We start from the raw sequence: 57671 nt of genomic DNA on the forward strand, positions 1-57671 counted from the left end.
ATTGACCTGTTCACGGGATCGCCGGTAAAAAGTAGCAAATAGGAAAACCACCCGACGAGGGTGGTAGCTGAAACTGTTTTGCGATTGGCAGTTATTCAGAGCACGAGTAGTGCCGCCAGTATCATGCCCTTATAGGGCTTAATCAAGCCACCAGCTAAGCTGGTGGTACATGACTTAAAATGAAATTTGTATTTATGGTTATTTATTGATTTATTTATAATTCAGCACAAACGAGTTAATTTTTAAGATTAATAGAATCTGGTATATGTCTATATTAATATATTATTAGCCTAATATAAATTTAGTATATAAATAGGAATTAATATTTTTTATAAATATATTGGGTATAAATCTCTAATAACCTATTATATCCAGTACATCCATATTGATACTATATACTTGGAACTTATGTTTGTGTATAGTGTAATTATTAATAAAATTCTAAGATACTTGTCTTGATAAAGGAGGAGAATATGACTATCAGAACTAATGAAGAAATAGCAAAAGATAATATTAAAAAATTATTAAATGAATTAGATAATTACTCATTTGAAGTTATCATTACTGATATATGGTGCTTATACAATACTATGTCAAATAAGATAAATTATAATTATATATTTATAACTCCTGAAAGGTATGACTTTGGAATTGACTCTATTATAATTCCAGAGAATAATATATCACTTAAAGATAGAAGTTGTTATCTTATACAAATAAGTAAATCAAGAAAAAGTATGGATAACTTAAAGAAATTTTTAGATAAATCTTCAATGAAAAATTATAATGATATTATTCCTAATGATTGTATAAATGAAAAAAGAGTTCTAATAACTTTAAAAAGATCTAATTTAAAGAATCATAATATTGAGGTTATATCGGATGAAAATTTGATTGATATAGTATACAAAGTCGGAATAAATTACAATTTAATTGATGGTTGTGGAGTATTTATTAGGGAATATATAAGTAACATTGAATTTAGAGCAGAATTATGGGAATTAGTTAATATATATAGGAAAAAACGAAAATTTGATATTATGGATAAATATATAAATATTTTAATGCTAAATTATGAATTAATTAAACAAAAAAGTTTTACAATGCTTGAAAGCATTAATTCTATAATCGATCAAAAAATGAAGGAGACTCTTGATTATATTACATTAGGAGATGATAAAGAGAAATATAAAGCTATTATTATGACAAAATTTAGTGTCGTAGCAGATGATAACTGTTTAAATGATATAAATAATGTTAATGAGTTAGTTAAATTTTTATTAGAGCGTATTTGTTATGATATGTCTAAATATCAAATAGTACCTAGATGTACATATTTGTCTTTAAAGCATAGAAAAAGTAATTCAGTTATAGCATATTTTAGTTATAAATATAATAAAAATGCTGAATCTTATAATTTTGGATTCAAATGTACAATGGAGGATATAAGTAAAAAATATCATAATGATATAAGAATACGAAAAATAAGTAAAGAAGATAAAGGGGAGAAAGTTAGTGATTCATGTAACTTTAATACACCTTTATTATTCAATAAACCCAATTTAGTAAATGATAAAGAACTTATAAAAGAGCTTTTAATAGAATCTGAAAAGAGTGTTATGAAATAACTTATAAAAAATAACTCCTCCTTTATATATTAATTAGGAGGAGTTATTTTTATATCATATCTAATTTATCTTTTATTTTTTCAGCAAATTGTTGTGCAAGTAATGGTGGCACTGCATTTCCAATTTGTAGTCTTATATTTGATATATTATCATCATAGAAAATAAAATTATCAGCAAATGTTTGAATTCTAGCAGCTTCTCTACACGTTAGACATCTAGGTAGTTCATAATGCATGGTTTCTCCATCGCCACTAGGAGTATTAAATTTTCTAGTAATTACTTTGCTTACATCATAAGGATGAGATCTTATATGATATTGATTTGATTTGTAATATTCTCCAGATTTAAGTGTTTTCAAAATTTCAATAGTGTCAGGTTTATTAAAGGGAGATATATTATTATAAATACTAACATCTGAATTATGCATTAAAATCTGGTAAGAACTAAAGTTTTGTGGGGGGATTGTTTGTTTGATATTTAAGTCATTTGATTTAATTGGAGTTAAAGTTTTTAGATCCCCAATAGCTTCTTCTAGGGAAATTAATGGAAATGTTGTATTGCATAGATCTTTAAGGTCAAAATCTATGCCTAAATTATTACCTATAAAAAAACCTCTATGCCTCTTTTGAGGAATTCCGAATTCTTCAGTGTGGATTTTATTCAATTTGGTTTTATATCCAAAAAAATTGAAAAGTTTATTAATAAAATTAAAGTCTTCAGTTCTAAATAGATTTGGATGATTTTCTAAAATAAATAATTTTGGATGTAATAAAAGTACTAATCTAAAAAAATGATATGATAAAGGTAGAGTCTGTAAACTATTTTGCAAAAAGTTAATAGTAGAAGTTTTTGTTTTTTTATTAGGATTACTAGGGGAATAGTCTTGACATGGAGGGCTTCCTATGACAATATCTACATTTTTATATTTGGTGATTTCTGTGATTTTATTAATTGTTAGTGTGCTTATATCTGCTTCTAAAAAATCAGTAACAATATTTTTTTTATAAGTTTCCATACAAGCTATATTATTGTCTATACCAAGCAACATATTAAATCCGGCTTTTTTAAATCCATATGAAAAGCCTCCAACACCACAGAATAAATCTATTACATTATAAGTTTTCAAGTTATACCTCTAAAATAAATATTACTTTATATTTATATTCAATTTAAAAGAAATAAAGAATTAGAATATGAATTTATTAAGAAGTTTGAAGCTACTTTTGAAAGTTATTGGAATGATGGAGAATTTACATCTTATTTAGAAACTGAAGAGGATAAAAATTTATTAAGGAGCTCTTTAAATAGAGAAAAGAAAGTTGATTAAGAAGAATTCAACTTTTCCTTTGATATAAGATCATATTCTTATCAAAGGAAGATATTAGATAAGTTAAAGGTTGAAAGAGAGCTATTTAATAAAAATAAAATAAAAATCTTATTATTTCAGCAACAGGAGTAGGAAAAACAGTGATTTCAGCCTTTGATTATAAGAATTTCTGCAAAGAAAATAAGAAACAACCAAATAGATTATTATTTGTTGTTCATAGAGAAGAAATTCTTAAGCAAGCAAGAGATACTTTTAGAGCAATACTTAAGGATAATAACTTTGGTGATTTAATGGTTGGAGATAACGTTCCAAATAGTTTAGAGCATTTATTTGCATCTATTCAAAGTTTTAATAGTAAGGACTTATGTGAAATTACTACAAAGGATTATTATGATTTTATTATTGTAGATGAATTTCACCATGCAGCAGCTCCATCTTATCAAAGATTATTAAGCTATTATAAGCTTAAGGTTTTACTTGGATTAACAGCAACTCCAGAAAGAGCTGATAATAAGGATATATTTAAATATTTTGAAGATAGGATTTCAGGGGAAATAAGATTACCAGAAGCAATTGATAGAAAGCTATTAAGCCCATTTCAATACTTTGCTGTATCTGATTTAGTAGATTTATCAACTTTAAAATGGCAAAGAAAAGGATATAGTATAAGCGAGTTAAGTAATGTTTATACAGGAAATGATATAAGAGTAAATGAGATAGTAACTGCTTTAAATAAATATGTAACAGATATTGATGATGTTATAGGTTTAGGTTTTTGTGCAAGTAAAGAGCATGCTAATTTTATGTCTAAAAGATTTAATGAATTTGGAATTCCTTCTATAGCATTAACTGATAAAAGTAAGAAAGAAGAAAGAGCAGAAGCAAAGAAAAGATTAGTAAATAAAGAAATTAAGTTCATTTTTGTTGTGGATTTATATAATGAAGGTGTGGATATTCCAGAAATTAATACAATATTATTTTTAAGACCAACAGAAAGCTTAACAGTATTTTTGCAACAACTTGGAAGAGGTTTAAGACTTCATGAAGATAAAGAATGTTTAACTGTTTTAGATTTTGTAGGACAAGCGCATAAGAATTATAGCTTTGAAGAAAAGTTTAGAGCATTAATTGGAAGAAGTAATAGATCTGTGAAAGATTATATTGAAAATGGATTTTTAACCTTACCTAAGGGTTGCTATATTCAATTAGAAAAGGAAGCTAAAGAATTTATATTAAGAAATATAAAATCTGCAACTAATTCAAAAGCAAATTTAATTAATAAGCTTAGAACTTTTAAGGATGATACAGCTTTAGATTTAACCTTAGAAAATTTTTTAGAGTATCATAACTTATCCTTAGTAGATTTTTATGGGAAAAGCAAAGATAAAAGTTTTTATAGAATGTGTGAATTAGCAGATGTAAGTGCAAACTTTAATGATAATAATGAATATGAAATAACAAAGAAGCTATATAATTTATTATTTATTAACTCAAGAAGATTTATAGAATTTATAGTTAATTTAATAAGAAATAACAGTGATATTAATAATATTGAATTTACTCAAGATGAATCATTAATGCTTAATATGATGTATTATATTTTCTATAATGATGTACCTAAGAAAGTAGGTTTAGCTTCATTAAAGCAAGGTATTAATAGACTGCTTAATAATAAAACTATGATGAAGGAAGTTTGTAATATATTAACTTATAATTATAAGAACCTTGAATTTGTTGATAAAAAAGTGGATTTAGGTTTTGAATGTCCTTTAGATTTACATTGTGATTATACAACAGATGTAATAATGGCTACCTTTGGTTATTACAATGAAGATAAGAAGCCTGCATTTAGAGAAGGAGTTAAGTACTTTGAAAATAAGAAAACAGATATATTCTTTATTACCTTAAATAAAAGTGATAAGGATTTTTCACCTTCTACCCTTTACGAGGATTATGCTATAAACGAGAAACGATTCCATTGGCAAACACAATCAAGAACTTCAGTTGAAAGTCCAACAGCACAAAGATATATTAATCACAGAGCAACTAATAATAAGATAGCTCTTTTTGTTAGAGAATACAAAGATAGAGATGGATTAACATCACCATTTACTTATTTAGGTACTTGTGAATATAGAAATCACAGTGGAAATAAACCAATAAGCTTCATATGGGAACTACATGAAGAAATCCCACCAAAGATGATAAATAAAGCGAATAAATCCATTATAATTTAATTGATATGGTTAACTATAACTTGAATATTCAATTATAAAAATACTTAGCAAAGGAAGAATAAAGTATGAAAACAATAGAAGTAGTAGCAATTATTAAAAAAGAAGATAAAATTTTTATTACTCGTAGAAGTTATGGAGAGTTTGCTGACATGTGGGAATTCCCAGGTGGGAAGATAGAGTTAGGAGAAACTAGAGAAAACGCATTAATAAGAGAAATTAAAGAAGAACTTGAGCTATATATTAATAAGTTAGAATATCTAACAACAGTAGATTATGATTATCCTAATTTTCACTTAACTATGCATTGTTATATATGTGAAATTTGTGGTGGAAGCCTTAACTTAAATGCACATAATGATGCAAAGTGGGTTTCATTAGCGGAATTATCATCACAAGATTGGGTTCCAGCAGATATTGAAGTGGTTAGAAAGTTATTAGAAGTTTATTAGTATAATGAATTATTATTTTTAGTAACTATAGAATAAGAACAACACAATTTCTTTAGATTAATTATATAACTTTAACATAAATGATCAGTTTAAAACAAGTTATTATAAAAATACTTTAAAATAGCCTCTATAATAAATTTTTACATTATTATAGAGGCTATTTTTTATTTTATTAGAAATAAGTAAAATTATAAAAAATAAAGTTAAATTATCTCAATCTCAAGAACATTTCCCACACGTCCACTATATAATATTATATAAAAGTAATCCGATAGGAAATAAGCAAAGACGAGAAGAGTAAATTAATAAAAACTTGCAGAGAGAAGTCTCCTTGGCTGTGAGGGATTTTAAGTAGATATTAATTGAAGTGCATCTCTGAGCTCTGAATCGAAATTTTAGTAGACTTCAGCGGGTACGCCTGTTATAGCGTTGAGGTATTTATGTACCAATAAATTGAGATGTCTGTTTATATAATTATATATTATATAAAAGATAATTAGAGTGGAACCGTGGAAGTTTACTTCTGCCTCTAAGTTTTTAGAGGTAGGAGTTTTTTTATTTATTAGATATCTAAAGATAAAGACAGAGAATAATTATATTTATATTTAACTTATAGATGATTCTTATTAAGTAGACAAGCTGGAGTTTTACAAAGTGATTCTTATCTTCAGGGAGAGTTTTCTTAAAAAGTAGAGAACCAAAATCTTGTATTTTGTGTGAATCACTTTCACAGAGTACTGGATGCCTACTCCATTTGAAGGCTAGAAGAATTAATCCAGGCGCGTAGCAGTGCTTAGCTCCCACTTATAGAAGTTGGGAGTGTTAGCAATGATAGCGATGGGATAAAATTTAGGTTATTTTCATTAAGATGGACAATTTAGTAGTTTCGTAAAATTTAGATTTATTTTTATTACAGTAGACAGGATAAAATATTTAGCAAATAAGAGTTAGTTATTAGTTAAACAAATAAGCTGGAATTTTAATTAATGTATAAAACTATGAAAAATTATTAATAAACAACGGAGGGATATTATGAATTCTATACAATACTTTGATTCTATAGCTGAAAAATGGAATGTTATTCGTAGTGATTACTTTGAGGAAAGGTTGAAATATAAAATTTTATCAATAACTAATATAAAGGATAAGGTTGTAGCTGATTTAGGATGTGGTACAGATTTTGTTTCTTTAGCCTTAGTAAATGAAGCAAGTATAGTATTTTCAGTAGATAATTCAAGCAATATGCTTAAGCAGTTAAGAGCTAATGCTTTAGATAAAAATTATAAAAATTTATATCTTATTAAATCTTCCCTTGATAGTTTATCACTTTTTGATGAATCAGTAGATGTTGTTTTTATAAATATGGCACTTCATCATATAAAGGATGCTAAAAAGGCAATATCAGAAATGCATAGAGTCTTAAAGAAGGATGGAGTAGTTATTATATCTGATGTTATGGAGCATAATGGTGAGTGGGCAAGGGAAGAAATGTTTGATGAGTGGCTTGGATTTTCAAATAAGCAAATAGAAAATTGGCTAGGTGAAGCTGGCTTTAATAATATACAAATTGAAAATACAGATCTAAGCTGTAAAGGCTATTCTAGTAAGGGTGAGTTTACTGAAACAGGAATTTTTATAGCTAAGGCAACTAAAAAATAGATATAAAATTACTATAAAAAGTGAATATAAAATACATCAAAAAACTGAAAACTTAAGCAGCTAGGGTGGATTTTATATCAAAGCTTAATTAACTAGGAAAAAATTTTATGTCTAAGCTTAATTATTCATAAAAGAATTATTTATAAAAATAATAGGGGGCAATTAGAAAATGAAAATAGAATCATTATTAATCCATGGTGGAATAGATGGAGATGAGAAAACAGGTGCTGTAAATATACCCATATACCAGACTTCAACTTATAAACAGCCTGAGTTTGGTGTAAATAAGGGGTATGAATATTCAAGAACAAAGAATCTAACAAGGGAGGCATTAGAAAAACTTGTTTCAGAGCTTGAGGAAGGTTATGCAGGTTTTGCTTTTGCTTCAGGAATGGCAGCTACAACTGCCGTTCTTTCCCTTTTTAAATCTGGAGATACGATAGTTATTTCAGATAATTTATATGGGGGAACTTTTAGGGTATTAGATAAGGTTTTTAATCACTTTGAAATTAAATATAAAATAGTTAATACTTCTAATTTAGATGAAGTAAAGAAAAGTATTAATAAAGATGTAAAAGCTATTTTTATAGAAACTCCAACAAATCCTTTAATGGATATAACTGATATTGAAGGTATTTCAACTATAGCCAAGGAAAGGAACATATACACTATAGTTGATAATACTTTTATGACTCCTTACCTTCAAAAGCCAATTAACCTTGGGGCTGATATAGTTGTTCATAGTGCTACTAAGTATATTGGTGGACATAGTGATACAGTTTCAGGATTAGTTGTTGTTAATAATGAGGATTTAGCAAAGAGACTTCATTTTATTCAAAATTCAACTGGTGGAGTTTTATCTCCTTTTGATTCCTTTATGTTAATAAAAGGTCTTAAGACATTAGCTGTTAGAATGGATAGGCATATTGAAAATACAAAGAAGGTCGCTGAATTTTTAAGAAATAGAGAAGAAGTAGAAAAGGTGTATTATCCAGGCTTTAAAGACAGCTTAGGATATGAAATTCAAAAAAGACAAGCTAATGGATATGGTGGAATGATATCATTTATTATTAAAGAAGGATATGACTATAAAAAATTTTTTAATAGACTTCAGATAATAACTTTTGGAGAAAGCTTAGGTGGAGTTGAATCATTAGCTTGCCATCCAGCTTCAATGACTCATGCTTCAATACCTTATGAAATAAGAGAAAAGGTTGGAATAGTTGATAATTTAATAAGACTATCTATTGGTATAGAAAATGTTGAGGACTTAATTAAAGATATAGAAAATGCATTAAAGGAGAGTAAGATAAATGGTTAAAGTAGAAAGTTTTTCACTAGATCACACAAAGGTTAAGGCACCTTATGTTAGAAAATGTGGAACACAAAAAGGTGTAAAAGGAGATATAATATCTAAATTTGATTTAAGATTTATGCAACCTAATTTAGAAATATTACCAAACCCAGCAATTCATAGTTTAGAGCATTTACTTGCAGGACTTATGAGAGAAAAAATAGATAATATAATAGATATTTCACCAATGGGATGTAGGACAGGTTTTTATTTGACTGCATGGGGAGAAGTTGAAGTAGATACAGTAATAGAGGCTCTAGAATATAGCTTAAGAAAAGTATTAGAAGAGGAGGAAGTTCCAGCAGCTAATGAACTTCAATGTGGTAATTATAGAGATCACTCTTTAGAGCTTGCAAAGGAATATTCCAATAAAGTATTAGAGAAGGGATTCAGCAGTGAAGTATTTCGATAATATACAAGAGCTAATAGGAAATACACCTATAATTAAGCTTAATAATTTAAATATTAAGGCAGGAGTTAATATATTTGCAAAACTTGAAAATAACAATCCTGGAGGAAGTGTAAAAGATAGAATAGGAATTTATATGATTGAAGTAGCTGAAAAAGAAGGAATATTAAAAAGAGGATATACAATAATTGAAGCAACTGCTGGAAATACTGGAATTGGAATAGCAATTGCAGCAATAAATAAGGGCTACAATATAATATTTGTAGTTCCTGAAAAATTCTCTATAGAAAAGCAAACTTTAATGAGGGCTTTAGGAGCTACAATTGTAAATACCCCTAGAAAGGAAGGAATGCTTGGAGCTGTAGAAAAAGCAGATAAATTACTATTAACTATAGAAAATTCAATAAGTTTAAGACAATTCGAAAATCAGGCAAATCCTCTTGCACATTATGAAAAAACAGGTCCTGAAATATATGAAGCAATGAATGGAAAAATAGATTATTTTGTATCAGGTGCTGGAAGTGGAGGAACATTTACTGGAGTAGTAAAATTTCTGAAGGAGAAAAATAATAATATAAAGGCAATATTAGCAGATCCAGAAGGCTCTACCATGGGAGGAGGAATTGAAGGCTGCTATGATATAGAAGGTATAGGAAATAACTTTATTCCAAGTACCATGGATATGAAGCTAGTTGACGATGTTATAAAAGTTTCTGATAAAGAGGCTTATGACATGGTGAAGTTAATTGCATTAAAGGAAGGCCTTATTGTAGGAAGCTCATCTGGAGCAGCTCTATCTGCAGCATTAAAGCTAGCAGATAAAATAGAAAAAGGTAATATAATTACTATTTTACCTGATAGAGGAGATAGGTATTTTAGTAAGAATATATATTAATAAAGATAAATTATGGAGGAGAGTAACTCCTAGTCTTTATCCTGAACCCTAGATGATATGGAGAGATGTATTGTCTAGGGTTATTTAGTTTAGAATAAAGAATAATGAGCCATATCATATGTAAGCCTTCAAATTTTATATTTAGAAAGTTTAAACATTATGAAGGAAAAGTTAAGTATTGGTTGACATTCAATGAAATTAATATAATGGAATTTGCTCCTTTTGTTGCAGGGGGAGTAGCTGATCCAACACCTCAAAATAAGGCACAAGCAGCTCATAATCAATTTGTGGCAAGTGCAAAAGCGCTATGGTTTTGTTTACGTTGATCGTGATGATGAAGGAAATGGAACTTTAGATAGAAGTAGGAAAGATAGTTTCTATTGGTATAAAAAGGTGATTGAAACGCAAGGAAAAGATTTAGATTAATTGAAAAATAAAAATAGCTTTTTAATAATACATTAAAACAAAATATAAATAATATATGAAAAGAAGAAAAGCTGACTCCTGTTTAATTCAGGAATCAGCTTTTATCTTATCACCCGATACTTCTTACTGTATTTAATAAGAGGATATTATTATGGGAAATTTTATTATAAGTATGAATATTACTTAGTCTTATTAATGAAACCGAAGACTTCAGTACCTTCCATAGAATCTAATAACATTATTTCTTCTTCTGAAATACGTCCTAATAAGTTACGTTGACCATCAACTTCTATATCTTTTAATACAATTTGAACTTCACCAAGATAATGAGCTAGGTTATTATTAACTATTACAACATCTCCACGGGTAAAGTGTGTTTTATTACATTTTCTTTCTGGAATAGATTTTCCTTTATAAATAACTCTAGTAAAGCGAGAACGAAGCATATAATTTAAACAGTCTCCCATATCATTATGAGTTTGGAAATCAAATAGAATTTCTTTTTCTAAGTCACTAATACCTTTTTCAAGGTTAATGTTAAAAGGAACTCTTTTTATATCACCATTAGGAATAAAGTTTTTAAAGATACCGAAAGAATCATTAACTGGTACATTGATAAATACTTCCTTCATAATGTTATCAATAGCTTTAAATTCGTCTTCACTTGCAAAGGCATTTCCTATTAAAATTTCATCTACATTATTCATAACTAAGCAATGTTTTAGTTGAAGATCGATTGGTAATTTTCTATGATCTTCAATTGTTGGAAGACCATCACTTACTGGCCAAGGTCCATGTGTTCCCTCAACTAGACTTGAAATGAAAATTCCTACTTTAATATTCTTACTTTGCCAGTAGTTATTTAAATCATTAATTTTCTCAACGCTAGGGGCAGTATATTTTTGTGGGTAGAAATTATGACAAGTTGATAAATTTTCAATATTAGCACCATTAGTTATTGCTTTTTCAATAACATCAATAAATGATGTAGACATTTCAATATGAATTCCATCCTTATTATTAATTAGAACGGCATCTCTCTCATCGTTAAAGGCGAAGTCCATACGAATAGTATCTATACCCATTTCTTTAAATACAGATAAGTCAGTTTCAGTTGCTCCCATTTTTGCAAAGAATTCACCATTTGCATCACCGGATACTTCCATACCATATTTATGAGCTATTTCACTAAAAGATTTAAAGTAGTTAACAATTTCTTCTTTTGTACCTTCTACAGAGAATAAACTTGTAAATACCTTTGTAAAACCATACTTGGATGCAAGTTTTAAATATGCATCTATCTCTTCGATTTTTTCTTGCTCTGGATATACAGAAACTCCTAAACGAACCATTTAATAATCCTCCTATTAATTAATTATTTTATAAATTAACATTGTATATATCATTAAAATATAAAAAAACCGCTTGCAAAAGAATATAAAATACATCTTTGCAAAACAGGTTTAGCGCTTGTACTTAAACTGTTACTATTTACTTTACAATTATATTGTGATCATTTTCAGAGGGGTTGTCAATATTTTTCAGTAAGAAGAATAGTAAAAATAAGAAATTTTAGGAAGATAATATGCTGTGATTTCAGTTAGTAGTATTATAAGCCTTTGTTCTATAAATTAAATAAAGTGACAATTATATATATATTATTAATAGAAAAAAATTTTTGTTCATAGGCACAAAATTAAGGAAATTTTATATTATGTAATATAAGGATTAACTAACAATATTTTAACTAGATAAACGGAGGAAGTGTTATTATGAACGATAACAATCTAAATACAAATGAAAATGTAGCTGAAAATGCAGCTTTAGTAGGACACTGTGCAGAGGTTAAGAGTCAACCACAATCTTTAACTGAACAAACTCCTGTAGCTCCTACTGTAATCACACCAGGACCAGTAGTAGTTAAGGTTCCAGTTGTATTAGCTGAGACCAATATAACAATCCCAGTTGAAGCTACTATCAAATTAGATAAGGAAGCTTTAGAAATTAAGAGAATTAGAAAAAATGTATATTTAAACCAATCTAGGCTTATTCCATTTTCTCAAGATGGTCAATTTGGAACTGGATTACTATTTATAAGTGGATTTATAAGAAAAAATATAGAGTATGCAACTAAAACTTGCAGTAAGTATGGATCTCCTAATATTTGTGGAGAGATAAGACATTGTACAGTTGAAGTGCCTTTTAACTTTACAACAAGAATTACTTTTATTAGACAACCATTATTTACTCCGAATTTTGGACCAAGTGAATTAGAATTCTTTAATGATAAAAATAAGAGTTGCGATGCTTGTGCAGATCCAGTTATTGGACGTAATGTTTGTGATCAAAGCTTTTTCAATGTAGAATTCTTTAATGAAAAGCCTTTTACTGAATTAGTAAGAGCAGATATAGCTGAAATCGACATTCACACAGACCCATATAAGAATTGTAAAGTTCCTACAGAGCAATTATTTACTAAACTTACAGAAAAAATAGTTGTTAATTTGACATTAAAAGTATTACAAAATCAACAAGTAAGAGTTACAGCATTAGCTTAATAGAACTATCAATATAAGAATTATAAAATAATTTTATAAGGATTTACTAATTAATAGAATAATAATTTAAAATAAGTATGTCCTCGGCAATATTTAATATAAGTATTGTCGAGGATTTTTTTATTTATTAGGCAAATAAATACGGATGATAATTTTAATTATAGACAATAAATATTATAAGTGTTTTTATTTATTCATGTACATAAACGTCGAATTTTGTATATCATACATTAGATAGTTTATTAACTTATATATAACTAGATGAAAATGGAGGAAACTATATAATGGCTGATAATATTGAAAACACTAATGATTTTGAAGTTGTAGTAGATACTTGCGCTACAGTTAATTCTAAGGTTCAATCTTTAACAGAACAAACTCCTGTAAAACCTGATGTTATTAAAAGTGGTTCTGTATTTGTAAAGGTACCAGTTGTACTAGCAGAGGTGAATTTAACAATTCCAGTTGAGGCTACTATCACATTAGACAGAGAAGCTATAGAAATAAAGAGAATTAAGAAGAATGTATATTTAACACAATCTCGTATTATTCCTTTTTCTCAAGATAGCTGCAAAGATAATGGAATACTATTTATAGCAGGATTTATAAGAAAAAATATTGAGTATGCAACTAAAAGCTGTAGTACAAAGGGCAGTTCAAATATATGTGGAGATATAAGACACTGCACAGTTGAAGTCCCATTTAATTTTACAACAAGAGTTGATTTTATAAGAGAGCCTATTTTTGAAAAAAATACAACTCCAAGGGAAGTAGAATTCTTTACAGATAAGAATAAGAGTTGTGATGCTTGTGCTGATCCTGTAATAGGGAAAAATCCTTGTGAAGATAGTATCCAATTTACTGAGTTCTTTAATGAAAAACCATTTACTGAATTAGTAAGGGCGGATGTGACAGAAGTTGATATTCAAACAAATCCAGAATTAAACTGCAAGTCTCCTACAGAACGAAGCTTTACTAAACTTACAGAAAAAATAATAGTAAACTTAACTTTAAAATTATTACAAAAGCAGCAAGTAAAGCTTACAGCTTTATAATTATTAAATAAATATAAATTAAGAAATTTAATATTATTTAATAATCTAATACAGACTTAAAGCTTTCTATAAGAGGTTTTAAGTCTGTTTTAAAATAGTCCTTTAAGATTACATACTTGAGTTTATAAATTTCTTAAGTGGAGGAGATATTATGGAGGGAATGAGCTATTCAAGACAAAACTATAGTGAACTTAAGAGAAGACAGTATGGTGGATATACTAGGAATCAGAATAATTATTTTTTATATATGAGAAATTATTATGAAGAATATATTAGAAAGCAAAATAAACAGTATTTAGATATGAAACAATACTATGAGGAATATATTAAAAATCAAAATAAGCAATACTTGTCCATGATGAAATATTATGAAGAACTTATTCAAAAGCAAAATGATAATTATAAAAATCTAAAAATAGATTATGATGAAAAGCTAAATTATTATACTGATTTTATTGATAATAAGAGAAATATCTATTTAAGTGATAGTTATCAAGAGGAAAGTGAAAATTCATATAATGAAGTTAATATAGATGATAATAATAAGACAACAAAATCAAAAGATAAACCTTATGAACTTTTAGAAACTACTGAAGAAGATTGTAATTTAGAATATAAAAATAATAGTGTAGGTGAATATAATAATTTAGAAAATACTTATTATAATGAGGAAAAAGATTCAATTAATAATGAAGAAAAAGATAGAAATAATAAAAAGGTTTTGGAAATAAATGAAGAGAAGATCCTAGAAGAGGATAGCAATGATTTTCAATCTTTATATAAAGAAAGAGAGTTAGAAGATTTTAAAGAAAAAGAGTTGGAAGAATGCAAAGAAAGCTTTATAGAAGATAGTAAGGAAGAATTTATAAAGTACACAAAGAAGGAACCTCTAGAAGAAAATAATGAAAATCGCTTAAAAGAAGAATATAAAGAAGAAAAAGATAGTGAGAATTTAAATAATAGTGAACATAAAGATTATAAAGAAGAAAAGCAAAGAAACCTATTAAAAAAAGAAGACAATACGGAATATAAGGAAAGACATAGATGTAGTGATAATTTTAATAAAGAGGTTTTAGAAATAAAGGATGAGAAGCTCTTAGATGAAGATGATAAAGTAGAGAATGAGGATAAAATTAGGTGTAGTGATAGCTTTAATAAAGAAGTTTTAGAGATAGAGGATGAGAGATTCTCAGAAGAAGATGGCAAAGCAGAGAATGAAGAAAGAATTAGGTGTAGTAATAGCTTTAATAAAGAAGTTTTAGAAATAGAGGATAAGAAATTCTCAGAAGCAGATGGCAAAGCAGAGAATGAGGAAAAAATCATTTGTAGTGAGAACTATAATAAAGAGATTTTAGCAATAAGGGATGAGACATACTTAGAAGACTATAAAGATATATATGTCAAATTTCCAATTATATTAGCAGAGACTAACATAGCAGTTACTATTGATGACACAATGAAAATAGGAAGAGATGTTAAGGAAATTAGAAGAATAAAAATGAATGCTTTTTTAAAGTCTTCTAACTTAGTTCCTATTTCATTAAAAAATTCAAAAGCTAATTCAGGAATGCTTTTTGTATCGGGATTTATAACAAAAAGTATTGAGTATGCTACTAAAACCTTTATAGAAGAAGGAAAGGAAGATAACTGTGGATATATAAAATATTGTATAGTTGAAGTACCTTTCAATTTCACTACTAAAATTATTTTTATTAGGCCACCAGTTTTTATTGAAAACTATAATATAAGAGAAGATTCTTCATGTGATACAATTAAGCTATACAATACCAATAACGATTCAATTAGTCTATGTGAAGATTGTAATGAAAATTTTCTATCTACTGAAGTATTTAATGAAAAGCCTTTTGTAGAATTAGTAAAGGCGAACTTTATAGAATTTAATATTCATAAGGATTTACCTTTAAAAGAAGATGAAGATATACAAGATAGATATACTAAGCTTAAAGGAAATATCATAGTAAATTTAAGAGTAAGAGTATTACAGGAGCAAAATTTAAGGGTAGAAATAGAAGAGAATTCCTAGATAAAAGAACCTATAATAGGAACTAGTTTTCATTGATAAATGTAAATAGTAATATTAAGATGTAACTTTAAAAATAAGAAAGAAAAAGAGCTTTGAATGGTATAAAAAGGTTATAACTTCAATGGACAAGATTTAGATTAATAATTTTTATAAAACTACTAGGATTAATAGAAAGTAATCCTAGTAGTTTTTATATTATTTTATTAATTATGTGTGATTAATAGTAGCTTCTTTATTATTAAATGCTAATCATGGTATTTATTTTGCCACTTGTGGTGGTAAATAAGCGACTTCAATTATAAAAATTAATATTATATAATTTTCTTGTAAACGATATGGAAAGAGGTGAAATTTAATTGGATATAAAAAAACAGATAAAACCTAAATATCATATTACACCTAAATATGGTTTTTTAAATGATCCAAATGGATTGGTCCAATTTAAAGGTGTATACCATGCTTTTTATCAATATTTAGAAAAAGTTACACCTCAAGGTAAAAAGAGTTGGGCACATTATACATCTAAAGATTTAGTACACTGGCAAGATGAAGGAATAGCGCTAAGACCAGATAGATGGTTTGACAAAGATGGTTGCTATTCAGGAAATGCTATTGTTTTTAATGAAAAAATATATTTATTTTATACTGGAAATGTAAGAGACGAAGATGGGGGAAGAGAAACTTATCAATGCCTTGCGACCTCAGAAGATGGAAAAACATTCGTAAAGCATGGACCAATTGTATATTTACCAGAAGGATATACATCTCATTTTAGAGATCCAAAAGTCTGGAGAGATGAAGAAGAAAGTTTATGGTATATGATTATAGGAGCACAGACTAGTGAAAAAAAAGGAAATGTAGCTCTTTTCTATTCAGAAGATTTATTACATTGGAATTATAAAGGTAAATTATTACCAGAAACAATGAATTGGGGATATATGTGTGAATGCCCAGATATAATTCATTTTGATGATAATTACATATTAATTGTAAGTAAGCAAGAGAAGATAATTGAAAATGGAATAGAAAAAGACAGTTGTAATGCTGTATGGATGAGTGGTGAATTTTTAAAGGAAGATGGGAAATTTATACCAAATAGTGATGAATGTAAACTAGATGAAGGATTTGATTTCTATGCGCCACAATCATTTATAGATGAGAAGAATAGAACTTTATACATGGCTTGGATGGGGGGAGGAGAGTATGATTATCAAATGTCACAGCCAGCTGTAAAAGATGGATGGCTTCATAGTTTTACTTATCCAAGAGAATTTGTTTATAAAGATAATCTACTATATCAAAAGCCCGTAAAGGAATTAGAAACTTTAAGAGATACAGAAATTAATAAAAATATTGAAGCAGAAAAAATAGATTTTAAATTAGATAATTTTTGTAATGAAATAAAATTGACTTTACAAGAACAAAAAGATTTTAGATTTATTGTTTTAGGATCATTGGAATTAGAATATGATTCATATGAAAAAATATTAAATATAAAAAGGCTTAATTGGCTTACCAATAGATTTGATGAAAAGAATATTAGTATTGAAGAAGATTTGAAAACAGTTAATTTATTTATCGATAATTCTTCAGTAGATTTATTTTTAAATGAAGGTAAGAAAGTAATCTCTATTAGATCTTATTTTAAAGAAGATAATATTCAAATTGATGCAAAAGGGAAATTACAATTAAGTTTATATTTATATAAAGGAGAGAATAGTAATGAGTGATAACTACCAAAAAATAGCTAAAGAAGTAATAGAAGCAGTGGGTGGGGAAGATAATATTATTTCAGCAGCACACTGTGCTACAAGATTAAGAATTATACTTAAAGATAGGAAAAAAGTTGATGATAAGGCAGTAGAATCAATTGATAAAGTAAAAGGATTTTTCTTTACTGCAGGACAGTATCAAATTATTTTCGGAACAGGAACAGTAAATAAGGTTTTTGAGCAAGTCAGTGCACTTGGTATAGCTAGTGCCTCAAAATCAGAGCAAAGTCAAATGGCATCAGAGCAAGGAAATAATAAGTTTAAAAGAGCAATTCGTATATTCTCAGATATATTTGTGCCTATTATACCAGCAATGGTTGCAACTGGTTTATTTATGGGGGTTAGAGGTCTATTATTACAAGAACAAATATTAGCTATATTTGGATTAACACCAGAAAGTATTCCTGCATCATTATTGACATTTACACAAATATTAACAGATACTGCATTTGGATTTTTACCAGTTCTTATTTGTTGGTCAGCATTTAAGAAGTTTGGAGGTTCTCCAATACTTGGTATTGTTGTAGGTCTTATGCTTGTTAGTCCATCACTTCCTAGTAGATGGGATGTATCACAAGGAACAGCAGAACCATTAGTGTTATTTGGAATTAAAATGGCTGGATATCAAGCCTCTGTATTACCTGCATTTTTAACTGGATTAGTTGGTGCAAAATTAGAAGTATGGTTTAGAAAAAGAATTTCAGATACATTAGATTTAATACTTACACCGTTTTTAACTTTATTATTATCATTAGTTTGTGGATTAATGATAATAGGACCAATTGCTAGTGAAATTGAAGCAGTCATATTAAACCTTATGGTATTTATATTTACACTGCCTTTTGGATTAGGAGGATTAATATGGGGTGGAATAAACCAATTAATCGTTGTTACAGGTGTTCACCAAGCATTAAGTGTTGTTGAAATACAAATGATTGCTGATACAGGTTGGAACCTTGTAAATCCAATTAGTACTTGTTCAATAGTTGCACAAGCTGGAGCGGCATTTGCTGTTGGAATTAAGAGTAAATCTAAAAAAATTAAAGCATTATCTTTCCCTTCAGTAATATCAGCACTTTTAGGAATTACAGAACCAGCTATATTTGGTGTTAATTTAAGATTTGTAAAACCATTCATAATGGGACTTGTAGGTGGAGCAGCAGGTGGATTTTTAGCTTCATTATTAAATCTTAAAGCAACTGGAATGGGTATAACAGCTATCCCAGGAACACTTCTTTATTTAAATAATCAATTTATATTATATATATTAGTTGCAGTATTTTCTTTCGGGGTTGCATTTGCACTTACATATTTATTTGGATATAAAGATAAGGAAGAAAATTAAGAGAGGAATTGTATGAAAAAAGAGGAAATAAAAAAGTTAGTATCTAATATGACTTTAGAAGAAAAAATAGGACAATTAACGCAAATTAGAACAAGTTATTATAATAATATGAATACATCAGGAACAGGGACAAAGTCCAAGCTTAATATAAATAATAATCAAAAGTGGATGATCGGAACTGTCTTAGGAAAATTAGATGCAGCTATGATGATTGAAATACAAAAAGAGTATTTAAAGAATAATCGTTTAGGAATTCCACTACTTTTCATGCATGATATTATACATGGTTTTAAGACTATATTCCCAATCCCATTAGCATTGTCTTGCTCTTGGGATGAGGGCTTAGTTGAAAAGACTGCAAGAATATCAGCGAAGGAAGGAAGCTCATCAGGATATCAAGCTACATTTTCTCCAATGGTTGATATAGTTAGAGACCCAAGATGGGGAAGAGTGATTGAAAGTTATGGAGAAGATACCCTTCTAAATAGTTTATTTGGAGCAGCAATGGTTCGTGGATATCAAAATAATGACTTAAAGGAAGAAGATACTTTAATTTCATGTGTAAAACATTTTGCAGCCTATGGAGCAGCAGAGGGAGGAAGAGACTATAATACAGTTGATATCTCAGAATATAGGCTGAGAAATGAATATTTCCCTCCTTATTATGAAGCAATTAAAGCTGGAGCAAAGTTAGTAATGGCTTCTTTTAATGTATTAAATGGAGTACCATCAACAGTAAATAGATGGCTTTTACGAGAAGTACTAAGAAATGAATGGATGTTCGATGGAACAGTTATTTCAGATTGGGGAGCAGTAAAAGAGTTAATCCCTCATGGAGTAGCAGAAGATAGTAAGGATGCAGCTGAACTATCTTTAAAGGCAGGAATAGATATTGAAATGTCAACAACTGCATATTTTGAGGCATTACCAGAACTTTGTAAAGATAAAAATATGGAAAAGTTATTAGATGAGGCAGTTGAAAAGGTGCTGCTTCTTAAAAATGAATGTGGATTATTTGAAGATCCATACAGAGGTGTTTCTACAGAAAAAGAAAAGAAAACCTTACTACGTAGTGATTTTAGAAAAGTAGCAAGAGAAGCAGCTTCAAAATCTATGGTATTATTGAAAAATTCAGGAGTCCTTCCTTTAGAATCTAATAAAAAAGTAGCATTAGTTGGACCTTATGCAAATAATAAATCAATATTAGGGCCCTGGTCACTAGATGGAGATTTAAATGATGTAGTTACAATATATGAAGGAATTAAGAATAAGAATATTATTATTGAAGCTGTTGAAACAACTCCTTTTAGTGATATTAATGAAGAAGATATAAGTAAATTAATGAATAAAGTAACAACTTCTGATGTTGTTATACTAGCTTTAGGTGAAGAGGAAAAACAAAGTGGTGAAGCAGGATCTGTAAGTAAAATATCATTAGAGTCTTCTCAAGTAAAGTTATTAGAAAGAATGAAAGAATTAAATAAGCCTGTTATAGTTCTTCTTGTTAATGGACGTCCTTTAGATCTTACTAATATAATAAATAAAGCTGATGCTATATTAGAATGTTGGTTTCCAGGTACTGAAGGTGGAAATTCTGTAGCAGACATATTAGTAGGTGATTATAATCCAAGTGGTAGGCTTACTATGAGTTTTCCAAATGGCGTAGGACAGATACCGGTTTATTATAATAATCTAGCAACAGGAAGACCAAAAGATTTACTTGTAAATGAAAAGAGATATAAATCTCAATATTTAGATATTCCAAATGAACCATTATTCCCATTTGGATTTGGAATTGGATATTCTAATTTTGAATATAGTGGATTAACATTTAATAAAAATAAAATAAAAAGAAATGAAGAAATAAAATGTAGTATTAAAGTTACTAATAAAGGAAAGTACAGAGGAATAGAAACAGTACAATTATATATGAGAGACAAAGTTGCAGATACATCAAGACCAGTTAAAGAATTAATTAATTTTAAACAAGTTGAGATTAATCCTAATGAAATTGAAATTGTAGATTTTGTTATTAGTGAAAAGCAACTTCGTTATTGGAATACAGAAAATCAATATAAAAGTGATGATGGAGTATTCGAATTTACTATAGGTAAAGATTCATCTAGTGGAGCTATGTTTGAAGTTACATTAATTAGTTAGATTAATTATTTAACATAAAATTACTGCTATATATTTAGGACATGAATTTATCATATATAATGTTTTGTTAATAATATATATGAAATTAAGTTTTTATATAAAAATTATTGTAAAATAATATTAATTATATTATTTTTATGGAGAAATTATATATGAAATCAAGACAAGTAATTATGATAAGATCATTGCTACATTATGAATATGTACGCCCACATGAATTTATGGAAAAACTGAATATAAGTTTAAGAACTGTTAGAATGGAAATACATGAAATAAATAATATGGTAAAATCTAGAGGTATTATGATAAGATCTTCTTCAGCTAAAGGGTATTTTATAGTAAGAGAAGAGCGTAATGAATTTAATAACTTTTTAAACAATATGATAAAAAGTTTGAAAAGTATTGAGTATCCAGAGACTCTAGGAGAAAGATTTTTATTTACATTTACATATTTATCTTTTGAAAAGAGTCCTATTTCTATTCAGAATCTAGCTGATATTATGTATGTTTCAAAAACAGTGATGATAAAAACATTAAATGAAATTGATGAATATATACAGAATTTTAGAGGTTTAACTTTAAAAAGAACTAAGAGAGGTCTGTATTTTCAGGGAAAAGAAAAAAATATTAGGCATATATTATCAGAAACATTAAATTACAAAACGTATGGTTCTATATTAATGCATAAAACATTAAAGTTTCAGTTCGGAGAATTATATAGTGAGTTATATGAATTTTTAGAAAAGGAATTGCCTAATATATTATATAAAAATAAATTAATATTAATTGATAAGTCAGTAGAAGGCTTTTTATTAGATACATTTATAATGATTTATCGTAATAAACTAGGTTTTTCACTAAATATAGAGGATAAAAAGGAATATCCAGAAGTATTTAATGTGATTGTAAATGAAATTGAGAAAAGTTTAATTAAAAAAGACATAACTATATCTTTAGAGGATAGAGTCTTTTTAAAAGAGTGTCTTTTAACTAAAAGAATACTATATAAAAGTAGTGTTATTTTAGAAGCACGTAAAGAATCTATAGAATTAACAGAAGAATTTTTATTATTAGTTGATACTAAATATAATAGTAATTATATAAATAATATAGAATTAAAAGATATGTTGACAGTACATATAGATAAGATGCTATATCGCTTAGAACAAGGACATTTTGAACATAATAGTTCTGTAAAAAATGCAGAATTGTTATATAAGAAAGAAACTAATATGGTAAATATTTTGAATCAATTAATATTAGATAAATATGGATATGAAATTCCTGAAGAAGAAATAGGATTCATTATATATTATTTAGGAGCTTTTGCTAAGAGAAAGATAAAGGCAGTAATAATTAGTGATGTTGGACAGAGTATTGCTGAAAGTATGGCAAAGCAAATTAATAATTATTGTGGAGATAGAATAGAGATTATAGGAAGTTTTTCTTTAAATTATATTAGACAGTTTGGTATTGATGTAGATGTTATATTTACGCCAATAAGACTATTTAATATTTATATTCCTAATAAAACTAAAACTGTTTATATTAATTATGTGTTGCAAGAAGATGATATTAAAAGGATACAAGAATTTTTGATTAACTATGATGGAGGAATAGATGAAAATTAAATTAATAGCATTAGACTTAGATGGGACACTATTAGATAGTAATGGGATAATAAGTAATAAAACTTGTGATGCAATTAAAGAAGCTATTAAGAAAGGCATAGAGATTGTTCCTGCTACTGGAAGAAATATAGGATTAATTTGTGAAGAAATAAAAGTTATAGATGGAATTAGATATGCAATTACATCAAATGGTGCAGCAGTAATTGATTTAAGAGAAGAGAGGGTAATTTTTTCAAATTTTATAAATTCAGATATTTTGAAAAGAATAATAGATTTAATTAAGAATTATCCGATTGTTATAGAACTTTATGCTGATGGACATGCTTATGTAGATAAAGATGTTTTTGATAATCCAGAAAAATATAACTTAAATGAAAATCAAATACACCTTATGTCATATAATCATATATTGATAGATAATTTTTTCGATTTAATAGATGAAAGTAAGGATATTAACTGGATAAAGTGTGTTGAAAAAATAAACATACCATTTTTAAATGAAGATATTAAGAAAAAAGTATTAAAGAGTTTATCTAACGAATTTGATGAACTTAAAATAACATCATCTGGTAAAGATAATATTGAAATTAATATTAGTAGTGCAAATAAGGGAAATGGTTTGGAGAAGTTAGTAAATATTCTTGGTATAAGACTAGAAGAGGTTGCAGCTATTGGAGATAATAATAATGATATTGAAATGATTGAAAGATCAGGACTTGGAATTGCTATGGGGAATGCTATTGATGAAATAAAGAATAAAGCTGATTATGTTACCGTGGATAATGATAAGAATGGAGCAGCAGAAGCAATTATTAAAATTTTAGATAATGACATCGAATCTATTTCAATTTCTAATATAAACTAAGAGTAATGATTATTATTTTATATAGTTATGATCATCTGCCAATAAATTCTTTGAATTATATATTAAAGTTACAATTATATAGTGTAAGTTTTATCTTTTAAATATTACTGAAAATTTTTATTTTTAGTAATATTTTTTTGCTAAAAGAATTAGAGAGTAATTATAAATTATTATTAGAACTAAGTATTAAAATGAGAATATAACTTTTTATAGATAAGTTAGAAGTATAACTAATAAATAATGAATTTATAGGAGGAAGAAGAATGAAGAAGGTAATTTCAATAGGAGAAGCTTTAATTGACTTTATTCCACATGAAAAGGGTGTAGAATTAAAAGGTGTAAGTAATTTCTTAAGAGTTGCAGGTGGAGCTCCACTTAATGTCGCTGCTACAGTTGCAAAACTAGGTGGTAAATCACAAATGCTTACTAAACTTGGGCTGGATGGATTTGGAGACCATATATTAGAGGAAGTTAAGGTATTAGGAGTAGATACTTCAAAGGTGTTAAGAACTAAGGAAGCCAATACTGCCTTAGCTTTTGTATCATTGAAGGAAGATGGGGAAAGAGATTTTTCATTTTATAGGAATCCAAGTGCAGATATGTTATTAAATTCATCTGAAATAGAAGAGGATGTTTTTAAAGATGGTGGGATATTACATTTCTGCTCTGTAAGCTTAATTGATGCGCCAATTAAAGATGCTCACAGAAAAGCAATAGAATTTGCTAAAAATAATAATTGCTTAATTAGTTTTGATCCTAATGTTAGATTACCATTATGGGAAAGACCAGAAGCTTGTAGAAAAGCAATCTTAGAGTTTTTACCATTTTCAAACATAGTTAAAATTAGTGATGAAGAATTAGAATTTATAACAGGAATATCAGACGAAAAAGAAGCTTTAGACTTTTTATTTCAAGGAGATGTTGAGATTATAATATATACTAAGGGAACTGATGGTGCAGAATTTATAACTAAGGAAAGAAAAGTGTTTTCGCCATCATTTAAGGTAGAAGCTCAAGATACAACAGGGGCAGGAGATTCATTTATAGGAGCATTCTTATATAAAGTTGCTGAAGGCGATAATACTGTAGAAAGTTTAGTTAATTTGCCAGAAGAAAGAGTAAAGGAAATAATAACTTTTTCTAATGCAACAGCAGCATTAACAGTTTGTAAAAGAGGGGCTATAGGTGCTTTACCAACTAAAGATGAGGTTTTAATTTTAGTAAAAGGGAAAAAAAAAATATAAGTATATTTTAACTTTACTACTAAAATAAATTTTCTTATATACCCAATTCTTGTTGAAGACTATAATAAAAAATTAATATAGAATTAGTTGTACAAAATTCTATATTATTAGTAAAAGCTCAAAGTAATAGATGGGCCATTACTTTGAGCTAATTTAAGGTTGAAAACACAATGTTAAAAACTATATTTCTTATATATTTTCATAAAAGGAATTCTTTATAATTAATGCTAGTCTGTGAGATGTATTACCCTTAAGCAAAGTATTAATTGTATATTTTTTAATTTCATCATATTTATTGAATATTGCTTGAGCTATATTGCTATCGTTATATACTTTCCAGTATTTACATAACAAACACTCTTTAGTAGTATATTCCATAAAATCCTTCACATCATTAAGTGGAATTCCTAGAAATAAGCCAAGTTCGTGTGGACAGTGATATTTTTCATATCTAAGTTTTAATGTATTTATATGATCAGCAGCAGAAGCATCAGATGAATATCCTAAATTAATAAGAAAATCCATAGAATATTTAGTGCTTAAATGTTTTTCTAATATAGATTCATCATAAACCATAATTACAGTAGCATCTGAACAGTCTCTTAATTCAACATAATTTAACTTTATATTTTTTATAAAAGTAGGTCCGTAAGTATTCCAATTATTATATAGCTTAATGTTAGTCTTCTTAATTGAAAGTGTAGCTGCTGGCTTGGCACCTGCTATTACTAAAGATAAACTATATGCTAAAAAAGTTTCTATATATTCTTTACCCTCCATTGAGTTTAATTTATTGTAAAAACTTGAATATCCCATTATATATCACCGCCAATATAATTTATTATGCAGAAGTTATTTGTTTACCAAAATCAATACATTCATTTTCACTTCCATCAGGAGCGTATTGAATAATCAATGGTTCAGAAATAATAGTACAGCCATAGCTTATCATTCTTTCTTCAAAATCTCTCATCCATTGTCCATCTCCCCATCCGTAAGAGCCAAAAAGTGCTACCTTTTTACCTGATACTTTAGATGCGATTTCTTCTATAAAAGGTTCAAATTCAGATTCTTCTAGTACTTCGTCACCCATAGCAGGGCATCCTAATACAAGTATTTCATCTTTTAGTAAGTCATCTACATTTACTTCTGAAACAAGTGAAGTTTCAACTGTTTGTCCAGAAGATATAATACCTTTTTTAATTAATTCAGCCATTCTTTCTGTATTACCTGATCCAGACCAATATACTATCTTCATAAAAAACAACTCCTTAAATTCAATTAATAATAATGAAAATCATTATCAATTAAAGTGTATAATATTGATATTTTATTGTCAAGAATTATTTTTCAAAAATTTACTATATAATATTTGAACTTTATCTTTCTTGATATAATGATATTAAAAAATAAATAATAATAAATATTAAAATATTTAAAACTATTTATATAACTATTACGTATAAGATTATGTACCGGTATTAATAGAAAGGGGGCATAAATGGTTGAGAATGAATTAAAACTTATTGATAGTATACAGAAAAAAAGAAGTAGAGAAGCATCAAACACTATAATTAAAGGCTATTATAAGGAAATATATATGTATATTTATAAGCAGCTATCTGAATGAAAAAATGGATGGAATAATTAACAGTAAAAGCTATAGAGATGTAATGCCTGAATTTATTTTAGAAGATCATAATGGATTTATTTTTAATGGTACAGCATTAATAGTAATTTCTATAATATTTTTATTGGCACCTATATTTACAAAAGATAAGCATGGAAACTTAGAACAAATTCAATATACTACAAAAAGAGGGCGAAAGTTATATAGGGATAAAATAATAACTTCACTAATAGCATCAGGAATAATAGTAACAGTAGAACTAGGTGCATTATTTTCCTTATATTTAACAAGAGAAAATACAGTAGAAATGTTTTATAATTCAAGTATTAATTCATGGCTAACTGTTGGTTTTAATTGGTTTGATTTAACCTTTAAAGAATATATATTTGTTACAATTGTTTTAATTTATATTTTTTCTTTATGTTTATCATTGCTTATTTCCTTTGTTTCAAGAAAATGCAGTAGATATATAACCTTAATAGGAATTTCTCTGCTTTTAGTAATAGTATTCTTTAAGTTAGTTACTACGGAATTTTTATTTTGGGGAGGAGTTGGTTGGATTTATAAGCCTAAGTTCCTGATTATAGGGTTTTTAACTATTATGGCTGTAATAGGTATTATATTAGTACTTGCACAAAATAGAAATGAAAAGAAGTGTTTTAAACTAAATAAGTGTTTCAAATTAATAATATATTGATAAGGTGGCTATAGGTTTTTAACTTAAAGTCACCTTATTATTTATAAAAGTAGTTAAATATTCTTCTCAAAGAATAAATTTACATATTTCATAAACTTTATGGTAATATAGTATATGTTGCTAGGGATGGTAATGATTTATATAAGATACAAATGTTAAAGGGAGGACATAAATATGTCTGTTGAGTTTAAAGAAATTAATTTTAGCAAATTAGTAGACAAGTTAGCTCCATGTTGTTTATCAGAAGATGTATGTGGAACATGCGATAGAAATACTTGCTTAGTTGGCTATGGGACTGAGTGTATAAAAAATTGTATGATTAATAAAGTCACATATGTTATGGATGGAATGAAAAACATTCCAGTTACAGATGTAAGAATATATGATAAGGGTAATATTCTAAATGGTGTCGCAGATATTCTTAAAATTTGCAAGAGTTGTAAAGAGAATCATTATGATAATTGTATAGTAAATGTTTTAAGAAGTTGCTATGAGGTTATTTTATTTGGAGAGGAAAAAGAATATAAGGGAAGTGCTTTGGTTTATCTTAATGGGTTAAGAGAAGATAATCCAGAAATAGCAGATCAATTATTTCAAAAATATATGGCTAGATAAGACAAAGTAGTTTAATAAAGTGATTCTTATCTTCGTGTGGAGTTTTCTTAAAAAGTAGAGAACCAAAATCTTGTATTTTGTATGAATCACTTTCACAGAGTACAGGATGCCTACTCCATCTGAAAGTTAGAAGAACTAATCCAGGCGCGTAGCAGTGCTTAGCTCCCACTTATAGAAGGTGGGAGTGTTAGCAATGGTAGCGATCGGAGAAATTATGGAGATGCTTAATAATTAAGAAAATAGTATAAGATAAAAGTGTAAATTAAATGAGCTACCATAAGGTAGCTCATTTATCTTTAATATAGAACTAACGTTTTAAAAATCCCATCTTTCTTAGGAATATACCTACATTCTCTCTTGGTTTTGCCATTAAATATTTACCACAACGTTCAGTCCAACGGTCCTTTGAAGTACCGTTTGTACGCTCATTATAGTAATTACTTATTGTTTCATTATATGATTTCATTAGCTCCTCATCATGACTTTCATCATAAAAATCTTCTTTTAGTACTGCTTCAATAGGTAGTCTTGGTTTTTTATCAGGAGTTTCAGCAGCATATCCTAAGCACAGAGCAAACATTGGGAATACTAAGTTTGGAAGATTAAAGGTGCTAGCAAGGACGTCCATATCATTACGAATTCCTCCAATAACTACTCCACCTAAACCTAAACTTTGAGCTGCAATTAATGCTTTTTGAGCAGCTAGAGTAGCATCTATAACAGCAATAGTATATGATTCTGTATTTGATAAAATATTTTCATCAATATTTTCATAGTATTTTTCAGCACGATGTAAATCAGCACAAAATAGTAAAACTACTGGTGCTTCATTTAAATACTCTTGTCCTCCTGAAGCTTTTACTAAAATATTCTTTTTCTCCTTATCCTTAACTTGAATAATTGAATATGCTTGAAAGTGACTGGAAGTAGGAGCCATTTGAGCACAAGAAACAATAGTTTTTACCATCTCATCTGATACAGGTTTATCTGCATGATATTTTCTTATAGTAACATGATTCATTAAAATTTTAATTGTTTGATTCATATAATAAACCTCCATAATTCTAATAATTTTATCTTTAAATATTTATGCTTTTAATTATATTATGTAGAATTTTCAAAGTTAAGTAAAGTGAATTGCTAAAATAACTACATATTGTATTATTTAAAAAATCATCTGGATTTAAATACAATATGTAGTATAATTATATTTATGGATAGATTGTAATATTTATCTAATATTATTAAAATTAACTATATTCTAGAGGGGTGTTAGTGTGAAGGTAAGAAAAAGAGATGGGAGCTTAGTGGATTTTACTAAAGATAAAATAACTAAAGCAATTGAAAAGGCTATGGAAGAAACTAAGATTGGAGTAGATCATAATTTAAGCTCTCAAATATCTAATGAAATCTTTGTAAGTCTATCAAATGGAACTGAAAAATATTATGAAGTGGAAGATATTCAAGATGTTGTAGAGTTTAAATTGATGGATAGTGAAAGAAAGGATGTAGCTAAAAGATATATTATATATAGAAGCGAAAAAGAAAAGGAAAGAAGAAAGAATTCTAGCAAAGAAACTTATAAGATGATAAAGGATGATTTTGTAAGCAAGTATAAACATAGTAAATCTCCTATGGGGCAATTAGGAAACTTTGTTTATTATAGAACATATTCAAGATTTTTATCAGAACAAGGAAGAAGGGAATATTGGTGGGAAACAGTTAGAAGAGCTGTAGAGTATAATACTTCAATAATACCAACTTCAAAGGAAGAAGCAGAAAAGTTATATGATAATATTTTTAATCTTAGACAATTCTTATCTGGAAGAACTTTTTGGGTAGGAAATACAAAGGTTTCAAAGCAATATCCTATGAGCAATTTTAACTGTGCATTTCAAATAATAGATTCATTCCAAGCTTTTACAGACTTATTTTATTTATTAATGATAGGATCTGGAGTAGGAGTTAGAGTTCTTAAGGAAGATGTAAATAAGATACCAAAACTTAGGACTAATTATAAATTAATTCATAAGGACTATAAAGAAGTTCCTAAGATTATAAGAGAAGATAGTACATCATTAACTTTTTACAATAATACTTCAGCTGAAATTGTAATAGGAGATTCTAAGGAAGGCTGGGTTCAAGCTTTAGAGCATTTCTTAAACCTTGTTGGAAGAAGCCAATATAGAAATATAAATACTATTATTATAGATTACTCTCATGTTAGACCAAAGGGTGAAAGATTAAATACCTTTGGGGGAACAGCTTCTGGTCATGAAAGTTTAAAAAATATGTTCTATAAAATTGATAAGGTAATAAAGAGAAAGTCACTTTTATTAGAAAAGGATAATGTTAAGCTTGCACCTATAGATTGTTTAGATATTGCTAATATTATTGGAGAGAATGTTGTAGTTGGTGGTGTTAGAAGAACTGCTGAAATGGTTATTATAGATGAAAGTGATACAGAATGTATAGAAGCAAAATCTAATCTTTATAAGCAAGAAGATGGTAAGTGGAGTGTTAATAATGAATTAATTCATAGACAAATGAGTAATAATTCGATTTATTATACTGAAAAACCATCTAGAGAAAGATTAAAATGGAATATAGAAAAAATGAGATATTCAGGGGAACCAGGATGGATAAATGCAGAAGCTGCTGGTAAGAGAAGACCAAATATGAATGGTGTTAATCCTTGTGGTGAAATATTATTAGATTCACAAGGTCTATGTAACTTAACTACTGTAAATGTATATGCTTTTGTTAAAGAAGATGGAACCTTAGATGAAAAAGCATTATTAGATGCACAAAAATTATCAGCAAGAGCAGGGTATAGAATGACTTGTGTAGAACTTGAACTTCCAGATTGGGATAGAGTACAGCAAAGAGATAAGTTAGTTGGATGTTCCTTAACTGGCTGGCAGGACATGGTTAATGCAATTAAATTAACTAAGGAAGAAGAAGCAGACTTACTTAAGAAGTTAAAAAAGGCAGCAAAGGATGCTGTATCTGATTATGCAAAGGAACTTGGACAAAATGAACCTTTATTAGTAACTACAATTAAACCTGAAGGTACATTATCTCAATTACCTTCAGTATCAAGTGGAGTTCACTATTCACATTCACCATACTTTATAAGACGTGTTAGAATATCAAGTGATGATCCATTAGTTAAGGTATGTGAAGAATTAGGATATCCAGTATTACCAGAAGTAGGTCAAAGTATTGAAAACTGTACTACTAAGGTAGTGGAATTCCCAGTTAAGGCTCCTGAAGGAAAAACTAAGTATGATGTAAGTGCTTTAGAGCAATTAGAAAATTACAAGATGTTTATGGAAAACTATGTTGAGCATAATTGCTCAATAACAGTTCACGTTAGAGACCATGAGTGGGAAGAAGTTGAAAATTGGGTTTGGGATAATTGGGATTCAGTTGTTGCTGTATCATTTTTACCGCTAGATGATAGTTTTTATGAGTTATTACCTTATGAAGCTATAGAGAAAGAGGAATATGAAAAGAGAGTTAATGAAATGAAACCTTTTATACCTTCTTTAATATCTAAGTTTGAAAAAGAAGAAACTGAACTTGATATTGGAAATGATGGTTGCGAAACTGGAATTTGTCCAGTTAGATAAATAGAGAATAAAGAGTAATGGAAGTTATTCTTGAGTGCATAAGACAAAGGACATATATGAAATTTATATAAGAAGATTTTTTAAGATGAAAATATCCTGAGTTTGATGAAACCCCCTGTGTAAGAACAGAGGGTTTTTCTTTAGTATTTTTGTAGTTTTCATTTAGAATATTTAAACTTGATAATTAAGTAACTTTTCTAAATAGAATTCATGATATTTAAATATGTTAAGGTAGTGATTTTTTTATTTTATATTATAGTTTATAGAGTTTTTAATTTTAAATCATTTCTATCAATAAAGGTTCCTTCAATAACCTTTTTTTCTTTATTACCAGAAATACAAAGTCTTACTGCTTCAATTCCTAAATCTTCAAGATGAAAGTCTATTGTAGATAAGTTAAGAACCTTACTATTTGAAGAATTATCTTGACCTATGATAATAGGTACTTCTAAATTATTATTCTTAAAGTACCAGTAGATACCAGAAGCTATTTCATCACTATTAGCAAAAATACATTGTAACTTAGGAGTAATACTATTAAAGTAAGCTCCTGCCTTTATACCATCTTCAAAATTTCTACAATTAGAAAACGTGTTTTCTTCTTTGAATGTATTTAAGCTTTCAGAAAAGGCTGAATATGTATTTTGAGAGTTTAGACTACTATTAGGCAATCTACTAAAAGTTAATCCCACATTATATATATCATTATTTTTTAATGTTTCTAAAATAGATCTATAAGTGTAACTTTTATCTAAAGTTACAGAAGGAATGGCTGAATTACCTGTATCTTCACAGCTTACTATATGGCCATATTCTAAGTATTTCTCAATGATATCATAAGAGTTAGCTGCTGATGTAATTATTATTCCATCAAATTCTTTTGTAGATAGTAATTTTAAATAATTTACTTCAGCATCTTTATCATAATTAGTAGGCAAGAAAGTAACCCTATAATTTCTTTTAAAGCTTTCGTAAATAATAGAATTAATTAGTGAGCTATAATAAGAATTATAAGTTACATAAGGAATTATTATTCCAAGAGTATAACTTTTTCCGGTACTTAGGCTAATAGCTTTATTATTAGGGACATAATTTAATTCATCAGCTATTTTAAATATAATTTCTTTAGTTTCCTCTGATATTCTACTACTATTATTTAATGCTCTAGAAACAGTAGAAGGTGAAAATCCAGACTTTTTTGAAATATCATATATAGTACTCAACTTAGCTCACTCCTTTTTAAAAATTATATCAAAAATTAATCTTGACGTGCAACCGATTGAACAGTTTATAGTTAAACTATAGATATTAAAAGTTAAGAGGAGAGAATAAAATGAAGAGATTATTAAGTTGTTATGCAAGTGATTTTAAGGATATGAAAGCAGATGAATTAAAAAATGCAATTTTAGCAAGTGAAGGAAGAACTATTTTAGGAGAAACAGTAGTAACTGCTGCGCCACTTTTAGAAGGTGTTACAAATGCTGAGGTTATGAGTGCTTTTGGAGCAGATTTAATACTTTTAAATGAGTTTGATGTATTCTTAAAGAAGATTAATGGTATGAAGGATGAAGAGAATCCAATAAGTAAAATTAAGAATCTTGTAGGAAGACCAGTAGGAATTAACTTAGAACCAGTAGATGAAAGTGCAAATTTAATAGATGAAAAAGTTAAATTATCTAGTGGAAGATTAGCAACTATAGATACATTTAAAGAAGCAGAAAAATTAGGGGTGGATTTCATATGCCTAACAGGTAATCCATCTACAGGAGTATCAAATGAAGCAATAAATAATTCTATAGCAAATGCTAAAAAATATTATTCAGGATTAATTTTAGCTGGTAAGATGCATGGAGCTGGAATGGTAGAAAACTTAGTAGATGAGAAGATGATACTTTCTTTTGTGGATAATGGTGCTGATGGTATTTTACTACCTGCAGTTGGTACAGTTCCAGGTATAAATGAAAATTTATTATCAGATATAGTTAGAAAAATAAAATCAAAAGGTGCACTAGTAATGAGTGCAATTGGTACAAGTCAAGAAAGTGCAGATGTAGATACTATAAGATTAATAGGTATGAGTAATAAAAGAATTGGAGCTGATATACATCACATTGGAGATGGTGGATATGGAAGAATGGCAGATCCAGAAAATATAATGGCTTTATCAATAACTGTAAGAGGAAAGAGACATACATACTTTAAAATGGCTCAATCAATTAATAGATAGATAAGTGGAAATTTTTAATCACTGTAATAGTCTTGTTTTTAAAGATAATTACATCATATATATAATGAAAATAAATAGTATAGCGATAAATAAAATAAATGGGCTGTTGTATGAACAGCCCATTTAAAAATTAAAAATGTATAATAGTTGATGAAATTTTCTAGAATTACTATAAAGAATTGTGTTTACAAAACTCCATTAGGAGTTTTTTATTAAATTTTAATTATTCATTTTACATTGTGCTATAGCACATTCATTTATATTAAAGTTTAATTAGATATTCATCCTTTCCAATAGCATTAACATCTATTTTATTAGAATTTAGTAGATTGATAAATTTATCAATATTAGTTGTAGATGATGAGTCAATCTTGATTATTAATTCGTTTTTTAATACTTGTTCATTTAGCATATTAAGCATCCCCTTAAAATAAAAAATTTGTATAAGTACATTATAAGGGCAAGTGGATGGGACAAGCAAAGTTAATTAGTGGGCAAATGAGTAGGGGGAAGGAAGAGGAGTATTATACTGGTAAAATTTCTATTACAAAAACAATTAATATTCCGAAGGGAGTATTATTTTAAGTGGTATTTATATCAATATTTGTTCCGATTACAGGTTAATAAATATAGTAATTTAATAATTAAAGTGAATAAAAGGAAAATTTTGTCACGGTATAGTGACAAAAGTAAATAATAAGATTATAATGTTTATATAGGGTATAAATATTATAATCTTAATAAAAATTTATCATTAGATAAGTGAGTAAAAGGATATGGGAGGTTTATTAATGTTATTAGTTAATTGTAAATGGGAGCAAGAAGCAATAATTAATGGGGTTAAGGCAATAGAGATTGAGGGGAATCAAGTTTATAGCCATATTAAGACTGAGGGAATGAGGATGTATTTTGATTCCAAAATAGAAGGTGAAGTTACTTTTTTTGATGAGTATATGTTAATCATGAAAGTTATAATGCGAATACCAAGATCTTCTACCTTTGCAATTAGTATATTACCTGTAATAAATGGAAGTGCAATTGAAGGATATAAGTACACTGTAGGTGGGCATAAATAAGATTTGATTTACAAGGGATGAATATAAAGAGATATAATCATCATGTTATATAAATGGAATGAAAGATAATGATAGTTTATGGACAGTTGAAGAAATAATTAAGGATTTTAATTTAACTGAATTTATAAATAACAGAGAAAAACAAGGAGTGGTTGATTAGTGAATATCACTATTATTACATCTGAGAACAGAAGACTTTATCCTGCTATGATATATAGTATTGATGATAAGGAGTTAAAGAATCCAATTTTAGATATAGATGATATTTATGATTTATTATATAAAAATCAAAATATATTAGTAATGTCTTCTCAATTTGATCAATATGGAAAAGAACTTAAAGTCTTTAATGGAGAATTAGGGAAAGCAGATGTTAAAGCTTTATTTGCTTCAAAGGATAACAAGGCAATTAATGAATTAGAAACTGTAATGACTTTATCTGAAGCAGCAAAAAAGTGGGGCTTGTCTGATGGATCTACTATTAGAAAATCTATTGAAAGAGGTAAGTTTGAGCAAAATGAAATAAAACAAGCAGGGAATGTTTGGGTTACAACTTATTCTGCCATGGAAAGAGTATTTGGGCCTATAAAAAATGAAGAAAATGCTTATGTTATATTAGACGACTTTGAACATATTTATGCAACTAAGGAATTTTGGGAATATTCCAAGTCAAAATATTTTTGTGAGCAATATATTAATATTAGAGCTAGGCAATCTGAAGTTAAATATGAATATTTAAAGTCTATAGCAAAAGAAGGGCTTGAAGCGATAAGAAAAAATAGAAAGATAATTATTAAGAACAGTAGAAACAATGAAATTAGACAGATTATAGAAACAGAAGAAGAATTTAATTTGTATATTGAGTTATTTCAGAGTAGAAAAATCTTAACATCAGAATTAATAGTTTTTAATTTAATAAAAATATATGGAATTTATAAATATTCTAAAGTAAGGTTAGCAAGAATAAATAATGCAAGGAATTGGAAAATGTGATAAAATATATTATAAATTAAAAAATATATAAAAGAGGGGGTACTTGGCATATTGCCAGGGAAATAAATGAGCAATAAGATAAGATTAGGTATAGTAGGTTATGGCAACCTTGGAAAAGGGGTAGAGCTAGCTTTATCACAAAATCCAGATTTTGAATTAGAGGCTATTTTTACAAGAAGAAATCCAGAAAATTTATCAGCTAAATCAAAGATGGTACATATTTCTGAAATCGAAAGTTATAGAGAAATAATTGATGTAATGATTCTTTGTGGAGGTTCTGCAACTGATTTACCACAACAAACACCAGAAATAGCTAAGATGTTTAATACAGTAGATAGCTTTGATACACATGCAAAGATACCAGAGTATTTTAATGTCTTAGATAAGGTCACAAAAAGTTCTGGTACTATTGGATTAATTTCAGTTGGATGGGACCCAGGTCTATTTTCATTAAATCGTCTTTTAGGAGAAGCAGTGCTTCCAAGAGGAAAGTACTACACTTTTTGGGGAAAAGGTGTAAGCCAAGGACATTCAGATGCTATTAGAAGAGTTGAAGGTGTTAAGGATGGGGTTCAATATACTGTGCCTATTGAAAGTGCAATTAATAAAGTTCGTTCAGGAAAAAATGTAGATCTTTCTGCTAGAGAAAAACATGAAAGAATTTGTTATGTTGTACCTAAAGAAGATGCCGATTTAGAAAAAATTAAAAATGAAATTATAAATATGCCAAATTATTTTTCAGACTATAATACAACAGTAAACTTTATAACAGAAGAAGAAATGAATAAAAATCATAAAGGAATGCCTCACGGTGGATTTGTTATTCGTACTGGAGTTACTGGAAATGATACAAAGCAAAGAATGGAATTTAGCTTAAACCTAGATAGTAATCCTGAGTTTACTTCAAGTGTATTATTAGCTTATGCAAGAGCTGCTTATAGATTATCTAAGGAAGGTCAAACTGGAGCACGTACTGTGTTAGATATTCCATTTAGTTATTTATCACCAAAGACAGGCGAAGAGTTAAGAAAAGAATTATTATAATTTTAATATAGAATTATTAACATATAAATAAAAAAGGATGACTTAAGATTACAAAAAATTATTAGGTCATCCTTTTATTTTTACTAATAGTTAAAAAATTTGCTAAAGATTCAAGAGTATCTGCAAAGCAAATTGAATTAATATTAAATGGTATATCAAATAAAACAAAGATAGTTGCTAAGGAAGTTTTAAAGGAAGAATAAACTATTGAATTATGTAGTCCTCATATAGAAGATGTAAAAGAGTTAAATAAAAAGATTTAAATTCAAAGATAATAATAGAAAATAAGATTAAGTTCTTCGTACTATACTATTGCTATTATTAATATTAATTTACCATAACCTAATAAAATTAAATTATTTTAGGCAATACTATGTTATAATTATTTGAAACATAAGATTAAGAGGTAAAAAAATGAATTTTAAAGAATTAGGAATAAGTGAAGATATAATAAATACGTTGAAGAAGAATGGAATTACAAGTCCAACTGAAATTCAAAATAAAAGTATTAGGGAAATTTTAAATGGTAAGGATATAATAGGTGAGGCACAAACAGGAACAGGTAAAACCTTAGCATTTTTACTACCTATATTTGAAAAAATATCAACATCATCTAAGGATGTTCAATGTTTAATAATTACTCCAACTAGGGAACTCGCAATACAAATTACTGAAGAAGCTACAAAGCTAAAAGAAGGTAAGGATATTGGAGTTTTAGCAATGTATGGGGGAAAGGATGTCGGATCCCAAGTAAAGAAGCTAAGTGGTAATATTCATATGATAATTGCTACTCCAGGAAGGCTTCTTGATCATATTAAGAGAAAAACTGTTGATTTAAAGAAGCTTAAGACTATAGTTATTGATGAAGCAGATCAAATGTTACTTATGGGTTTTAGAAATGAAATAGACTTAGTAATGAAGGAAAGACCAAAGAAGGTTCAAACTTTATGTTTTTCTGCAACAATGGATTCTTCAGTTAAGAAATTAGCTTATAGATATATGAATGAGCCAGCAGTTATTTCAGTTAAGAAAGAAGAGGTAACTTTAGATAAAATTAAGCAAGAAGTTGTAGAAACTGTAGATAGATTAAAAAGAGAAGCTTTATGTACAGTTCTAGATGAAGATAATCCTTTTATGGCTATTATTTTCTGCAGAACAAAAAGAAGAGCTGACGAGCTTGAAGTAGTAATGCATAGAAGAGGATATAATTGTAAAGTTATTCATAGTGATATACCGCAAAATAAACGTGAAAGAATTATAAAATCCTTTAGAGATGCTGATATTCAGTATTTAATAGCTACAGATGTAGCTTCAAGAGGATTAGATATAAGTGGAGTAAGTCATATTTATAATTATGATATTCCTGAAAAGGTTGAAACATATATCCATCGTATAGGTAGAACGGGAAGAGCTGGTGAAGAGGGATATACCTGTCTATTTGTAGATCCAAAAGATTTAAGACTTTTAGGGGAAATAGAAAAAGAAATAAAATTTGCAATACCAAGAAGAAATGTAGAATAAAATACAAAATGAGAAATTAGATTTATACAAAAATTATAAAGGTTACTTAGAATAAATCTCCATTATTAAGAAAGATGTTAAGTGAATTTTATCTATAAAGCTAGTATTAATTATGAGAAATATTATTTAGTTAAATATTTATAAAGTTTAGTAACATAATTATTAGTGTGTAATATAATATATTATAAAAGTTTTATATTAATATGGAGATGATTCAATATGGCAAATGAATGTTGTTTTGAGCATGAATTAGAATATAAATCATTAATTTTCAATGGTGGATCAATGAATGATGCTGATGAAACTATACCTGATACTATACCATTAGGAAGTGCTAATTCAAGTCTTAGATTATTAGGTTGGCTTCTTCCTCAAGGAGATACAGAGGAGTATTCTTTAACTTTTAATGTGCCTAAAGATGCTTATGATAAAGCGGGTAAAGCTAAAGTTTTAGTTCATTTATTGACTGATAATTCAAATACACCAACTGGAAATAGATTTGCAATACGACTTTCATCATTATTTGCAAGAGCTAATGGGGTTGTAAATATATCGAATTTAAAAACTATTAATAAATTTAATATTCAAATTCAAAATTCACCTGGGAACTTTAAGTATAATCACTATGTGATAGAGTTCGAATTAAAAGATATTATTAGAGCAGAAGATTTTGCATTATTAAGCGTTGCACGTATAGCATCTGCTAATGACTATGCAGGTGCATTATTTTTAAGTAGTATAGAGTTTGTATATTTAAGCTGTTAATTATAGAAGGACTAATCCAGGCGTGTAGCAGTGCTTAGCTTCCACTTATAAAAAGGTGGTAGTGATAGCAATGGTAGCTATCGGATAAATTAAGAGGAAGGGACTATTTAAAATAGTCTCTTTTTTGAATTAGAAAAAAAAGGATGATCTAAAAGATTAAGAGTACAAAATATTTGAATATAATAATATACAATATAATATTACTTTAATAAGATAAATTATACTTCAGTAATTATTTGTATTTGAAAATATAATCTATAAAATATGAGGTTAAATAGAAAATATTATTTTACCTCATATTTATTGGTTTTATAAACTTCTTAAGAAATTAGCAACTATATCCTTATTCTTAAAGTTTTCACCTGATAGTAAAAAGTGTTTCTCAAATATGTTTGAAACAGAATTAACATATGAGACTTCAGTACATAATCTAATATCTGATAAGTTTTTATTATTGAAAGTAACAAGAAACTCATTTTTTTTACACCAACAATAAAATAATTCATTATCAGTTATTGTTGTTTCAGGAATTAAACAAATATTATAATTTTCTGTAGATAACAAGTGATTTGCTAAGTCATTTAAGTGTTGCTTAAATTGTTGTTTTGTAAGAATTAGCTTTGGAGATATATCAGACTCACTTTCATAGACTATATTTTCCGATACAGAAAAGCTTATAAGTGAATCTATAGAATAAAAGTCAGTAGTACTTAAGTTTGAACCTTCGTACATATTTTTTTTAGCTATTTTAAAGAATTCAAAATACTTGTCTATATCTTCTTTATTACTTACTGAATTACAAAGTACTTCATAATATAATTCATCACTCATTACAGTGAAAATAGGGAATATATTGCAATAATATATAGTGTTGTATTTAGTAAGTTCCAAATTAATTTTATTACTCTTTAACTCAAAACTGTCTAGCACATTATAAATAGTTGATGGAAAAAATGTATTAAGTGATTTTGAAAGAATATTTTTTGTAAAGGCAATATAAAAGTTAATAGTAAAAGGATCAGTAAAAAGTGCACCATAATTGTAAGTTTCATACTCAACACGTTGTGATGAAGAGTAGAAGACACTATTGTTTTCTATAATATGTAAAGAGTAGTTTTGGCTATCATCAATAGAATCAATAAAATATGAAGAATTACAATTTTTATGTAATAGTACTGGGGCAAGATATGAAAGTAATTTTGAGCTTTTACTAAAGGAATAAATAAGGTCTAAGTCGCACCCCATGTCTAAAAGTTTTATAACCTTATCTAACCATTCATTTCGAATTTCCTTATTATCACTAAATGAGTTAAAGGACTTATTAAAGACAAAATAAAGCTTTTGAGGTTCGCCATAATTAATAGCTGAATCTAGCATATTAAGTACTCCTAAGAAACTTTGATGTTGATTATTATAAATTGCTATATTAGTAGTATATAAGGAGTTATTTGAAGTTTTATTTATATTTGAAACAGTTTTTTTATCAGAATTATCAATAATAAATCTTTTTAAAAGTTCTCTTAAATGATTTTCATAATTCGAATGATTTATAGATTCATTATAAATAGATGAAAATAAATTTTCTAGAAAATTATTTTTTTGTTCTATATTTTTGTTAATTAAAAAAGATATGGCATTATCAAAATAGAGTGCATTTAAATCTATTTTTCTTGAACCATTTTTCCATTTACTAACTAAAGTTCTATCTACATTTAATTCTTTTGCCATTTCTGAGGGTGAAATATGCAAGCTTTTTAATAGATAGCTAAACCCAAGATTATTCAAATCATTTCCTCCTTTAAGAAAATTGTCACTGTGAAAATTAAGTCACACATATTTAAAAATATATTTCAGTTTAATATAATAATAAAATATTAAATTAATGTCAATAAATGGTGAAGTAAAAAACTAAAAATATAAAATGTATAATTACTGTTTAAAATATTTATAAATTTAATAAAATAATTAGAAGTTTATATATCTATTTTCAAAGGAACTTTTTGGGTTTTTAAGGGAGGAATATGAAAAAAATTTTATTTTTATTAAATGATTCTTTAGAATATAAGAAGTTAATAAATAAATTAATTTATTCAAATATAAGAGTTAATTTTTTAGAAGGATACACAGAAGGTTTAATAAATATAATTAACGAAATGAATTACGATATTATTTTGGTGGAAGATGATACTAGTAGTAAACAGAAGTTTAATCTTATTAGATTGCTATCAAGAAGATATAGTAATAAGAGATTGATTTTAATTTCAGATAGTAAATATGAAAAGAATGATAATAGTAAATTTGAAGTTATATCTAAAGATGAGTTAATAAGAACTTATAGAGATATATTTATTAAATATGGAGCAGAAGTAAAAGGCGAAATTCAAGAAGAAAGCTCTTTAATATCAGATGATATAAAATTATTAGAACAAATAGATTCATTAGATAAATTTAGAGGTAATTTTAGTATTTCTAGAAATACTAAGAGTGTTGTTAAAAGAAAAAAGCATATAGTTATAGTAGATGATGATGATATATCATTATTAGTATTAGCGAATCTTTTAAAAACATATGGTTATGAAGTTACTATTTTTAACGAAAGTATGGAAGCCATAAAGAAAATTAAAGAAATGAGAAAGCAGGGTAAAAAAATAGATTTATTTATATTAGATTTAATGATGCCTGTCATAGATGGTTTTACAATGCTTAAATATTTAAGGGAAACTAAAAAATTTGAAAGTACAGCAGTCCTAATTTCTTCAGCAAGAAATGATCACGATGCAATTAAAAGAGTATCAAAATATAATGTTAATGGATATTTGCTAAAGCCATATAGTAAAAACTTTATTATAGATAGGATAGAAAAAGTTATTTAGAAATATTTAATTTTGGTACTTAGATTTTTAATATAGGAGAAAAGATATTATGCAAGAGAGGTTTTTATTAGAGTTAAAGGAAATTGGAGTTGATATAGATGGAGCAATTTCTAGACTATGCAATAATATAGATTTATATAAAAAATTATTAAATAAATTTTTAGAAGACAAAAATTTTGAAATGTTAATAGATTCCTTAGAAAATAGTGATTATAAAAATATTGAAATATATGCTCATACACTAAAAGGTTTAAGTGGTAACTTAGGGTTTGTAGAGTTATCTAAAACATGTGCTGAAATGGTTGAAAGTATAAGAAAAGAAGAGTTAGATTCTTTGAGTAATATAGAGGAGAAAATCAAGTCACAATATATGGAGTTAACTACTTTGATTAGGATGTTTTAAAAGTAAGGAGGAGTATAATGGTAAAGCGTGATACTATTCTTATAGTAGATGATGTGGAGATAAACAGATCTATTTTAAAAGAGGTACTTATTGATAGCTATAATATTTTAGAAGCTGAAAATGGAAGCGAAGCCATAAGTATAATAGATAAGTGTCAAGAATGCATAGCGCTTATTTTATTAGATATTGTTATGCCTGTAATGGATGGATTTGAAACTATAGAAATATTAAAAGATAAAGGCTTATTAAACTATATACCAGTTATACTTATTACCTCCTTTGACTCAGAAGAATATCAAGAGAAGGGGCATGAATTAGGGGTTTTAGATGTTATTAAAAAACCATTTAATTCTTTTATTATTAAAAGACGTGTAAGAAATTTAGTAGAGCTTTTTAAGCATAAAAATGAAATGGAAGTATTAATAGAAGAGCAGGTTAATTTGTTAAATGAGCAAAATAAAAAATTAATTAACCAAGCACAGAGAATAAGTGATTTTAATAATAATATAATAGAAGTCTTAGGCGCTATAATTGAATATAGGGATATGGATTCAGGTCAACACATTAAGAGAATACGTTATTTTACATATGAATTATTAAAGGTTGTATCACGAATATATCCAGAGTATGGAATAACTGATGAATTAGTTGAAGTAATATCATCAGCATCAATTATGCATGATATTGGGAAAATTGCAATCCCAGATTCTGTTTTATTAAAACCAGATAAGCTTACTAAAGAAGAATTTGAAGTTATGAAAACTCATTGTTCAAAAGGAAGTGAGATTTTAAGCTTAATAAACAATATAAGTGATGATGAGTACTTAAGGTATTGTTACGATATTTGTAAATATCATCATGAAAAATGGGATGGGAGTGGCTATCCTTACGGATTAAAGGGTGATGAGATACCTATTTGGGCACAGATAGTATCTGTAGCTGATTGTTATGATGCATTGACTGCAGAAAGACCATATAAAGCAGCTTATAGTCATGATAAAGCTATTTATATGATTTTGAATGATAAGTGTGGAGTGTTTTCTCCTAAATTGAAGGAGTGCCTTAAGATAGTTTCAAATAGGTTTAAGGAGTTATCAAGTTTATACTCAGATAAAATCTAATTATGTTTTGAGATAATAATTAAATTATTTAGGATAAAATATATTAAATATTTTATTTGGAAAAATTAGATGAGGTAAAAGTAAATGATTAATATCTTTAAGAAAACTAAATTTTTAGAGACAAATAAAATTACATATCCTATACTAGCTATTATTTGCACATTAGCTGTTATATTTTCATTTGTAACTATAAGCAATATTGATCAAGTGAATAAAATAACAGAGGAAATATATGATTCTCCTCATGAGGTATCTTATGCTGAATGGAGTATACGTTGGAAAATATCAAGTATTAGTCATTATATGAGGCAAATAACAAATAAATATGATAGTACACCCATTGATGAGATTGAGGATGAAATAAGAGATATTTATAAAAATATAGAAGTTTATTATAATATAATTTATGATAAATATACTGGTCCAGAGAAACAAAATTTTATTAATAAAATTTATGAGATGGGAATCAAACAAAATGAAATAATAAAAATTGCTAAAAATGGTGAATTAGATACCGCAAGACAGATATATCAAGATGAATTTTTGCCTATAGTAAATAGTCTTGATATTATATTAAATAAAATGATTGATTCCACATTAAGAAGATCATCAGATATTGTGGAGAAAGGTAAAGGTATATATTCATTTACAAGTATATTTTTAATAGCTATTTCTATTGCTATAAGTATTATATCGATTTTCTTTGCATTTATTACATCAAAAAGAAGACGTCATGATGTTTTGTCTAGAGAAGTATTATTTAATATGCTTACAGAAAATATTGATGATGTATACTTAATGTATAGTTTAAAAGACAATAAAATTGAATTTGTAAGCAGTAATTTTGAAAAAAAGTTTGGTATTACAACTGAAGAAATATTAGCTGATTCAAGTGTACTTAGGAGATATATAAAAAATGAGGAGTTAGATAACTTAAAAGAAGTATATAATACTAAGCAAAGAAAAGTAACAGAATGGAAAACAGAAATAAAAAATCCAAGAACGTTAGAGAGTAGATGGATGCATATAAGAATATATCCAGTAATACAAGATGGGGAATTAACAAGATATGTAATTAATTTTACTGATATTACTGAAATTTTAAACTCACAAAGGGATTTAATGGATGCACTTAATTTAGCTGAAAGTGCAAATAATTCTAAAAGGAATTTTTTATCACGTATGAGTCATGAAATAAGAACTCCAATTAATGCAATTATAGGAATGACTGATATTGCTAATTCAAATATAGATGATAAGAATAAGATAGTGGATTGTTTAAATAAGATAGAGATATCTTCAAAATTTCTTTTAGGTATTATTAATGATATTCTTGATATGTCCAAAATAGAAAGTGGAAAGATGAGTATTACTTCAGAGCAGTTTACTTTAAATAGCTTCACTTCGAACATTGAATCTATTATTAATCCACAAGCAAAGTTAAAGGAGATTAAATTTAATATTATTTTTTCAGAAATAAAATACAATAATATTATAGGAGATCAACTGAGAGTTAATCAGATTTTAATTAATATATTATCAAATGCTTTAAAGTTTACGCCTAGGGGAGGGGAAATAACATTAAAAATTAAAGAAATTCAAAGAAATGGAAAGCTAAGAATACGTTTTATAATTAAAGATACAGGTATTGGAATGGATGAAGAAGAGTTAGGAAGAATTTTCAGGTCTTTTGAACAAGCTAATGTGAATACAAATATAAAATATGGTGGAACTGGTCTTGGGCTTTCTATTACAAAAAACCTAGTTGAATTAATGAATGGAAGCATTAATGTTAGTAGTATTAAGGGGGAAGGAAGTCAATTTACTGTAGAAATACCTTTTGAAGTTGATAAGAATAATATTGATGATAACTCGTATATTGAAATAGAGTCAGATAGGTTTAGAGTAGAAGACCAAAATAAAGAGATAAACTATGATTTCTCTGGAAAAAGATTTTTAATAGTTGAAGATAATGAATTAAATCTTGAGATTGCTAGTGAAATTCTTAAATTTAAAGGAGCAAATATTGAAACAGCAGAGAATGGAGAGATAGCATTTGAGAAATTTGAAAATTCATCACCTGGGTATTACGATGCTATTTTAATGGATATAAGGATGCCTGTTTTATGTGGATATGATGCAACTAAAAAGATACGTAAATCTAATCATTTAGATAGTAAAACTATTCCTATTATCGCAATGACTGCAAATGCTTTTAATGAGGATGTTTCTAAAGCACTAGAATGTGGGATGGATGATCATATTGCAAAGCCTATTGACAAAGAAATTTTATACAGTACTTTAGATAAATTTGTTAACGATAGTTTAATAAATTTCAAGACATTATAAATAAAAGAATAAGTAAATAAATACACATCATTTACTATTAAAGTAGATGATGTGTATTTTTATGTGGATATTTGAAATGAGAAAAAGTAAAAATTCTTTCCTTTAATTTTTAAAGTTATAATTTAATTAAGTAGATTTTTGATAAAATATATTAAAATAATTAGTATCTTTAATAGTATAAATATTAAATCCTTAAATTATATACAAAAAAATATGTTTGTAAGCGTTGACACTAAAAAAATTCTATATTATAATGACCCTAGAAGAAAAACTAGTAGTAACGAGGTAGTTATTACTTTGAGTATGTAACTGGTAAGCAGGCAGAACTCAGATTAGATAGAAAAGGTCCTTTTCTATCTAATCTGAGTTTTTTTTCTAGAAAGGAGTATTTTAAGATGAAAGTAAGTCAAATTTTAAATAATAATGTGGCAGTTGTTAAAAGAGGTAAGAATGAGGTAATAGTTTATTCTAGAGGAATATCTTTTAAAAAAAAGGTAGGCCAAACAATTACTGAAAGTGAAATAGAGAAGACATATGTATTAGATTCTAATGATATGTTAGAACACTTTAGTTATCTTTTAGCTAATACAGATGAAAGTGAAATTATCATGCTAAACGACATAATAGAGTATGGTGAAAAGCTATTAAATGAAAAAGCTGGTGACTATTTAAGTTTGACATTACTAGATCATATTAATTTTGCACTAAAACGTGCTGCTAAAGGACAATTTATTCGTAGCCCATTAACATGGGAAGTGAAGAAATTCTATCCAAAGCATTTTGAAATAGGAATTTATGCCTTAAATCAGATGAAGAAAAAGTACGGTATAGAATTTCCAGAGGATGAGGCTGTTTCAATTGCCTTACATTTTGTTAATTTACAAGAGGGAAAAAGTAATTTAAATGAGACCATTAAAAGTATGGAAATTTTAAGAGATATTATTTCCATAATCCAATATCATTATGGATTAAAAATTGATGAATCATCATTAAATTACATGAGATTAATAACCCATCTTCAATATTTTATACACAGAATACAAAATGGAAAAATTTATAACGATAATGATAAAGATTTAAACTCACAAATCAGAATTCTTTATCCAGAAGCATATGCATGCATACAAAAGATAGAACTCTATGTAAAGGAGCAATTTAATTGTGAGCTTTCTATAGATGAAGAAACTTACTTAATGCTTCATATTCATAGAGTTACAAACAGAAGTAGAAGAGAGGAAGAATAATGAAGTATCAAGATTTTAATAAAAAGATTATAGAGTTAGTTGGTGGAAAAGATAACGTTCAAGCTGTTGTTCATTGTATGACTAGACTTAGATTTACTTTAAAGGATCGTTCTAAAGCTAAAACAGAAGAAATTAAGAATATGGATGGAGTAGTTGATGTAGTTTCTAATGATGTTGCTTATCAAATTATAGTTGGAACTCATGTAAATGAAGTACATAGCGAATTAATCTCTATGCTTGGAATTAGTGGAGAAAGTGATGCATCTGATAAAAAAGTTAAGAAGAATCCAGTAAAGGCAGTTTTAGATTTATTCTCAGAGTCTATGACTCCAATATTAGAGCCTATTATAGCAGCAGGTATGCTTGCTGGGGTTTTATCATTACTTACTTTAACAGGATTAGTTTCAGCAGAAAGTCCTACATATTTATTATTAGATAATATTCGTTCAGCAGTATTTTTCTTCTTGCCAATATTTATGGCAATGTCTTGTGCAAAGAGGTTAAATGCTAGTCCGTACTTAGCAGTTGCTCTTGCAGCAGCACTTTTATCAGAAGGAATTAATGGAGTTGAAGGATTAAGCATATTTGGAATTTCACTTCCTACAACTACTTACTCTAACTCATTTATTCCAATAATATTAGCTGTATGGTTTATGGGATATGTGCAAAAATTCTTAAAGAAGATAATGCCACAATTTTTACATTATTTCTTAGTACCAGTATTTACTTTAATAATTTGTTTACCTATTACTTTAATGTTCTTTGGACCAATGGGAGCTTGGATAGGAAATGGTATGAGCTATGTTTGTCTATTCCTTATGGATACATTAGGTAACTGGAGTGTTATTGCATTATATGCTGCTCTTCAACCATTCTTAATTATGTTTGGAGCAGGAAACTTTATTATTCCAATAGTTGTTCAATTCCATGCTGAAATTGGTTATGATCCAGTTTTCTATGCAGCTTGTACAATTTCCGATATAGCAGTTGCTGGTGCAATGGTTGGATATTTCTTAAGAGCTAAGAATGAAAAGCAAAAACAATTATTTGGTACTTTTGGATTCAGTGCATTACTTGGTGTTACAGAACCAGCTATATATGGTGCTTTTGTTAAATTTAGAAGACCATTTATTGCAGTTATGATCGGTGGTGGACTTGGAGGTCTATTTGCAGGTATTACTAATGTTAAAACTTATGCTATGGCTTGGGGATTAGCTGGACTACCATCATATATTGGAAATAGTGATTATAAAAACTTCTATTCAATGATTATTGCAGTTATTATCGGTTTTGTTGCAGCAGCCATTGCCGCATATATATTAGGAATTCCTAAAGAAAAAGATGAAAAATCTAATGATGAAAAAATAGCAGAAGTTAAAGCTGTTGATTCAGAAGTTAATGCTTCAATAATGAAAAAAACTGTAATTAATGGATGTGCAAAAGGTGATTTAATAGAATTAGCTAAAGTTGATGATAAAGCATTTTCAAGTGGTGCTTTAGGTAAAGGGGTTGGTATAGTAGCTAATACTAATTCAGTAGTTGCACCAGCTAATGGAGAAGTAGTTACTGTTTTCCCAACTAAACATGCTTTTGGAATTAAAACAGATGATGGAGTTGAAATATTAATTCACATAGGAATTAATACAGTGGAACTTGAAGGAAAGCATTTTGATTTAAAAGTTAACCAAGGTGATATGGTAACTGTAGGACAACCTTTAGTTGAAGTTGATTTTGAAAAGGTAAAGGAAGAAGGATATGATCCAACTATAATAATGGTAGTTACAAATACTGCAGATTACTTAGATGTAATTCCAGTAAAAGAAGATTTTATAACTAGCGAAGAGGAATGTATTACAGTAGTTCTATAATATAGAGTGAGGTTTTTAATATGAAACTTAAAGAAGATTTTTTATGGGGTGGAAGTATAGCTGCCCATCAATGTGAAGGTGCATGGGATAAGGATGGAAAAGGAATAGGAATCATGGATTTAGTTACTACTGGTTCCTATGAGGTTCCTCGTGAAATATGTAAAGAGATTGAAGAGGGAAAAAGATATCCATCTCATGAAGGTATTAACTTTTATAATAGATATAAAGAGGATATTGCTCTATTTAAAGAAATGGGCTTTAAAGCTCTTAGAATTTCTATTGATTGGTCTAGAATTTATCCAAATGGTGATGATGAAGAGCCAAATAAAAAAGGAATTGAATACTATATAAATGTTGTAGATGAATTGATAAAAAATGATATAGAACCAATTATAACTCTATATCATTTTGAAATGCCTGTAAATTTAGTAAGAAAATATGGTTCATGGACTAATAGGAAGGTAGTTGATTTTTACTTAAAGTATTGCAAGACTATGTTAGAAGCTTTAAAGGGTAAAGTTAAGTACTGGGTAACCTTTAATGAAATGAATCATATAGATCCACAAACTGAAGCATCAGATATATTTACTTATATTATAGCTGGTCTTAAGTTTAGTGAAATGGAAGAAAAGAAGCAAACATTAGCTACTATTGGATATAATATGACTTTAGCAGGAGTTAAAGCTGTTGAATTAGCACATGAAATTGATCCTAATAATAAAGTTGGATGCGTATTTGGATTAACACCAGTTTACCCTATAAACTGTAATCCAGTTAATGTATTAAATGCTTTTAAAGATATGGAGCGTGATTTTTATCAAATAGATGCAATGTGTAATGGCGCTTTCCCAAGATACAAACTTAATGAATATGAGGATTTAAATATTGACATTGAAATTTCTAAGGAAGATGAAATGTCATTCTTTAATGGAAAGTTAGACTTTATAGGAGTTAATTACTATTCAACTAGTGTTGGACATCATGAGGGTGATGAAGATGGAGAAGAGACACTTTTTGGAGGAGTTCAAAATCCATATTTAGAAAAAAGTAAATGGGGATGGGCTATTGATCCAATAGGACTTAGATACTTATTAAACTATGTTTATCGTAAATACTCACTTCCAATTATAGTTACAGAAAATGGTCTTGGAGCTATAGATAAGCTTGAGGAAGATGGTAGCATTCAAGATGATTATAGAATTGATTATTTAAGTAAGCATTTAACTCAGCTAAAGAAAGCTGTTGAAGAAGATCAAGTAGATTGCTTTGGTTACTTAATGTGGGGCCCTATTGATTTAGTTAGTGCGACTACAGGAGAAATGAAGAAGCGTTATGGCTTTATCTATGTAGATAAGCAAGATGATGGAACAGGAGATTATTCTCGTAAGAAAAAGAAGTCTTTTAGTTGGTATAAAGAAGTAATTTCATCAAATGGTGATATATTAGAGTAATTTATATGAAATTACGATTAATAGTAATAAAATGATAGTAAACTAAATGTATAATGAGGAGAGTTTTAATATTCAAAACCCTCCTCATTTTTTATTCTTTTGCTTCTGAAAATGAAATTATTTATAACTAATTAAGAAAAGTGGTTCTTTGAAAATTGAATAGTACGTAATTGTAATAAAATGCGCAGTAGTATATAGCATATTATGCTTAGCCTCCGTCGTAAACTCCAAGTCGGTTCACGCACAATATTTTATATACTACTTGAATTATTTTATCTTGTAAGATTAATGATACTAAAGGAAAAAACTCCTGATGGAGTTTTAAATAAGTGAGAATATGTGCAGGAAGTACTAACATATATCATAATTAGAATAGATTGATCATTTAAATTTTTTAATGCTGAATTACTTGAAAAGATAAATATAATATGTGAAATAATCATATTGCGCATTAAAAGGAGGTAAAAACATGATTTATCAAATGCAAATATATTATGGTGCTTTATTAGATGGTCAAGCGATATACTCTCTTGAAAGTTTATTGGAAGATTATACTAAGTTTCCTAATGAAATTAATGAAGAACCATTTAAAAATGTAATTGAAATGGGAATTATTCATGATGGATTAAATCAAGATAATTTTGAAAAAGGATTTTTAACTAAAGAACAATATAAGAATAGATTTAATCCTGAAACAGAAAATACAACTAATTGGAAAGTAGAAAGATAATTGGCAGATCAAGTGAGATGAATAATTTTTAAAACACATAACTTTTATTATACATTAAAATTAATACAAAAATAGGATTTTATTACAATAATTACTGTGGTAAAATTTAGATGTAATATACAATATATCTATATTATACAAAAAAACCAAAGGGGGAGATTGTATGAATAAAACTAAATCAATTAAATTATTTGCAGGAGGACTAGTTGCTTTGTTGGGAATATCATCGGCTGATATTGTTAAAGCATATGATAATATCGAAAATAAGCAAGTAGAATCTAGCATTCAATTAAATACCATAGAAATTCAAAAAACTTTAAATGGGTATTTGAGTAATAAGTGGGAAGAATCAAAAGAATCAAAAATTATTGAAAATGAATATGTTGTATCAGATAGCTTACAAGAAAAATATGATAAGCTTAAGGCAGAATATGAGAATAAATGGAGTCAAGAAATAGGAGAAATAATTCAATGGTATAAGTTGAATTTAGATATAAATTCAATAGATAATATTAATGAATTATTTAAAGTTAACTTAATATGAATAAAAAATTAAAGATTATAATAATATTTTTCATATTTATTATATTAGGTGGTGTCATATTTATAAAATCTTTTAACACTCCAGAAAAAGTAATAAAAAACCATATAAAATATAAAAATACGCATAACATCAAGAAATTAAGTAGTACTATTACTGACGAAATATCCGATAACTATATAGAATATGTAGATAATATAGAAACTATTAAATTAATTAATATGGAACTACAAGTTGATAGTAATTTTTATAATATATATATAAATGGTGGAAAAGGAAGATTAAGAAAAGATTTATCAAGAGATGATATAAAAATATACACTGTTAATTATTATATAAAATATAAAGATGATAATAAATCAGTTAAAGGTAGTGGTAAACATAGTACTAATTATATCTTAATTAAGGAAAAAAGTAGTAATAAATGGATAATAGATGATATGGGAGGATAATCTTATTTAAATGTTTTTAGAATAAGAAAAGTATCGTACTGCTAATACGATACTAGTTCAAGAAAGCTTTATTCGGGCTATTAGTTTAATTAGATGTTTAAAATAAAGTAAGACCTAGAAATTTAATATAAATAATTTAGTATGGAGGTCGTTAAATGAAAATAAGGTTATTATGTGAAATTAAAGCAGATATAGTTGATAAAAAAGAATTAGAATCAATTGAGCATGAGGTTGGAAACAGTAAGACATTAAGAGGTGTTGAAAGATTTTGGACTAAAATACTTAAGAAAAAATTAGAGGATGTATGACCTAATCCTATATATGATAATAAAGAAATTAATATCAAAGTTGAATACTATGAAAAAGAAATGGAAAAACAAGAATTTCAAGTAGGAGATATGATTTATTGCATTGATGAAGATTATAGAGAATTCGAAGATATAGTAGTTAGCGTTGAGTTAGAAAGAGATGGAACTATATGTTACACAGGTGATAATGGATGGGATTTCTTTAAAGAGGATATCGGTAAAGAAATTTTTAGAACTAGAGAAGAACGCTCTAAATTTTTGTCAAGACCATAATACATAATATTAATTTATTACGAAGATAAAAATAAATATTAACTTGTTAAAATACCGTATTATTCAAAATTAATATGTGGTATTTTTTAGTTCGTAATTTAAAAATTAAGCATAATAAACTTAATAATAATGATAGATTAGAATGTATTTGCGGAATTGTATGGGTACAATTGACATATTTGCCATGGAGTCATAGAATTTATTATAAGTTCTATAATTAAAAGGGGGCAATTATTTTGAACAAAGAAGTTAGATTTAAGAAACTAATTCAAACAGCATTATTGGCAGCACTATGTTTTGTATCTTTTACCTATCTACAAATTAAGATTCCACTACCAGGTGGAGATGCAAGTTCAATTCATATTGGAAATGCATTTTGTGTTTTAGCAGCGTTGTTACTTGGTGGATGGTATGGGGGAGTTGCAGGAGCAGTTGGAATGACAATTGCAGACTTAATTGATCCTGTATATATAACGGTAGCACCTAAAACATTTATATTAAAATTATGTATTGGATTAATCACAGGATTAATTGCACATAGAATTGCAAAAATCAGTGAAAGTAATGATAAGAAGTATATTTTCAAATGGAGTATCATTGCATCGATTGGGGGACTAGCTTTTAATGTAGTGGCAGACCCTGTTGTTGGATTCTTTTATAAGCAATATATATTAGGACAACCTCAAGATGCAGCAGTTATATTGGCTAAACTAAGTGCAGTTACTACATTTGTAAATGCAGTTATTTCTGTAATATTAGTAGCTCTTATCTATAATGCAGTAAGACCAATATTAAAAAAATCAGGCTTATTACTGCCAGTAGGTAAAAATAATGATATTTAAATTGAGCAGGAGTTTTTAACATATTATGCTCGGCTTCCGTTGCAAGCTCCAAGTCAGCTTACTCACAATATGTTAAAAACTCCTTGAATAATTTAAACTTGGGGATGTAGGTTAACTAAAGGAAGAAATTCAGACGTGCTGAATTTCAATAAAAATTAGTGTAATCTCCTAAAATATTTTAAATGCTAAATTACTAGCAAAGATAAATTGACGGTGAAGTAAGCATATGGTTAGTAGAACTTATTTTTGTAGCCATTTATCTTATGAGCTGTCAATTTATCTTTGTGATTTTATTCGTATTTTATTATTGTTGTGTGTAAAGAAAAATTTTATAAAGTGTAGATGATGGAAAAGAAGGCTGATATAATATTTCTAGATTAATTTAAAAGGAGTTTTTTATGAAATTTTATTTAGCACCAATGGAAGGAATCACAGGATTTGTATATAGAAATTCTTATGAGAAGTTTTTTCATAATATCGATAAATACTTTACACCATTTATTGTACCAACTAGCAGTAAAAGTTTTAAAACTAAAGAGCTTAGAGATATACTGCCTGAAAATAATAAAGGAATGTATATAGTACCTCAAATACTTACTAATGATTCAGAAGGATTTATAAATACAGCAGAGAAGCTACAACAGCTTGGATATAATGAAATTAATTTAAATTTAGGATGTCCTTCAGGAACAGTTGTATCTAAGGGAAGAGGTTCAGGATTTTTAGCTAAGAGGGATGAACTTGATAAATTTTTAGATGAAATATATATTAAAGATGATATAGAAATATCAGTAAAGACTAGAATAGGTAGAGATGAACCAGAAGAGTTTTATGAGCTTATAAAAATATATAATAAATATCCTATAAAAGAGCTTATAATTCATCCTAGAACTAGGGAAGACTTTTATGGAAATACACCTAATCTTGAAGTCTTTAAAGATGCCTTAAGCTTAAGTACTAATCCAGTTTGTTATAATGGAGATATTTTTACTTTAGAAAATTATAAAAATTTTAAAAGTGAGTTTTCAGAAGTTAATGAAATAATGCTTGGAAGAGGTATTCTTGCAAATCCAGGTTTAATTGATGAAATAATTAATGATAAAGTATTAGATAAAAAAGTATTAAAAGACTTCCATGATGATATTTTGTTTAATTATAGAGAAGTATTTAAGGATGATAATATTGCATTATATAGAATGAAGGAACTTTGGGGATATATGATTTATATATTTTCTGACAATAAGAAATACTCTAAGAAAATTAAGAAATCACAAAATATAAATACTTATCAGGAGGCTATTTTAGAATTATTTAATGATCAGGAAATAGTAAGAGGAGCTGGACTTTTTAGCTCTTAATATTTAATTTTAAAACTATATTATATAACTTATAATATTTTGAAGTATGTAGATAAATAAGGATGCATAACTATATATTGACAAAGGAGTTTACTGATGCTAACATAAAGGCATACAGTATTTGGTATATAGTATTTGAAAAATTACATAATAAAAAGCTAGGGGAGCTATAATTTGGATAGCTGAGAGAAGAGCCAAAACTCAAAGACTCTAATAACCTGATTAAGGTAATTCTTACGAAGGGAAGCCATTGAATTCATATTGAAAATATTAATTAGAATGTTAGTATAGAGCTTTCCTAAGAATTAGGAGAGCTTTTTATTTTTTATGTCTTATAAAGATTAGTAGATAAGTGATTATAGATATCAATCTTTATGAAGTCTTTGGGGGAGCGCCCTAAGACTTATATAGGCAGGACAATTAAATAGCGAGGGAGCTTGTGTTTCAAGATGAGAGGTAACTTTTAAGTTGCGACCGTTTTAAAAGGGGATAATATCCTTTCTTTTAATGCGCTATTTAATTTTGTTACTTCTATCTTTTTAGCAATATTTATTTTAAGAAAGGATAATCCTAAAGTTTAGTTAGAAGCTAAGCAAAAGCTTAAAATAAATATTTCAGAAGGGAAGGAACAAAATGAACAATAATTCAAAAGTATTAAAAACAGTTTTCTTATCAATTATGGTAGCTATAGGAGTAGTAATTTCGCCAATATTGCGTGTTGAGGGAATGGCCCCAACAGCTCATTTAATAAATGTTGTATGCTCAGTATTTTTAGGCCCTTGGTACTCACTTTTATGTGCAACACTAATAGGAATAATTAGAATGATATTTATGGGAATACCTCCACTTGCTTTAACAGGAGCAGTATTTGGAGCCTTTTTATCAGGTGTTTTATATAGAGCTTCTAAGGGGAAACTTATTTTTGCAGTAATAGGTGAAATTATAGGAACTGGTGTTATAGGTGCAATAGTTTCATATCCAGTAATGACTTATTTAGTAGGAAGAGATGGATTAACAGCATTTTTCTATGTTCCAATGTTTATAACAGCAACTATAATGGGTGGTTCTGTCGCATATGTATTCTTAATTGCACTTAAGAAGAATGGAATGCTTGCTAAAATTCAAGATAGATTAGGAGGCAAAATTTATGAGGGAAGTAGAACTTTTAATAAAGAGGCTACTGGATATCAAAAATAAATTAATAGTAGAAAAACCTCTTATTCACTGTATAACTAATCATATAACTATTAATGATTGTGCTAACGTTGTACTAGCTATAGGTGGTAAACCTATTATGGCTGAGCATTGCAAAGAAGTTTCAGATATAACATCTTCAGCCAAGTCATTAGCAGTTAACTTAGGTAATATAAGTGATAGTAGAATGACTTCAATGATGATTTCAGGAGAAGTAGCTTATAAAAAAGAAATCCCTTCAATTATTGATATAGTTGGAGTGAACTGTAGTAATCTTAGGCGTGACTTTGCTCTAGAGTTTATAGAAAAATGTAAACCTAATGTTATTAAAGGTAATATGTCAGAAATAAAATCAATACTTGGATTAGAAACAAAGTCTAAAGGGGTTGATGTTAGTGAGGAAGATAGTACAGGAAAAAATAATATTAATGACAATATTAATATTGTAAGAAGTCTTTCAAAGAGAACTAATTCAATTGTAGTTTCAACGGGTGAAATAGATTTAATAAGTAGTGAAAAAGAAACTTTTATAATTGAAAATGGATGCAAAGAACTTTCAATGATAACTGGTACAGGTTGTATGTTAAATGCTTTAATTGCAACTTGTATAAGTGGTGGTGATATTTTAGAAGGGGCAATACTTGGAACTTTGATTATGGGAATCAGTGGAGAATTTTCTAAAGAAGCAAAAGGAACAGCTTCATTTAAAGTAGATTTATTAGATAATATTTCAACTATTAAAGAGATAGATATAATAGAAAAATCTAAAATAAGGGTGGTAGAGTAAATGAGATTTGATTGTAGTTTATATTTAGTAACTGATAGCACTGGACTTGAAGAAAATGAGTTTTTAAACAAGATAGAAGAGGCTTGTAAATCAGGGATTACCTTACTTCAATTAAGAGAAAAAGATAAAACAGGTAGAGAATATCTTGAACTAGCATTTAAAGTTAAGGAAATTACTGATAAGTATAATATACCATTAATTATTGATGATAGAATAGATATTGCTATGGCTGTAGATGCTGCAGGAGTTCATGTAGGGCAAAGTGATATTAATGTAAGATATGCAAGAAAAATACTTGGAAGTAATAAGATAATAGGTGCTACAACTAAAACCCTTAAGCAGGCTGAAGAAGCTGTTAGAGAAGGGGCAGATTATCTAGGAGTTGGGGCTATATATCCAACTACAACTAAGGTTAAAACTGTAATAACTGAAGTTTCAACACTAAAAGAAATTTGTGAATTAGTAGATATACCAGTTGTAGCTATTGGTGGACTAAATGAAGAAAACTCTGATATACTTAAAGGAAGTAAGATAAGTGGAATAGCAGTAGTATCGGCAATTATGAAAGCTAAGGATATTAAAGAATCTGTAGTAGGATTAAGAGAAAAGATAAGTA

51 protein-coding genes, 2 pseudogenes and 1 riboswitch (1 of these 54 running past the window's edge) are annotated in these 57671 nt (G+C 27.7%); of the genes and pseudogenes, 45 read left to right on the forward strand and 8 right to left on the reverse strand.

Annotation, left to right across the window (positions count from 1 at the left end; genetic code table 11):
• Window positions 1–473 precede the first annotated feature (473 nt).
• Complete coding sequence (locus E5347_RS10700) at window positions 474–1628, forward strand: hypothetical protein (RefSeq protein WP_136007226.1); 1155 nt, start codon at window positions 474–476, stop codon at window positions 1626–1628.
• A 49-nt stretch (window positions 1629–1677) separates the two neighbouring features.
• Here the strand turns inward: E5347_RS10700 and E5347_RS10705 are convergent, their stop codons facing one another.
• Entirely contained in the window at window positions 1678–2754 is a 1077-nt protein-coding gene (locus tag E5347_RS10705; RefSeq protein WP_136007227.1) for a DNA cytosine methyltransferase, read from the reverse strand.
• A gap of 72 nt (window positions 2755–2826) precedes the next feature.
• Between E5347_RS10705 and E5347_RS10710 the strand changes: the two are divergent.
• From E5347_RS10710 to E5347_RS10745, 8 genes and pseudogenes are all read left to right on the forward strand, one after another.
• Window positions 2827–5192: pseudogene (locus tag E5347_RS10710) on the forward strand (DUF3427 domain-containing protein); the annotation flags it as partial.
• A 65-nt stretch (window positions 5193–5257) separates the two neighbouring features.
• Entirely contained in the window at window positions 5258–5641 is a 384-nt protein-coding gene (gene mutT / locus E5347_RS10715; protein ID WP_136007228.1) for an 8-oxo-dGTP diphosphatase MutT, read from the forward strand.
• A 1032-nt stretch (window positions 5642–6673) separates the two neighbouring features.
• Complete coding sequence (locus tag E5347_RS10720; RefSeq protein ID WP_136007229.1) at window positions 6674–7300, forward strand: class I SAM-dependent methyltransferase; 627 nt, start codon at window positions 6674–6676, stop codon at window positions 7298–7300.
• A 169-nt stretch (window positions 7301–7469) separates the two neighbouring features.
• A complete protein-coding gene (locus tag E5347_RS10725) occupies window positions 7470–8621 on the forward strand; it encodes a trans-sulfuration enzyme family protein (RefSeq protein ID WP_136007230.1) in 1152 nt (383 codons plus the stop codon).
• Window positions 8614–9066: an S-ribosylhomocysteine lyase gene (locus tag E5347_RS10730; protein ID WP_136007231.1), complete on the forward strand. Its 453-nt coding sequence runs from the start codon at window positions 8614–8616 to the stop codon at window positions 9064–9066. Before E5347_RS10725 ends, E5347_RS10730 begins: the two co-directional genes overlap by 8 nt.
• On the forward strand, window positions 9050–9958 hold the full coding sequence (locus E5347_RS10735; protein WP_136007232.1) for a PLP-dependent cysteine synthase family protein: 909 nt from the start codon (window positions 9050–9052) through the stop codon (window positions 9956–9958). The genes E5347_RS10730 and E5347_RS10735 overlap by 17 nt, the downstream gene beginning before the upstream one ends.
• A gap of 206 nt (window positions 9959–10164) precedes the next feature.
• Entirely contained in the window at window positions 10165–10284 is a 120-nt protein-coding gene (locus tag E5347_RS17100) for a hypothetical protein (protein WP_243109776.1), read from the forward strand.
• Window positions 10250–10384, forward strand: a pseudogene (locus tag E5347_RS10745) (family 1 glycosylhydrolase); the annotation flags it as partial. The gene E5347_RS17100 and the pseudogene E5347_RS10745, both read left to right, overlap by 35 nt.
• A 179-nt stretch (window positions 10385–10563) precedes the next feature.
• Here E5347_RS10745 and E5347_RS10750 read toward each other — a convergent pair.
• Entirely contained in the window at window positions 10564–11736 is a 1173-nt protein-coding gene (locus E5347_RS10750; protein WP_136007233.1) for a MupG family TIM beta-alpha barrel fold protein, read from the reverse strand.
• Between the two features lie 420 nt (window positions 11737–12156).
• On the opposite strand from E5347_RS10750, the gene E5347_RS10755 reads away from it, so the two are divergent.
• The 9 genes from E5347_RS10755 (at window position 12157) to E5347_RS10795 (ending at window position 25058) form a co-directional block, all read left to right on the forward strand.
• Window positions 12157–12942 (forward strand): CsxC family protein, encoded by a 786-nt coding sequence (locus E5347_RS10755; protein WP_136007234.1) that lies wholly within the window; start codon window positions 12157–12159, stop codon window positions 12940–12942.
• Between the two features lie 284 nt (window positions 12943–13226).
• Window positions 13227–13997: a CsxC family protein gene (locus tag E5347_RS10760; RefSeq protein WP_136007235.1), complete on the forward strand. Its 771-nt coding sequence runs from the start codon at window positions 13227–13229 to the stop codon at window positions 13995–13997.
• Between the two features lie 151 nt (window positions 13998–14148).
• Complete coding sequence (locus E5347_RS10765; RefSeq protein ID WP_136007236.1) at window positions 14149–16041, forward strand: CsxC family protein; 1893 nt, start codon at window positions 14149–14151, stop codon at window positions 16039–16041.
• 356 nt (window positions 16042–16397) lie between these two features.
• Complete coding sequence (locus tag E5347_RS10770; RefSeq protein ID WP_136007237.1) at window positions 16398–17771, forward strand: glycoside hydrolase family 32 protein; 1374 nt, start codon at window positions 16398–16400, stop codon at window positions 17769–17771.
• Entirely contained in the window at window positions 17764–19158 is a 1395-nt protein-coding gene (locus E5347_RS10775; protein WP_136007238.1) for a sucrose-specific PTS transporter subunit IIBC, read from the forward strand. Before E5347_RS10770 ends, E5347_RS10775 begins: the two co-directional genes overlap by 8 nt.
• A 12-nt stretch (window positions 19159–19170) precedes the next feature.
• Window positions 19171–21318 carry a glycoside hydrolase family 3 N-terminal domain-containing protein gene (locus E5347_RS10780; RefSeq protein WP_136007239.1) on the forward strand — a complete coding sequence of 716 codons (2148 nt, stop codon included), beginning with the start codon at window positions 19171–19173 and terminating at the stop codon, window positions 21316–21318.
• 137 nt (window positions 21319–21455) lie between these two features.
• Window positions 21456–22949: a BglG family transcription antiterminator gene (locus E5347_RS10785; RefSeq protein WP_136007240.1), complete on the forward strand. Its 1494-nt coding sequence runs from the start codon at window positions 21456–21458 to the stop codon at window positions 22947–22949.
• Complete coding sequence (locus E5347_RS10790) at window positions 22939–23814, forward strand: Cof-type HAD-IIB family hydrolase (protein WP_136007241.1); 876 nt, start codon at window positions 22939–22941, stop codon at window positions 23812–23814. The genes E5347_RS10785 and E5347_RS10790 overlap by 11 nt, the downstream gene beginning before the upstream one ends.
• Before the next feature lie 263 nt (window positions 23815–24077).
• Window positions 24078–25058, forward strand: a complete 981-nt coding sequence (locus E5347_RS10795) for a carbohydrate kinase family protein (protein ID WP_136007242.1) — start codon at window positions 24078–24080, stop codon at window positions 25056–25058.
• Window positions 25059–25247: 189 nt separating this feature from the next.
• Here the strand turns inward: E5347_RS10795 and E5347_RS10800 are convergent, their stop codons facing one another.
• Together E5347_RS10800 and E5347_RS10805 are read right to left on the reverse strand one after the other, a co-directional pair.
• Window positions 25248–25874, reverse strand: coding sequence for a DUF3793 family protein (locus tag E5347_RS10800; protein WP_136007243.1), 627 nt, complete (start codon window positions 25872–25874; stop codon window positions 25248–25250).
• A 25-nt stretch (window positions 25875–25899) separates the two neighbouring features.
• Window positions 25900–26316, reverse strand: coding sequence for a flavodoxin (locus E5347_RS10805; protein ID WP_136007244.1), 417 nt, complete (start codon window positions 26314–26316; stop codon window positions 25900–25902).
• A gap of 243 nt (window positions 26317–26559) precedes the next feature.
• Here E5347_RS10805 and E5347_RS17195 point away from each other — a divergent pair, with 243 nt between their 5' ends.
• From E5347_RS17195 to E5347_RS10815, 3 genes are all read left to right on the forward strand, one after another.
• On the forward strand, window positions 26560–26688 hold the full coding sequence (locus E5347_RS17195) for a hypothetical protein (protein WP_279230099.1): 129 nt from the start codon (window positions 26560–26562) through the stop codon (window positions 26686–26688).
• A 4-nt stretch (window positions 26689–26692) separates the two neighbouring features.
• Window positions 26693–27385, forward strand: a complete 693-nt coding sequence (locus E5347_RS10810; protein WP_136007245.1) for a hypothetical protein — start codon at window positions 26693–26695, stop codon at window positions 27383–27385.
• A 174-nt stretch (window positions 27386–27559) separates the two neighbouring features.
• Window positions 27560–28000 (forward strand): hypothetical protein, encoded by a 441-nt coding sequence (locus E5347_RS10815; protein ID WP_136007246.1) that lies wholly within the window; start codon window positions 27560–27562, stop codon window positions 27998–28000.
• Window positions 28001–28307: 307 nt separating this feature from the next.
• On the opposite strand, the gene nfsA is transcribed toward E5347_RS10815, so the two are convergent.
• Window positions 28308–29045: an oxygen-insensitive NADPH nitroreductase gene (gene nfsA / locus E5347_RS10820; RefSeq protein ID WP_136007247.1), complete on the reverse strand. Its 738-nt coding sequence runs from the start codon at window positions 29043–29045 to the stop codon at window positions 28308–28310.
• 232 nt (window positions 29046–29277) lie between these two features.
• Between nfsA and nrdJ the strand changes: the two genes are divergently transcribed.
• Window positions 29278–31635: a ribonucleoside-triphosphate reductase, adenosylcobalamin-dependent gene (nrdJ, locus tag E5347_RS10825; protein WP_136007248.1), complete on the forward strand. Its 2358-nt coding sequence runs from the start codon at window positions 29278–29280 to the stop codon at window positions 31633–31635.
• A 260-nt stretch (window positions 31636–31895) separates the two neighbouring features.
• Here the strand turns inward: nrdJ and E5347_RS10830 are convergent, their stop codons facing one another.
• Entirely contained in the window at window positions 31896–32858 is a 963-nt protein-coding gene (locus E5347_RS10830) for a LacI family DNA-binding transcriptional regulator (protein WP_136007249.1), read from the reverse strand.
• Window positions 32859–32968: 110 nt separating this feature from the next.
• Here E5347_RS10830 and E5347_RS10835 point away from each other — a divergent pair, with 110 nt between their 5' ends.
• The gene (locus E5347_RS10835) at window positions 32969–33862 is read left to right on the forward strand and encodes a haloacid dehalogenase-like hydrolase (protein ID WP_136007250.1); all 894 of its coding nucleotides are present in this window, start codon (window positions 32969–32971) and stop codon (window positions 33860–33862) included.
• Window positions 33863–34124: 262 nt separating this feature from the next.
• Here E5347_RS10835 and E5347_RS16905 read toward each other — a convergent pair whose 3' ends face one another.
• Window positions 34125–34274: a hypothetical protein gene (locus tag E5347_RS16905; RefSeq protein ID WP_168354951.1), complete on the reverse strand. Its 150-nt coding sequence runs from the start codon at window positions 34272–34274 to the stop codon at window positions 34125–34127.
• Between the two features lie 379 nt (window positions 34275–34653).
• Here E5347_RS16905 and E5347_RS10840 point away from each other — a divergent pair, with 379 nt between their 5' ends.
• The 5 genes from E5347_RS10840 (at window position 34654) to E5347_RS10860 (ending at window position 39261) form a co-directional block, all read left to right on the forward strand.
• Window positions 34654–34938, forward strand: coding sequence for a hypothetical protein (locus E5347_RS10840; protein ID WP_136007251.1), 285 nt, complete (start codon window positions 34654–34656; stop codon window positions 34936–34938).
• A gap of 159 nt (window positions 34939–35097) precedes the next feature.
• Entirely contained in the window at window positions 35098–35931 is an 834-nt protein-coding gene (locus E5347_RS10845; RefSeq protein WP_243109772.1) for a helix-turn-helix domain-containing protein, read from the forward strand.
• A 66-nt stretch (window positions 35932–35997) separates the two neighbouring features.
• Window positions 35998–36975, forward strand: a complete 978-nt coding sequence (locus E5347_RS10850; protein ID WP_136007252.1) for a diaminopimelate dehydrogenase — start codon at window positions 35998–36000, stop codon at window positions 36973–36975.
• Between the two features lie 414 nt (window positions 36976–37389).
• Entirely contained in the window at window positions 37390–38496 is a 1107-nt protein-coding gene (locus tag E5347_RS10855; protein WP_136007253.1) for a DEAD/DEAH box helicase, read from the forward strand.
• Window positions 38497–38715: 219 nt separating this feature from the next.
• Window positions 38716–39261 (forward strand): hypothetical protein, encoded by a 546-nt coding sequence (locus E5347_RS10860; protein ID WP_136007254.1) that lies wholly within the window; start codon window positions 38716–38718, stop codon window positions 39259–39261.
• A gap of 309 nt (window positions 39262–39570) precedes the next feature.
• Here the strand turns inward: E5347_RS10860 and E5347_RS10865 are convergent, their stop codons facing one another.
• Window positions 39571–41046, reverse strand: a complete 1476-nt coding sequence (locus tag E5347_RS10865; RefSeq protein WP_136007255.1) for a helix-turn-helix domain-containing protein — start codon at window positions 41044–41046, stop codon at window positions 39571–39573.
• 236 nt (window positions 41047–41282) lie between these two features.
• On the opposite strand from E5347_RS10865, the gene E5347_RS10870 reads away from it, so the two are divergent.
• The 17 genes from E5347_RS10870 to thiE form a co-directional block, all read left to right on the forward strand.
• Window positions 41283–42134, forward strand: a complete 852-nt coding sequence (locus E5347_RS10870) for a response regulator (RefSeq protein WP_136007256.1) — start codon at window positions 41283–41285, stop codon at window positions 42132–42134.
• Between the two features lie 49 nt (window positions 42135–42183).
• Window positions 42184–42537 carry an Hpt domain-containing protein gene (locus tag E5347_RS10875; RefSeq protein WP_136007257.1) on the forward strand — a complete coding sequence of 118 codons (354 nt, stop codon included), beginning with the start codon at window positions 42184–42186 and terminating at the stop codon, window positions 42535–42537.
• Between the two features lie 17 nt (window positions 42538–42554).
• Window positions 42555–43658 (forward strand): HD domain-containing phosphohydrolase, encoded by a 1104-nt coding sequence (locus E5347_RS10880; RefSeq protein WP_136007258.1) that lies wholly within the window; start codon window positions 42555–42557, stop codon window positions 43656–43658.
• A gap of 84 nt (window positions 43659–43742) precedes the next feature.
• Window positions 43743–46007: an ATP-binding protein gene (locus E5347_RS10885; RefSeq protein ID WP_136007259.1), complete on the forward strand. Its 2265-nt coding sequence runs from the start codon at window positions 43743–43745 to the stop codon at window positions 46005–46007.
• A gap of 395 nt (window positions 46008–46402) precedes the next feature.
• Window positions 46403–47251, forward strand: a complete 849-nt coding sequence (locus E5347_RS10890; RefSeq protein WP_136007260.1) for a PRD domain-containing protein — start codon at window positions 46403–46405, stop codon at window positions 47249–47251.
• Window positions 47251–49119, forward strand: coding sequence for a beta-glucoside-specific PTS transporter subunit IIABC (locus E5347_RS10895; protein WP_136007261.1), 1869 nt, complete (start codon window positions 47251–47253; stop codon window positions 49117–49119). Before E5347_RS10890 ends, E5347_RS10895 begins: the two co-directional genes overlap by 1 nt.
• Before the next feature lie 20 nt (window positions 49120–49139).
• Window positions 49140–50570, forward strand: a complete 1431-nt coding sequence (locus tag E5347_RS10900; protein WP_136007262.1) for a family 1 glycosylhydrolase — start codon at window positions 49140–49142, stop codon at window positions 50568–50570.
• Between the two features lie 469 nt (window positions 50571–51039).
• Window positions 51040–51300, forward strand: a complete 261-nt coding sequence (locus E5347_RS10905; protein WP_136007263.1) for a hypothetical protein — start codon at window positions 51040–51042, stop codon at window positions 51298–51300.
• A gap of 163 nt (window positions 51301–51463) precedes the next feature.
• Window positions 51464–51844, forward strand: a complete 381-nt coding sequence (locus E5347_RS10910) for a hypothetical protein (RefSeq protein WP_136007264.1) — start codon at window positions 51464–51466, stop codon at window positions 51842–51844.
• Window positions 51841–52293 carry a DUF4829 domain-containing protein gene (locus E5347_RS10915; RefSeq protein ID WP_136007265.1) on the forward strand — a complete coding sequence of 151 codons (453 nt, stop codon included), beginning with the start codon at window positions 51841–51843 and terminating at the stop codon, window positions 52291–52293. Before E5347_RS10910 ends, E5347_RS10915 begins: the two co-directional genes overlap by 4 nt.
• Window positions 52294–52448: 155 nt before the next feature.
• The gene (locus E5347_RS16910; RefSeq protein ID WP_168354952.1) at window positions 52449–52601 is read left to right on the forward strand and encodes a hypothetical protein; all 153 of its coding nucleotides are present in this window, start codon (window positions 52449–52451) and stop codon (window positions 52599–52601) included.
• Between the two features lie 60 nt (window positions 52602–52661).
• Window positions 52662–52874, forward strand: coding sequence for a hypothetical protein (locus E5347_RS10920; protein WP_136007266.1), 213 nt, complete (start codon window positions 52662–52664; stop codon window positions 52872–52874).
• Between the two features lie 233 nt (window positions 52875–53107).
• Entirely contained in the window at window positions 53108–53716 is a 609-nt protein-coding gene (locus tag E5347_RS10925; RefSeq protein WP_425350455.1) for an ECF transporter S component, read from the forward strand.
• A gap of 398 nt (window positions 53717–54114) precedes the next feature.
• The gene (locus E5347_RS10930) at window positions 54115–55074 is read left to right on the forward strand and encodes a tRNA dihydrouridine synthase (RefSeq protein ID WP_136007268.1); all 960 of its coding nucleotides are present in this window, start codon (window positions 54115–54117) and stop codon (window positions 55072–55074) included.
• Between the two features lie 150 nt (window positions 55075–55224).
• Window positions 55225–55336, forward strand: a riboswitch (TPP riboswitch).
• A gap of 371 nt (window positions 55337–55707) precedes the next feature.
• Window positions 55708–56271 carry an energy coupling factor transporter S component ThiW gene (gene thiW, locus E5347_RS10935; protein ID WP_136007269.1) on the forward strand — a complete coding sequence of 188 codons (564 nt, stop codon included), beginning with the start codon at window positions 55708–55710 and terminating at the stop codon, window positions 56269–56271.
• Window positions 56255–57055 (forward strand): hydroxyethylthiazole kinase, encoded by an 801-nt coding sequence (thiM, locus tag E5347_RS10940; protein ID WP_425350456.1) that lies wholly within the window; start codon window positions 56255–56257, stop codon window positions 57053–57055. The genes thiW and thiM overlap by 17 nt, the downstream gene beginning before the upstream one ends.
• Window positions 57056–57671 carry the 5' portion of a thiamine phosphate synthase gene (gene thiE / locus E5347_RS10945; protein ID WP_136007271.1) on the forward strand. Its footprint extends 14 nt past the window's final position, so 616 of the gene's 630 nt are visible here — the first part of the coding sequence; its start codon is at window positions 57056–57058; its stop codon lies beyond the right edge, outside the window.

Source organism: Clostridium sartagoforme (assembly GCF_004794105.1).
Taxonomy (GTDB): domain Bacteria; phylum Bacillota; class Clostridia; order Clostridiales; family Clostridiaceae; genus Clostridium; species Clostridium sartagoforme_B.

Excerpts from the sequence above, each read along its gene's own strand:
- E5347_RS10700 (WP_136007226.1), top strand. The coding sequence starts at position 474 with ATGACTATCAGAACTAATGAAGAAATAGCAAAAGATAATATTAAAAAA.
- mutT (WP_136007228.1), top strand. The coding sequence starts at position 5,258 with ATGAAAACAATAGAAGTAGTAGCAATTATTAAAAAAGAAGATAAAATT.
- E5347_RS10720 (WP_136007229.1), top strand. The coding sequence starts at position 6,674 with ATGAATTCTATACAATACTTTGATTCTATAGCTGAAAAATGGAATGTT.
- E5347_RS10725 (WP_136007230.1), top strand. The coding sequence starts at position 7,470 with ATGAAAATAGAATCATTATTAATCCATGGTGGAATAGATGGAGATGAG.
- E5347_RS10730 (WP_136007231.1), top strand. The coding sequence starts at position 8,614 with ATGGTTAAAGTAGAAAGTTTTTCACTAGATCACACAAAGGTTAAGGCA.
- E5347_RS17100 (WP_243109776.1), top strand. The coding sequence starts at position 10,165 with ATGGAATTTGCTCCTTTTGTTGCAGGGGGAGTAGCTGATCCAACACCT.
- E5347_RS10750 (WP_136007233.1), bottom strand. The coding sequence starts at position 11,736 with ATGGTTCGTTTAGGAGTTTCTGTATATCCAGAGCAAGAAAAAATCGAA.
- E5347_RS10755 (WP_136007234.1), top strand. The coding sequence starts at position 12,157 with ATGAACGATAACAATCTAAATACAAATGAAAATGTAGCTGAAAATGCA.
- E5347_RS10760 (WP_136007235.1), top strand. The coding sequence starts at position 13,227 with ATGGCTGATAATATTGAAAACACTAATGATTTTGAAGTTGTAGTAGAT.
- E5347_RS10765 (WP_136007236.1), top strand. The coding sequence starts at position 14,149 with ATGGAGGGAATGAGCTATTCAAGACAAAACTATAGTGAACTTAAGAGA.
- E5347_RS10775 (WP_136007238.1), top strand. The coding sequence starts at position 17,764 with ATGAGTGATAACTACCAAAAAATAGCTAAAGAAGTAATAGAAGCAGTG.
- E5347_RS10780 (WP_136007239.1), top strand. The coding sequence starts at position 19,171 with ATGAAAAAAGAGGAAATAAAAAAGTTAGTATCTAATATGACTTTAGAA.
- E5347_RS10785 (WP_136007240.1), top strand. The coding sequence starts at position 21,456 with ATGGAGAAATTATATATGAAATCAAGACAAGTAATTATGATAAGATCA.
- E5347_RS10790 (WP_136007241.1), top strand. The coding sequence starts at position 22,939 with ATGAAAATTAAATTAATAGCATTAGACTTAGATGGGACACTATTAGAT.
- E5347_RS10795 (WP_136007242.1), top strand. The coding sequence starts at position 24,078 with ATGAAGAAGGTAATTTCAATAGGAGAAGCTTTAATTGACTTTATTCCA.
- E5347_RS10800 (WP_136007243.1), bottom strand. The coding sequence starts at position 25,874 with ATGGGATATTCAAGTTTTTACAATAAATTAAACTCAATGGAGGGTAAA.
- E5347_RS10805 (WP_136007244.1), bottom strand. The coding sequence starts at position 26,316 with ATGAAGATAGTATATTGGTCTGGATCAGGTAATACAGAAAGAATGGCT.
- E5347_RS17195 (WP_279230099.1), top strand. The coding sequence starts at position 26,560 with ATGGTTGAGAATGAATTAAAACTTATTGATAGTATACAGAAAAAAAGA.
- E5347_RS10810 (WP_136007245.1), top strand. The coding sequence starts at position 26,693 with ATGGATGGAATAATTAACAGTAAAAGCTATAGAGATGTAATGCCTGAA.
- E5347_RS10815 (WP_136007246.1), top strand. The coding sequence starts at position 27,560 with ATGTCTGTTGAGTTTAAAGAAATTAATTTTAGCAAATTAGTAGACAAG.
- nfsA (WP_136007247.1), bottom strand. The coding sequence starts at position 29,045 with ATGAATCAAACAATTAAAATTTTAATGAATCATGTTACTATAAGAAAA.
- E5347_RS10835 (WP_136007250.1), top strand. The coding sequence starts at position 32,969 with ATGAAGAGATTATTAAGTTGTTATGCAAGTGATTTTAAGGATATGAAA.
- E5347_RS16905 (WP_168354951.1), bottom strand. The coding sequence starts at position 34,274 with ATGCTAAATGAACAAGTATTAAAAAACGAATTAATAATCAAGATTGAC.
- E5347_RS10840 (WP_136007251.1), top strand. The coding sequence starts at position 34,654 with ATGTTATTAGTTAATTGTAAATGGGAGCAAGAAGCAATAATTAATGGG.
- E5347_RS10850 (WP_136007252.1), top strand. The coding sequence starts at position 35,998 with ATGAGCAATAAGATAAGATTAGGTATAGTAGGTTATGGCAACCTTGGA.
- E5347_RS10855 (WP_136007253.1), top strand. The coding sequence starts at position 37,390 with ATGAATTTTAAAGAATTAGGAATAAGTGAAGATATAATAAATACGTTG.
- E5347_RS10860 (WP_136007254.1), top strand. The coding sequence starts at position 38,716 with ATGGCAAATGAATGTTGTTTTGAGCATGAATTAGAATATAAATCATTA.
- E5347_RS10870 (WP_136007256.1), top strand. The coding sequence starts at position 41,283 with ATGAAAAAAATTTTATTTTTATTAAATGATTCTTTAGAATATAAGAAG.
- E5347_RS10875 (WP_136007257.1), top strand. The coding sequence starts at position 42,184 with ATGCAAGAGAGGTTTTTATTAGAGTTAAAGGAAATTGGAGTTGATATA.
- E5347_RS10880 (WP_136007258.1), top strand. The coding sequence starts at position 42,555 with ATGGTAAAGCGTGATACTATTCTTATAGTAGATGATGTGGAGATAAAC.
- E5347_RS10885 (WP_136007259.1), top strand. The coding sequence starts at position 43,743 with ATGATTAATATCTTTAAGAAAACTAAATTTTTAGAGACAAATAAAATT.
- E5347_RS10890 (WP_136007260.1), top strand. The coding sequence starts at position 46,403 with ATGAAAGTAAGTCAAATTTTAAATAATAATGTGGCAGTTGTTAAAAGA.
- E5347_RS10895 (WP_136007261.1), top strand. The coding sequence starts at position 47,251 with ATGAAGTATCAAGATTTTAATAAAAAGATTATAGAGTTAGTTGGTGGA.
- E5347_RS10900 (WP_136007262.1), top strand. The coding sequence starts at position 49,140 with ATGAAACTTAAAGAAGATTTTTTATGGGGTGGAAGTATAGCTGCCCAT.
- E5347_RS10905 (WP_136007263.1), top strand. The coding sequence starts at position 51,040 with ATGATTTATCAAATGCAAATATATTATGGTGCTTTATTAGATGGTCAA.
- E5347_RS10910 (WP_136007264.1), top strand. The coding sequence starts at position 51,464 with ATGAATAAAACTAAATCAATTAAATTATTTGCAGGAGGACTAGTTGCT.
- E5347_RS10915 (WP_136007265.1), top strand. The coding sequence starts at position 51,841 with ATGAATAAAAAATTAAAGATTATAATAATATTTTTCATATTTATTATA.
- E5347_RS16910 (WP_168354952.1), top strand. The coding sequence starts at position 52,449 with ATGAAAATAAGGTTATTATGTGAAATTAAAGCAGATATAGTTGATAAA.
- E5347_RS10920 (WP_136007266.1), top strand. The coding sequence starts at position 52,662 with ATGGAAAAACAAGAATTTCAAGTAGGAGATATGATTTATTGCATTGAT.
- E5347_RS10930 (WP_136007268.1), top strand. The coding sequence starts at position 54,115 with ATGAAATTTTATTTAGCACCAATGGAAGGAATCACAGGATTTGTATAT.
- thiW (WP_136007269.1), top strand. The coding sequence starts at position 55,708 with ATGAACAATAATTCAAAAGTATTAAAAACAGTTTTCTTATCAATTATG.